The sequence below is a fragment of the Pedobacter sp. 05T44 genome (assembly GCF_056395985.1).
The window spans coordinates 1-51933 of the sequence record NZ_JBFTKO010000027.1; the positions used below are offsets into that span (position 1 = coordinate 1).

General features: G+C 36.7%; 41 protein-coding genes, 1 rRNA gene and 1 pseudogene. 13 read left to right on the forward strand and 30 right to left on the reverse strand.

Going from position 1 to position 51933, the window contains the following annotated elements:
* The first annotated feature begins 36 nt into the window (after positions 1–36).
* A 5S ribosomal RNA gene (gene rrf / locus AC1DDK_RS24645) occupies positions 37–148 on the forward strand.
* A gap of 235 nt (positions 149–383) precedes the next feature.
* Positions 384–1364, forward strand: coding sequence for an acyl-ACP desaturase (locus AC1DDK_RS24650; protein ID WP_048907147.1), 981 nt, complete (start codon positions 384–386; stop codon positions 1362–1364).
* A 73-nt stretch (positions 1365–1437) separates the two neighbouring features.
* Here AC1DDK_RS24650 and AC1DDK_RS24655 read toward each other — a convergent pair whose 3' ends face one another.
* From AC1DDK_RS24655 to AC1DDK_RS24740, 18 genes are all read right to left on the reverse strand, one after another.
* Positions 1438–4800, reverse strand: coding sequence for a methylmalonyl-CoA mutase family protein (locus AC1DDK_RS24655; RefSeq protein WP_172659283.1), 3363 nt, complete (start codon positions 4798–4800; stop codon positions 1438–1440).
* Positions 4801–4885: 85 nt separating this feature from the next.
* Positions 4886–6547 (reverse strand): alkaline phosphatase PafA, encoded by a 1662-nt coding sequence (pafA, locus tag AC1DDK_RS24660; RefSeq protein WP_172659314.1) that lies wholly within the window; start codon positions 6545–6547, stop codon positions 4886–4888.
* A 108-nt stretch (positions 6548–6655) separates the two neighbouring features.
* Positions 6656–7942, reverse strand: coding sequence for a bifunctional folylpolyglutamate synthase/dihydrofolate synthase (locus AC1DDK_RS24665; protein WP_172659284.1), 1287 nt, complete (start codon positions 7940–7942; stop codon positions 6656–6658).
* A gap of 43 nt (positions 7943–7985) precedes the next feature.
* A complete protein-coding gene (locus AC1DDK_RS24670) occupies positions 7986–8801 on the reverse strand; it encodes an energy transducer TonB (RefSeq protein WP_288883755.1) in 816 nt (271 codons plus the stop codon).
* A complete protein-coding gene (locus AC1DDK_RS24675; RefSeq protein WP_048907142.1) occupies positions 8801–9202 on the reverse strand; it encodes an ExbD/TolR family protein in 402 nt (133 codons plus the stop codon). Before AC1DDK_RS24675 ends, AC1DDK_RS24670 begins: the two co-directional genes overlap by 1 nt.
* Positions 9202–9912 (reverse strand): MotA/TolQ/ExbB proton channel family protein, encoded by a 711-nt coding sequence (locus AC1DDK_RS24680; RefSeq protein ID WP_152542437.1) that lies wholly within the window; start codon positions 9910–9912, stop codon positions 9202–9204. Before AC1DDK_RS24680 ends, AC1DDK_RS24675 begins: the two co-directional genes overlap by 1 nt.
* A gap of 2 nt (positions 9913–9914) precedes the next feature.
* Complete coding sequence (locus AC1DDK_RS24685; protein WP_477634140.1) at positions 9915–11297, reverse strand: HU domain-containing protein; 1383 nt, start codon at positions 11295–11297, stop codon at positions 9915–9917.
* Between the two features lie 54 nt (positions 11298–11351).
* Entirely contained in the window at positions 11352–13055 is a 1704-nt protein-coding gene (locus AC1DDK_RS24690) for a TonB-dependent receptor (protein ID WP_172659287.1), read from the reverse strand.
* Positions 13056–13066: 11 nt separating this feature from the next.
* On the reverse strand, positions 13067–16084 hold the full coding sequence (locus AC1DDK_RS24695; protein WP_477634141.1) for a tetratricopeptide repeat protein: 3018 nt from the start codon (positions 16082–16084) through the stop codon (positions 13067–13069).
* Between the two features lie 133 nt (positions 16085–16217).
* The gene (locus AC1DDK_RS24700) at positions 16218–17150 is read right to left on the reverse strand and encodes an aspartate carbamoyltransferase catalytic subunit (RefSeq protein WP_172659289.1); all 933 of its coding nucleotides are present in this window, start codon (positions 17148–17150) and stop codon (positions 16218–16220) included.
* A 1-nt stretch (position 17151) separates the two neighbouring features.
* Positions 17152–17700 (reverse strand): bifunctional pyr operon transcriptional regulator/uracil phosphoribosyltransferase PyrR, encoded by a 549-nt coding sequence (pyrR, locus tag AC1DDK_RS24705; RefSeq protein ID WP_172659290.1) that lies wholly within the window; start codon positions 17698–17700, stop codon positions 17152–17154.
* Positions 17701–17785: 85 nt separating this feature from the next.
* A complete protein-coding gene (locus tag AC1DDK_RS24710) occupies positions 17786–18550 on the reverse strand; it encodes a CPBP family intramembrane glutamic endopeptidase (protein ID WP_288883758.1) in 765 nt (254 codons plus the stop codon).
* Positions 18551–19072: a zinc ribbon domain-containing protein gene (locus tag AC1DDK_RS24715; RefSeq protein WP_172659292.1), complete on the reverse strand. Its 522-nt coding sequence runs from the start codon at positions 19070–19072 to the stop codon at positions 18551–18553. It abuts the gene before it with no gap.
* Positions 19073–19139: 67 nt separating this feature from the next.
* Entirely contained in the window at positions 19140–20750 is a 1611-nt protein-coding gene (locus tag AC1DDK_RS24720; RefSeq protein WP_477634142.1) for a beta-N-acetylhexosaminidase, read from the reverse strand.
* Between the two features lie 113 nt (positions 20751–20863).
* Complete coding sequence (rpsA, locus tag AC1DDK_RS24725) at positions 20864–22798, reverse strand: 30S ribosomal protein S1 (RefSeq protein ID WP_477634143.1); 1935 nt, start codon at positions 22796–22798, stop codon at positions 20864–20866.
* Positions 22799–22971: 173 nt separating this feature from the next.
* Positions 22972–23946 (reverse strand): GlxA family transcriptional regulator, encoded by a 975-nt coding sequence (locus tag AC1DDK_RS24730; protein WP_477634144.1) that lies wholly within the window; start codon positions 23944–23946, stop codon positions 22972–22974.
* 136 nt (positions 23947–24082) lie between these two features.
* A complete protein-coding gene (locus tag AC1DDK_RS24735) occupies positions 24083–25243 on the reverse strand; it encodes a PepSY-associated TM helix domain-containing protein (RefSeq protein WP_288883759.1) in 1161 nt (386 codons plus the stop codon).
* Positions 25243–27660: a TonB-dependent receptor gene (locus AC1DDK_RS24740; protein WP_172659296.1), complete on the reverse strand. Its 2418-nt coding sequence runs from the start codon at positions 27658–27660 to the stop codon at positions 25243–25245. Before AC1DDK_RS24740 ends, AC1DDK_RS24735 begins: the two co-directional genes overlap by 1 nt.
* Before the next feature lie 287 nt (positions 27661–27947).
* Here AC1DDK_RS24740 and AC1DDK_RS24745 point away from each other — a divergent pair, with 287 nt between their 5' ends.
* From AC1DDK_RS24745 to AC1DDK_RS24765, 5 genes and pseudogenes are all read left to right on the forward strand, one after another.
* A complete protein-coding gene (locus AC1DDK_RS24745) occupies positions 27948–28964 on the forward strand; it encodes a LacI family DNA-binding transcriptional regulator (RefSeq protein WP_172659297.1) in 1017 nt (338 codons plus the stop codon).
* A gap of 202 nt (positions 28965–29166) precedes the next feature.
* Positions 29167–29541 (forward strand): annotated as a pseudogene (locus AC1DDK_RS24750) (aminotransferase class V-fold PLP-dependent enzyme); the annotation flags it as partial.
* Positions 29522–29755: a hypothetical protein gene (locus AC1DDK_RS24755; protein WP_337718265.1), complete on the forward strand. Its 234-nt coding sequence runs from the start codon at positions 29522–29524 to the stop codon at positions 29753–29755. The pseudogene AC1DDK_RS24750 and the gene AC1DDK_RS24755, both read left to right, overlap by 20 nt.
* On the forward strand, positions 29721–30068 hold the full coding sequence (locus tag AC1DDK_RS24760) for an aminotransferase class V-fold PLP-dependent enzyme (RefSeq protein WP_337718269.1): 348 nt from the start codon (positions 29721–29723) through the stop codon (positions 30066–30068). The genes AC1DDK_RS24755 and AC1DDK_RS24760 overlap by 35 nt, the downstream gene beginning before the upstream one ends.
* Before the next feature lie 170 nt (positions 30069–30238).
* A complete protein-coding gene (locus tag AC1DDK_RS24765) occupies positions 30239–31093 on the forward strand; it encodes a sigma-70 family RNA polymerase sigma factor (RefSeq protein WP_477634145.1) in 855 nt (284 codons plus the stop codon).
* A gap of 62 nt (positions 31094–31155) precedes the next feature.
* Here AC1DDK_RS24765 and AC1DDK_RS24770 read toward each other — a convergent pair whose 3' ends face one another.
* The 7 genes from AC1DDK_RS24770 to cmk all read right to left on the reverse strand — a co-directional run bounded on the left by AC1DDK_RS24770 (position 31156) and on the right by cmk (position 40184).
* Positions 31156–31359, reverse strand: coding sequence for a hypothetical protein (locus tag AC1DDK_RS24770; RefSeq protein ID WP_172659299.1), 204 nt, complete (start codon positions 31357–31359; stop codon positions 31156–31158).
* Positions 31360–31436: 77 nt separating this feature from the next.
* On the reverse strand, positions 31437–32750 hold the full coding sequence (locus tag AC1DDK_RS24775; RefSeq protein ID WP_477634146.1) for a sensor histidine kinase: 1314 nt from the start codon (positions 32748–32750) through the stop codon (positions 31437–31439).
* A 28-nt stretch (positions 32751–32778) separates the two neighbouring features.
* Positions 32779–33456: a response regulator transcription factor gene (locus tag AC1DDK_RS24780; RefSeq protein ID WP_172659301.1), complete on the reverse strand. Its 678-nt coding sequence runs from the start codon at positions 33454–33456 to the stop codon at positions 32779–32781.
* Between the two features lie 86 nt (positions 33457–33542).
* Entirely contained in the window at positions 33543–34943 is a 1401-nt protein-coding gene (locus tag AC1DDK_RS24785) for an efflux transporter outer membrane subunit (RefSeq protein WP_172659302.1), read from the reverse strand.
* 10 nt (positions 34944–34953) lie between these two features.
* Positions 34954–38130 carry an efflux RND transporter permease subunit gene (locus AC1DDK_RS24790; protein WP_172659303.1) on the reverse strand — a complete coding sequence of 1059 codons (3177 nt, stop codon included), beginning with the start codon at positions 38128–38130 and terminating at the stop codon, positions 34954–34956.
* 45 nt (positions 38131–38175) lie between these two features.
* A complete protein-coding gene (locus tag AC1DDK_RS24795) occupies positions 38176–39342 on the reverse strand; it encodes an efflux RND transporter periplasmic adaptor subunit (protein ID WP_477634147.1) in 1167 nt (388 codons plus the stop codon).
* A 161-nt stretch (positions 39343–39503) separates the two neighbouring features.
* Positions 39504–40184, reverse strand: coding sequence for a (d)CMP kinase (gene cmk / locus AC1DDK_RS24800; protein WP_172659304.1), 681 nt, complete (start codon positions 40182–40184; stop codon positions 39504–39506).
* A 91-nt stretch (positions 40185–40275) separates the two neighbouring features.
* On the opposite strand from cmk, the gene AC1DDK_RS24805 reads away from it, so the two are divergent.
* The gene (locus tag AC1DDK_RS24805; RefSeq protein ID WP_477634148.1) at positions 40276–40686 is read left to right on the forward strand and encodes an aminoacyl-tRNA hydrolase; all 411 of its coding nucleotides are present in this window, start codon (positions 40276–40278) and stop codon (positions 40684–40686) included.
* Here the strand turns inward: AC1DDK_RS24805 and AC1DDK_RS24810 are convergent, their stop codons facing one another.
* Positions 40687–41640 (reverse strand): lipid A deacylase LpxR family protein, encoded by a 954-nt coding sequence (locus AC1DDK_RS24810; RefSeq protein WP_172659306.1) that lies wholly within the window; start codon positions 41638–41640, stop codon positions 40687–40689.
* 105 nt (positions 41641–41745) lie between these two features.
* Positions 41746–44217, reverse strand: a complete 2472-nt coding sequence (gene lon / locus AC1DDK_RS24815; protein WP_172659307.1) for an endopeptidase La — start codon at positions 44215–44217, stop codon at positions 41746–41748.
* A 317-nt stretch (positions 44218–44534) separates the two neighbouring features.
* On the opposite strand from lon, the gene AC1DDK_RS24820 reads away from it, so the two are divergent.
* Positions 44535–45161: a tetratricopeptide repeat protein gene (locus AC1DDK_RS24820; RefSeq protein ID WP_288883761.1), complete on the forward strand. Its 627-nt coding sequence runs from the start codon at positions 44535–44537 to the stop codon at positions 45159–45161.
* 55 nt (positions 45162–45216) lie between these two features.
* Here the strand turns inward: AC1DDK_RS24820 and AC1DDK_RS24825 are convergent, their stop codons facing one another.
* Together AC1DDK_RS24825 and gpmI are read right to left on the reverse strand one after the other, a co-directional pair.
* Entirely contained in the window at positions 45217–45747 is a 531-nt protein-coding gene (locus tag AC1DDK_RS24825; RefSeq protein ID WP_288883762.1) for a hypothetical protein, read from the reverse strand.
* Positions 45748–47268, reverse strand: coding sequence for a 2,3-bisphosphoglycerate-independent phosphoglycerate mutase (gpmI, locus tag AC1DDK_RS24830; RefSeq protein WP_172659310.1), 1521 nt, complete (start codon positions 47266–47268; stop codon positions 45748–45750). It lies immediately after the preceding gene.
* Between the two features lie 212 nt (positions 47269–47480).
* On the opposite strand from gpmI, the gene AC1DDK_RS24835 reads away from it, so the two are divergent.
* From AC1DDK_RS24835 to AC1DDK_RS24850, 4 genes are read left to right on the forward strand one after another with little or no spacing between them, the layout of a single operon-like run.
* Positions 47481–47873, forward strand: a complete 393-nt coding sequence (locus AC1DDK_RS24835; RefSeq protein WP_048907259.1) for a DUF4783 domain-containing protein — start codon at positions 47481–47483, stop codon at positions 47871–47873.
* A gap of 35 nt (positions 47874–47908) precedes the next feature.
* Positions 47909–48751 (forward strand): carboxylating nicotinate-nucleotide diphosphorylase, encoded by an 843-nt coding sequence (nadC, locus tag AC1DDK_RS24840; RefSeq protein ID WP_288883764.1) that lies wholly within the window; start codon positions 47909–47911, stop codon positions 48749–48751.
* 3 nt (positions 48752–48754) lie between these two features.
* Positions 48755–49405: a glycerol-3-phosphate 1-O-acyltransferase PlsY gene (gene plsY, locus AC1DDK_RS24845; RefSeq protein WP_048907117.1), complete on the forward strand. Its 651-nt coding sequence runs from the start codon at positions 48755–48757 to the stop codon at positions 49403–49405.
* 10 nt (positions 49406–49415) lie between these two features.
* Positions 49416–50243: a M48 family metallopeptidase gene (locus AC1DDK_RS24850; protein ID WP_048907116.1), complete on the forward strand. Its 828-nt coding sequence runs from the start codon at positions 49416–49418 to the stop codon at positions 50241–50243.
* A 129-nt stretch (positions 50244–50372) separates the two neighbouring features.
* On the opposite strand, the gene AC1DDK_RS24855 is transcribed toward AC1DDK_RS24850, so the two are convergent.
* A complete protein-coding gene (locus tag AC1DDK_RS24855) occupies positions 50373–51635 on the reverse strand; it encodes an anthranilate synthase component I family protein (protein ID WP_288883765.1) in 1263 nt (420 codons plus the stop codon).
* Positions 51636–51933 lie beyond the last annotated feature (298 nt).

The following is a 51933-nucleotide window of genomic DNA, read 5'->3' on the forward strand; positions in this document are numbered from 1 at the left end:
ACAAGATAACTTTAAAAAAGATAACTTTAAAAATATTTAGGTGCCTATATCGGTGGTGTCCACCTCTTCCCATTCCGAACAGAGAAGTTAAGCCCACCAGAGCCGATGGTACTGCGGTAACACGTGGGAGAGTAGGTCGGTGCCAAATCTTAAGCAAAACCCTGCAGCTAAACGCTGCAGGGTTTTTGTGTTTATATACATTTCTGAAAGAAAAACCTTCTTGATGAATGCTATGTTATTCTTATATTCATAAATACCTTACATAATAATCAACCAGATAAGGGGATAGGGGCCTTAGATTATTTCTTAATAAAGTATTGGTGCAACCATCTTTATGCAATAATTTTGGTATATTTGATACAAATTTAAAATAATATAAACGAATGAATTTATTCGCGGAAAAGAGAAGGGAAGTAATGTTACATATAGAAGGCTATATGCTTGATATGATGGAAACATACCTGAAACCGATTGATACAAATTGGCAGCCATCTGATTTTTTGCCCGATTCTACTAGTGAAACTTTCTACCAGGATATAAAATTATTACGTGAGAATGCTAAGGATCTTTCTTATGATCTTGTAGCTGTTTTAATAGGTGATACAATTACGGAAGAAGCATTACCGACATACGAGTCGTGGCTTTGTATGGTGGACGGGATTACTAGAAATGAACAAGGTGGATGGATGAAATGGGTACGTCACTGGACTGCGGAGGAAAACAGGCATGGTGACCTATTAAATAAATATCTTTACTTGTCAGGTCGCGTTGATATGCGCCAGATGGAAATATCAACTCAATACTTAATTGCAGATGGGTTTGATATAGGAACCGGCCATGATCCATATAGAAATTTTATATATACTAGTTTTCAGGAGTTAGCTACAAATATTTCTCACAGGAGAGTAGCTTCTTTAGCTAAAAAGGATGGTGACACATTACTTTCTAAAATGTGTGGAGTAATTGCATCTGATGAAGCACGTCATGCAAAGGCATATAAAGATTTTATGTCGAAAATATTTGAAGTTGATCCAAATGAGGCTATGGTCGCTTTTGAAGATATGATGAGAAAGAAAATCGTAATGCCTGCTCACTTTTTACGCGAAATGGGTATGAAAATTGGACAAACATTCGGACATTTTACTGATGCTGCTCAACGTTTAGGAGTGTATACTGCGATTGATTATGTGGAAATCATGCAACAGTTAATTGAAGAGTGGAAGTTAGAAAGTATGCGTGATTTAAATGAAGCCGGAGAAAAAGCACGTGATTATATCATGGCTTTACCAAACAGGCTGTTGCGCGTTGCTGAGAGAATGAACAATCCAACAATGGACTATAAATTTAGCTGGATTCATGCTTAACTAAAAGCTGTATCTTTTAATACTAAAAAAGGCCTGAGTTTAAGAATTCAGGCCTTTTTTAGTATTAATTGTTTTACATATTTCGTCTATATTGGCCCCCAACCTCATAAAGTGCATTAGAGATTTGACCTAAAGAACATATCTTACATACTTCCATAAGTTCATTAAATATATTCTCTCCGGCAATAGCAGTTTTTTGAAGTTTTTTTAGTGCTGCTGCCGACAAGTCTGAATTTCTATCTTGAAAGGTCTTAAGTGCTGTAATTTGATATTGTTTTTCTTCTTCTGTTGCTCTAATTACCTCTCCGGGTATTATTGTAGGTGAGCCATTTTTATTTAGAAAGGTATTTACCCCTACAATAGGATATTCACCAGTATGTTTCAACGTCTCGTAGTATAAGCTTTCTTCCTGTATTTTACCACGCTGATACATGGTTTCCATTGCTCCTAATACCCCTCCTCTGTCATTAATACGTTTAAACTCTAACAATACTGCCTCCTCAACCAGATCAGTTAAATCTTCAATGATAAAGGCTCCTTGCAGTGGGTTTTCATTTTTAGCTAAGCCTAGTTCTCTGTTAATGATCAACTGAATAGCCATCGCCCTGCGCACAGATTCTTCGGTTGGAGTCGTTATAGCCTCGTCATAAGCATTTGTGTGAAGAGAATTACAGTTATCATAGATTGCATATAAAGCCTGTAAGGTTGTGCGTATATCATTAAAATCAATTTCCTGAGCATGCAATGAACGGCCTGAGGTCTGGATATGATATTTCAGTTTTTGGGACCTATCATTTCCTTTGTATTTGTTTTTAATTGCTTTAGCCCATATACGCCTTGCTACACGGCCAATCACCGAATATTCAGGATCGATGCCGTTAGAGAAGAAGAAAGATAGATTAGGCGCAAAATCATCAATGTTCATTCCTCTGCTCAGATAATATTCAACAAAAGTAAAACCATTACTCAATGTAAAGGCAAGTTGAGATATTGGATTTGCACCTGCTTCAGCAATATGATATCCGGAGATTGATACTGAATAGAAGTTGCGTACTTTTTCGGTAATAAAATAGTTTTGAATGTCACCCATCATCCTTAGGGCAAATTCAGTAGAGAAAATACAGGTGTTTTGTGCCTGATCTTCCTTAAGAATATCTGCCTGGACAGTGCCGCGCACGGTACTTATGGCATGTGCTTTAATTTTAACGTATACATCTGCTGGTAATACCTTATCGCCGGTTACGCCAAGAAGCATTAATCCCAGACCATCGTTCCCCTCAGGTAAAGAGCCATTATATGTTGGTCTTTGCTGTCCCTTTTCCTTATATATCGAAAGAATTTTGTTCTCTACTTCTTTTTGTAGTCCATTTTCAATTATGTATTTCTCGCATTGCTGATCTATTGCTGCATTCATGAAAAATCCTAATAACATAGGTGCGGGCCCATTTATTGTCATGGACACTGAGGTTGATGAAGCACAAAGATCAAAACCGGAGTATAATTTTTTAGCATCATCGAGAGTTGCTATACTTACACCAGAGTTGCCTATTTTGCCATAAATGTCGGGGCGTACATGTGGATCTTCTCCGTAAAGAGTTACAGAATCAAAGGCCGTGGATAAGCGGTGTGCAGGCTGACCTAAGGATACATAATGAAATCTTTTATTGGTTCTTTCTGGTCCACCTTCTCCTGCAAACATGCGGGTTGGGTCTTCTCCTTCGCGTTTTAAGGGAAAAACACCGGCGGCATACGGGAATTCACCAGGGACATTCTCTGTCAATAACCACTGAAGAATGTCGCCCCAATCCTTATATCGAGGGAGCGATACCTTTGGGATTTGCAATTTAGAGAGTGATTCGTAAAAGAGTGGTTGTTTGATCTCTTTATCTCTTACCTTATATACAAAGAACTTTTGCTGGTATTTGGTTTTAGTCTCGGGCCATTGGCGCAGTAATTTCCTACATTCTCCATCCAGTTGTTCCTCTTGATGTTGATAAATCTCTTTTAAGGTGTTTGTTAGGTTTTCCTCAGTTGAAAGATCAATAACACCTTGTAATTGATACATTTTTCTAGCAATTGCAGCTTGTTTATCTACCCATTCATTGTATGTCTGGCTAGATTCAGCGATCTCTGCGAGATATCGTATTCTGTCTGGGGGAATTATATAAATCTTTTCGGATTCTCCTCCTATAAGCTCCATTTGGGCTTTAAAATCGATTCCTGTCTTTTCCTTTATCTTTTGCATTAAGGCAGTAAAGAGATTGTTCATGCCCGGATCGTTAAATTGAGAAGCCATTGTACCATAAACAGGAAGACTGTCGTCATCTGCAGTGAACAGATTGTGATTGCGTTTAAATTGTTTTCGGACATCACGTAAAGCATCCAGGGCACCACGCTTATCGAACTTATTGATGGCAACAAGGTCAGCAAAATCGAGCATATCAATCTTTTCCAACTGGGTAGCTGCACCGAACTCGGGAGTCATTACATATAAAGAGATGTCGCAATGCTCCGTTATTTCAGTATCTGATTGCCCAATACCGGAAGTCTCAACTATAATTAGATCATAACCTGCAGCTTTGCAGATATCAATGCTCTCCTGAACGTTTTTTGAAAGTGCTAAATTGGCTTGCCTTGTAGCCAATGAGCGCATATATATTCGGGAATTATTTATTGCATTCATCCTGATCCTATCTCCAAGTAAGGCGCCTCCAGTTTTGCGCTTTGATGGATCAACTGAGATAATTGCAAGTGTTTTATCTTTTACCTCTGTTAGGAATCTTCTTACCAACTCGTCAACTAAGGATGACTTACCAGATCCACCAGTTCCTGTAATACCAAGTACCGGAGCATTGTTGTTGATAGTCAGTTTTTTTAACTCGTTTACGAAAGATTGAGCAGCATCTGGATCATTTTCTGCAACTGTGATTGCTGCAGCAATACTTTTGATATCTTTTTTTGGGATGTTTTTTAATTCCCCATTTAAAGATTTTGTAGTGATGAAATCAGTTTGTTCAAGCATATTATTAATCATGCCTTGCAACCCCATTTTACGGCCATCATCAGGGGAATAGATTCTTGTAATACCGTAAGCCTGTAATTCCGCAATTTCCGAAGGCAGGATCACACCACCACCACCACCAAATATTTTGATATGGGGTGCCCCACGTTCCTGAAGCAAATCATACATATATTTAAAATATTCGATATGACCACCTTGATAGGAAGTCATCGCAATCCCTTGAACATCTTCCTGTATAGCGCAGTTTACAACTTCTTCAACCGAGCGATTATGGCCTAAATGTATTACTTCTGCCCCCGAGGATTGAAGAATCCTTCTCATGATATTGATTGTAGCATCATGTCCGTCAAATAATGCCGCGGCAGTTACAAAACGGATTTTATGTTTGGGCTTATAGATTTCAATTTGTTCCATAGCTGGTTTAATAATTGGTAATCAAAGGTAACAAAAAGGCCACTCAAAAATATTCTTGAGTGGCCTTCTTGTACCTATAAAGATTTTATTGATGTGTTAGTTCTGTTATAGGTTCGCCTATACAGCCACTAGGCATCTGAATATGGAGCATTGCAGCCAGGGTAGCTGCAATATCTGTCATGTAATGAGTTTTATTTGTTTTTCCTGGTTTTACATTCCATCCCATAAATACACACGGAATGTGCGAGTCATATGGGAACCATGCACCATGAGTTGTTCCTGTTTTTCCGCCTTCGAAATAGTTTGATTTCAATATATAATAAACATCGCCACTTCTACGTGCATTATATCCATTAGTAATGGCTTTCTTTATTGGTTCAGGTAGGGTAGAACTAGCTAATTTAGTGAGATCTACTGCATCCATAACTCCATCTTGCTCCTTTATTGTTGCAATTGTTAATGCTTTTATTGCATCAAAGTCGGCATTGGCGTCCTTAATTGCCTGATGGTTGAAGTAAAACTGGCTGTTAGTAGAAGTGATGATTGCCTTTTTTACTTTAAATTTTTCTTCAATTGTAGTATTTAAACTCTTTATAACCGGAGAGTCATTGAATAGCCCCCCAGGTAGTTTATTCTCAGTCATAAAACCTGGAACATGCGCTGCCCCATGATCAGCAGATAAAAACACTAGATAATTTCCTTTCCCAATTTTAGTATCCAGATAATTAAAGAACTGTTCCAAATCTTTATCTAACCTTAGGTACGTGTCCTCTGCTTCTATTGAATTTGGCCCATATTGATGTCCAACATAGTCTGTTGCAGAACAGCTGACAGCAAGGAAATCAGTGGAACTTCCCTCACCAAGGTGCTCTGAATTTATAGCAAGTTTGGCCAACTCTAAAGTCATTGTATTTCCATAAGGAGAACTTTTTATCATTTCATAATTCTTTCCTGCATACAATTTGAAAGGATGAGGGAAGGTAGGGGTTTGTTCTCCTCTAGATTTTCCTTCATACTCTTTGTTGTCGCTAGTGCTTTGATCATAAGTTTCAATTGGATATAATGTATTCCAGTTCTTCTCAAAATACTTGTCTGCCATTTTCAACTTGTTATAATCTACTACCCATGATGGTAATTGAGTCATGTAGTGTGTACTGGTAATCCAATCGCCAGTTCCCCCATCAAACCAATAGGCCGCATTTGCAGAATGACCTGCTGGTAAAATTGATCCTCTGTCTTTTAGTGATATGCCAATTACTTTACTTTTAAAGTTTGTAGCTAAACGAAGTTCATCAGTAATGGTTGTGGTAAGTAAGTTTTTAGGAGACATTAAGCCAGCTCTGGTATCACTACCTACCGTTTTAACTGTGGTATCTTCGGCACAATAAACTCCTCGTTTTAATTGTGGATCGTACCAATCGTTTCCAATGATCCCGTTAATAGCTGGAACTGATCCGGTATAGATACTCGAGTGTCCGCATGCTGTATAGGTAGGAGTGTATGGAATAAAAGTATTCTCAGCAGAGAACCCTTCATTTACCATTCGCTTAAATCCACCATTTGAATATCTGCTATAGTAACGATACAGATAGTCCCATCTCATTTGATCAACAACTAAGCCTACAACTAATTTTGGTCTGTTTAATGTATTAGAAGATGTGTTTTTTGCTAGTGCTGTTTTTTTTTGTGCTATTGATCCCGTCGAGAACAGGGCTAAAATGGTAAATAAAAGGATAATTCTTTTCATCATTATTTGTTGAATTTTTAGAGTTTATAAGGCAAKAGAACAGTTTTATTAGGATTTTATAAAGTTAATTACTTGGCCATAGGTATCGTTTAATATAGTGTAAAAGTTTTATGGTATTTCGGCCACTACGAAAGTACTTCCACCTATATAAATAAGGTCATCGGCATTTGCATTTTTCTTAGCTGCATTTATTGCAAGTTCGACAGTTGGAAATACGAATCCTTTTAGCCCATGGTTTTCTGCTTCACTTGCAAGTTCCTGAGCAGGCAGTGCCCTTTCTAGTTGTGGTTGGCAAAAATAATACGTGGCTTTTGCAGGAAGAAGATTTAATACACCACTTATGTCTTTATCCTTCACCATCCCAATTACAACATGAAGTTTATTATGTGGTGTATCGTTGATGTTTTGCATCACTTCTGTTATACCTGCAATATTATGCCCGGTATCACAAACTATTAAAGGGTTTTTACTTAATATTTGCCAGCGCCCCATTAAACCGGTCAAACCTTTTACCTCTTTTAATGCAGCATAAAGTGCATCATTATCAATCTTAAAATCTAATGCCCTTAAAGTCTCGACTGCCTGAATAACAGTTAAAATATTCTTTAATTGGTACGTTCCAGTAAGATCAAGCAAGAGATTTTCAATCAATACATTTCCATTCTGCGAGATGGAAACTTTTAAATACTCATCTTCTTTAACTGACTTGCTAATTTGCAATTGCTTGTCGGCAAAAAGAATCAGGCTTTGTGTCTCCTTTGCTTTTTGAATAAAAACCTGATCTGTTTCTGGATGGCTTTCCCCAATTACGACAGGAATACCTGGTTTTATAATTCCAGCTTTTTCTCCTGCAATTTCCCTTAATGTATTGCCGAGGATGTTGGTGTGATCAAGACTAATATTGGTGATAACAGACAATTCTGGAGTTATAATGTTTGTTGAGTCTAATCGTCCACCCAAACCTACTTCAATTATAGCAATATCCACATTCTGTTCAGAAAAATATGAAAATGCCATGGCTACGGTAACTTCAAAAAAAGAAGGACTAAGTTCCTCAATTATTTCTTGTTGTTGATCAACAAAATCTATGACGAAATCTTTAGAAACCATTTCGCCGTTAATTCTGATGCGTTCCCTGAAATCCTTTAAATGAGGAGAGGTATACAATCCGGTTTTATAACCCGCTTGTTGAAAAATGGCGGCTAACATATGGGAGGTTGAACCTTTCCCATTTGTGCCGCCAATATGTATCGTCTTAAAATTATTTTGCGGATTATCCAGCCTTTCGCACATAGCGATGGTATTGTGCAAATCTTTTTTAAAGGCAACAGCACCCACCCTGGTAAACATTGGTAGTTTGCGGTATAAATAATCTATGGTTTGTTCGTAATTCATTTCTGATGCTTAATAACATCACAAAAGTATCAAAGCTACCTGATTATTTAACTTTAAAGTTGAAAACAACTACACCAATTTGAATATCTGGGGCGGTTTCTGATGGCGCTAAGCGAGCACCCATTAAAGCTTCCTTGCATTTTTGCCATAATTCCCTATCATTTAGGGTAGTTCCTTTAACTCCGGGAGTAGCATCTATAACAAGACCGGCTTTGTTTATTTTTATGCGTACAGCGATTTTACCAGTTTTCTGACCATCGTCCTGTGGAGTAACCAGGTTTGTGAATTTCCTTAATGCAATGGGAGTTTCCCCAAAACCAGATCCCCCTTCGCCATAATTATTAGCTAGCGGATCTCCATTTTTACTCCCTTGATTTCCTGGTGTATCACCTGTTCCATCACCTGCACCAGCTCCCTTACTGGATTTTCCTTTGTAGAGGGCATTTTGATTCACAACTGGTTTTGACGGTTTTGTCTCTGTATTAGTAGCAGTAGGAGTTGCTTCTTTTTTAGTTGCTTTACTCTTTACAACTACGGCATCTTCAGAGTTTTGCGTAACGATCTCTTTTTCGCTTGTTTGTGGAGTAGGAGTCTCTTTAGTTACTTCTTCTGGTGTAACTTTATCTGGTTTACGGTTATTTGCATTCGGATCGGCAGATGGCTCTTCTATACTGGTGTAATCTGATCCCATACCTGTAGGAGAAGTTCCATAGTTAACAACCATACCCCCCATACCTGCTTCTTCAGGCTCAAAGCTTCCTATAACGATAAAGAAGCTTAAAGCAAGCAATGCAGCCATGATACCGGTAGATATTGCCAGTGCCTTGGGATAATTGTTTTCTTCTTTAGGATAAGTCATTATTTCTTAGGTTCTACAGCGAGTACAACTTTGAGTTTCAATTTGTTACCTACATCGTAGATAGACATCACGTTTTCAATGGAAACCTTTCTTTCAGCGTAAACGACTATAGTTAAATCTGGTGATGCCTTTTGCATGGTTTCAACTACAGCCAGAATATTTTCAGGCTTAGTAGGTTGCTTATCTACAAAATAATTTAAATTATCATCTATGGATATAGTAACGGTTTTTTGGGAATTAGATTGTTGTCCTGCTTCTGAACGAGGTAATAATAACTTCACTACCTGTGGATTAACTACAGCTGATGCCAATAGAAAAAACAAAAGCAGGAAGAACATGATGTCGTTCAAAGCAGAGGTATGTACTTCTACAGTTCCTTTATTTCTTTTGCGTAAATTCATTATTTTCCTGGCTCCTCTAATAGATCAATAAATTCGATAGCATCAGTTTCCATTCTTAAAATTATACGCTCAACCATCATATTTAAAATATGATATAGCACATAAGCAATAATACCTATGATCAGTCCTGTTGCTGAGGTAATCATTTTTGTATAAAGACCACCAGAAATTGTACCAATTTCAATAGCACCCTTAATGGAAACGTCATGGAAAATAGTAATTACCCCAATAATTGTTCCTACGAAACCAAGCATGGGAGCAATACCTGCAATAATTCCTAATATGCCTATGTTTTTCTCTAATTTCGATACTTCTAATTTTCCGTTGTTTTCAATGGCAGCTTCAATATCTTTAATAGGGCGACCAATACGTTTTAATCCTTTCTCAAGCATTCTTGCCAATGGAGAGTTATTATTGCGACATAAAGTTATTGCATTTTCTAATCTTCCATCATGAATGTATTGCTTAATCTGAAGCATTAGATTTGATTCAGTTTTAGAAGCYTTTCTTATTGTCAGGTATCTTTCAACAAAGATCACTAATCCCAAAAATGCCAAAAAAGCTAAAGGGAGCATTACCCATCCGCCTTTAAATAAAAGGTCTATGAAATGAAGCTCTGGTGGGGCAGTTGTAATTGCTTGGTTTAAGTTATTAGCGGTATCAATAAGCTTGTTAGCGGTATCAGTTGCACCTTGTAATAAAACGATCATATTTATTGTGGTTTGTGTGTGTGTTTATTTTGATGTATATAAATTCCTGGATCTTTTAATTTTGTAACTAGCAGTTTGCGTCCTTCCCTTGCACTTTCCTCATCTTTAAATGTTGCAATGCTAATTTTCAATCTCCTTTTACCAGGAAGGGTTGGGATAACTTTTGCAGTTATACCTATTGCTTTCATTTGGGCGATAAATTTATCTGCTTCCTTTTGATTAATTACTGAAGCACCAATAACCTCCCATGTAACAGGACCTTCAGGGCCACTAACTGTAGCTCCGGAAACAGCTGGCGTTGGAGCAGGACTAACAGCCAAACTATCCTTTTTTATTGAATCTGCAGTTTGTATTGCTCTCTCGTTAGCTATTCTGATACTATCTGCCTGGGCAATTGAATCAGTTTTGATTTTATCATTATTTTTGATCAGTTCAGAATTATCGTGAAGACCATTGTCGGATTTATTTAAAGCACCATTAAAAAGTTCGGGCTTAATAAAATACGCGGCCAATCCTATTGCTACTATTATTGCAAAGGCAATAATAATTTTTAGGTAGAACGGAAGTCCCTGATTTTCTTCTTCAATCTCTATTGGTTCAGCAATCTGTGGCTCTAGTGGACTTGGTGTGTTAAAGAATGGAGTATTGGTAACTTTTGGAGCAATAGGCTCTTCAACAACATTTGAGTCATCATCTAAACCCTCTGGGGTTTCAATCGAAATTGAAGAGGCAGGTTTTTGGGCTATTTTAACTTCTGATATCTCGTCATAAACAGGTTGGTCATCCCGTGCAGGTTTTTCTTCATGATGATGAACAATAACTTCTATCTCATCTGATCCATCACTCAAATCGGCATTATTATCTTCAAGATTCAATTGCTCTTCTGTAATGATAGGCTCTTGTTCAAAAGAAAGTGGTTGTTCAATAGCTGGTTCATCAGCTATTTCAGGTTCCGCAATGTTTTCATTAATAATGGCAGTTGCGTCTTCTTTTAAAGGAGGTAAACCATAAAAGTCAAAGCCAAAGTTTAGTTGATCTTTGGGGTTGAAAATTAAGTTTCCGGGTGTGCCAGATAGTATACCTATTTCTCCAAAATCAGCGTATTGCTTCTCGGAAAGCAGMTTTATTGTCTCATCAGTAAACTGGTCAATATAATAAGTAGCCGCCTCGGTTGATACGTTCCTTTTTTTACTGATGTAGGCGATAAGAGATTGAGATTCTCTATTCTCTTCTGCAAATGCCAAAGTATAACTTGGCGGCAGAAAAGAGTGTGTTTCAACATCGTACCTTCCTGGCGATTTCTTTTTATAAAAAGTACCCAGTCCAGAAATTCCAACTTCTTTACGAGTTTTTATAAGTTCAGTAAGGTATGATAAGATATCCATTCTGGTAAAAATAAATTTTAATTCCGTATCAACCAATTATTAATTAAAAACCTATTAGAATGAGTAGCTTATACCTCCGAAAACATTGAGCCCAATTACCTCATAATGCAGGTATCTGCTATACGATGAGTTTAACAAATTGTTGGCTCTCGCGAATGCAGAAAACTTATTATTTATTTTATATGATACTCCGGCTCCTAGATCGACAAATCCCTTAACAGTAACTACTGTTTCATTTGCAGGATCAGGTGTATAATAAGGATTAGCAGGAGCTGCAGTATAAATTTTTGCTTTGCTATCATCCTGAAGCGCTACAGAAGCATTAAGGGTTACTTTTTTGTTGATCACATATGATAGATCAGAACTTAAACGCATTTGAGGTTTAAACCAGCTTTGTGTTTCTGCGGCTGGTTTATAATCTTCAAAATTTAATTTACCTGTCCATTTTAAGGCATCACTTACCTGTACAGAGAGTTCCCCTTCTATTCCAATAAGTTTCATAGTTCCGAAATCGTAGATCACATCAAATTTATTGAAATTTGAAAAGTTGTTTACGAACAATGGCATGTCTTCAATGCTCTTGTGGTATACTCTTGCTTTGTATCCAAAACCAGGACCGCCTGTGCCTTTAATACCGCCACTGATACTTAGTTTTTCGATAGAATTTCTGATGGTAATATTGTTGTTCAAGAATGGATTCTCATCACTAAATTGTTTTAAAGAACTACGGTTTACATCACCTTTTACTTCTCCAAATATTTGCAGGTAATCAGGTATTAATGTAAAATCAGCTGTAACAGCCGGGAAAATCCTACTTGATGAGAATGCGCCAAATTCCTGTACAAAATTAATTCCAGCGGTTATTTTTACACCGCTGGCCTGTAATCTGATATAAGGATTTAACTTTAAAAGATTGTTGCCAACACTTACTAGCTCATCTTTAGTGCTTCCGAATTCAGTTGATGCAGCAAGACCTAAGTTAAACTTACTGATTCTCTTATTTACATATCCATTTAAAACAACTGAGTTTTCTTTGGCATTAAATTTATCACTCCAGATATATCCGTTAAGTTTCAATGCATAACTAAGGGCGTCGGGATCTTCTGTGTATTTATTTACAAGTTCCCCTTCTGCTTCAAAGAAATTAAGTGTTTGTTTTTCAGGATCGGGATTTAATGTCGGATTGTTCTTATCAATGCCATAGAAATATAATCCGTTTCTTTGAAAATTAACACGACCACTTAAGGTAACAACATCGCCAATGCTACGGCCAAAAACACTAAGTTTTTGCTGACTAGACTGTTGTTTATTTAGCTTGCCTGACTGACTAAAATGTTGAAAATATCCACCAGCTTGCATAGCCTCATCACGGCCCAGGTTTATATAGGCCTCGCCAAAAATAGTTTTCGCAGATCCGAAACCACCTTTAATATAGTTGTTTATTAGCTCTTCTTGTTTTTCGGCAACTACTTCCTGGGCTTGTAATTTATTAATGTCGGAATTTAGTTCTAATTTTCTATCTGTAAGGCTATAGTTAAATTTAGCCTTATATGTTTTTATATCATTCAGATCAGGGCTTCTTCTCAGTTTTACTGCCTCTGCTAAAATAGGTTTGTAAGGTCTTACAACTTCAATTTCTTCGGTAACAGCCTTCTCATCCGTCTTCTTTTCTGTAGTCTTTGTATCCTGAGCTTTCAACCCTAGGGATGTAGCTGTGATAAAGAAAAGGGTACTATATATTAATTTAGTTAATCTCATGTCGCTTAATCTTATTTAATTTTTTCTAATTTCTCTTTAGCAGTTGGAACGATATCATCCTTGCCTTCATAATTGTCGATAATACTTAAGAGCGTACTTTTAGCTTGTAACTTATCTTTTAGAGCTACATAATTATCTGCCAATAAAAGGAACGATTTGGCAACCCAATAGTCATAAGAGGCCATATTGTTAATCAGATCAAAACATGTTTTAGTTGAGGTTTTATAATCACCTTTGGCATATTGTACTGCAGCAATATTGTATTTAGCTTCGGCTGCTGCCAGGGTTTTAGTTTTACTTACTACATTATTGAAGGCTTTTACTGCACTTGTTGTATCGGCCTTTAATAAATAGGCCTTACCCGCATATAGATCAGCACTGTTCTTCTCTTCCTCAGAACCTTTTTCAGACTCTTTAATCAACTGAACATACTTGATCATATCATCAGGCATCTTTAATGCGTCGTAGGCTTTCAGGAGGTTATTTATAGCGTAACTATGGTGAACTTTGTAATCGGCAGTAGTTTCTAGTCTTTTTAGGTAAACAATTGCTTCGTTATATTTCTTCTGATCTAAAAACAATTGAGAAATACTTACCAGTGAACGTTCAGTATAATCACTTGTCCAGTCATTAAGAATGTACTCATAATCTGCAACAGCTTCCAGAGGGCGACCAAGCTTAACCAATGACTCAGCTCTAACAAACTTAGCTTCTTTGTCATGTATTGCTTTCGGATACTTATCAAAATAAGCATTTACAGCTTCAAAAGCACCTTTGAAGTCGCCTTTTAAATAAAGGTTATTTGCTCCCTGGAAAACTATATTATCTTGTTCTGCTTCGGAGAAATTACCTAGGGGAGTAGAATTAGCATAGGTGATGAAACCTTGTGAATCACCACGGTCAACATAGATATTTTTAATAGATTCTAATGCCTGTTTTGCTTCTTCGCTACTGGCGTAATCTCTGATTACTTTTTTGAATGACTCTAATGCCTGATCGTCTTTATCCTGATTATATTGAACAAGGCCAATGGTAACCAAGGCTCTTGGAACATAACTGCTATTAGGATATAAACTAACTAAACTAATAAGATCTGTACTAGATTTATCGAAATTGCCAATATTGAAATAAGTATAGGCAGTTTCGAAACCAGCATCATCAGCATAATTAGAATTAGGGAACTGTTTAAGAAGATCCTGCATGGTTCCAATTTTAGCCTCATTTTGATTTTCCAATCCCTGGATCATACCACGTTGAAAAAGTGCATAATCTTCGCCCGTAGATCTGGCATTGATGATCTTGTTATAGTTTACAAGTGCATTGCCGTAACTTTTATTTACAAAATAAGAGTCAGCTAACCTTATGATGGCATCGTTAACTGTTTTTTGATCCTTATCGTTACCCGCTAAGAAGCGTTCAAAGTATGTAGCTGCTTTTCCGTAGCTTTCGTTTTCAAATGCAGCGTAGGCAAGGGCATAATTTGCAAAATTATAAACCCCGGTTTTATCAGCATCAGGCATTCCAAGGAATGTTTCGAAATGTTTAACAGCTTCACCAAATTTTCTTAATTCGTAAGAAGCCTCGGCTTTCCAATACGTACTTAATGCGTGAATTTCTTTATCCTCGGGGAACTTCTCAGAACGTAAGAACATTGATAAAGCGTTAGGGAATGCTCGTTCGTTATAAAACTCCAGTCCTCTAAAGTAAGTCACTTTTTGATAAGCTTCTCTGGCCTCTGGCGATTTGCTTTGAATCGGTTCAAGAATATCTATTGCAGCCTGATAGTTTTTACTGGTCAATAGAATTTCTCCAAGTAAGGTTTTTGCTTCGTTAATTTTGCGAGAAGTTGGAAACTGTTTTAAAAAGTTCTGGGTCGCTTCAAGAGCTTGCTGATTAAAGTCTAGTTCATAACTTAACCTTGCATAATTGATCCATGATTCTTCTTGTATAACTTTATCAAAATCAAGTCTTGATGCCCTGAAGAAGGCACTTCTTGCTTTCTCTTTGTCTTTAAGAATAATGAAAGAGCGACCTAAAGTGTACATCCCGCTTTGAAGGTATACATCATCCGTATCAAGCTTTTCCAAAATTGAAACTGATTCAGGATATCTTTTCAATTGAAATAACGAGTATCCGTATTGATAAATGAAAAGGTTATTTTTAACATTTGATTTATCTTTAGCGTAGAACTCTTTGAAATACTTCTCTGCATTTACAAAATCAGATTTTGCAAAATATGAAGCAGCAATAAGACTTAACATCTCTGCCTCATATTGTTGTTTTGAAGATTTAAGAATGGGCAGGGCGTATTCTAATACATCATCATATCTTTCATCAAGATAATACATTGAAGTAATGTAATAAGGGTAACTAGCTTCGTATGTTGGAGATCCTTTAAGTTTCTCAAAGTTGCTTAATGCAGTTTTATATTCTTTGTTCAGGTAATTGATGTACGCAAAATAATAGGTAGCACTTTCCTGGAAAGGAGATTTTTCTTTTTTAACAGTTTCAAATAAAGGCTCGGCCTTTTCAATGTCGTTCTGTAAAAAATAAGCGTATCCTTGCTTAAACTGATATTCTAAACGTTGCTTAGCAGAAAGAGTAGAAGGATCTGTTTTTTCAAAYCACTCTAATGCTTTCTTGTAGTTTTTCTGATCAAAATATGATTTTCCTACATGAAAATAGGCAAGTTTTGTATTGGGATTAAGTGGATAATCTTTTATGAAATTTTGAAATAAACTCTCTGCATCATTATTGCCCAATTCTAATGCGCAAACAGCAGCATAGAATTTAGCATTTTCTTTTAATAAGGAAAGTTCCGAGTTGCTTTCCTGTTGTGTTCCTGGTTTTTGTCTAAGCTGTTCAACCAGTTTAAATTGCTGGGCAGCAGCAACGTATTTTTCATTGTCAAGCAGTTCGAGTCCTGTTTGATAATTTTTATTGAGGTTAACTAGTAGGCTCGACTGGGCATAACTTGCAGTATAGCCGCCTGCTAGTAACAGCGGAATAAAAAAGTATTTTTTTTGCATCTGATTTCAAATATGGTTGGTACTAATATAGATATAGTATTGTGTCTTGATAGCATAAGAAATTAACATGTGTTAATAACACAGGTTTAACGAACAGAAAAAGAAAATGGTATAAAAAAGCTGTTAAAGAAAGTTAATCTCTTTGAGAGGCTAGTAAATAAAGTACTGCCATCCTTACGGCAACCCCATTTTCTACCTGTTCTAAGATGATTGATTGTTTGCTGTCAGCAACATCACTAGTAATCTCTACACCGCGATTAATTGGGCCTGGATGCATTACAATTATTTCTTTATCAAGATTGTCCAAAATCTGTTTATTCAGCCCATACATCATGGCGTATTCTCTTAATGAAGGGAAATATTTAATGTCTTGTCTTTCCAGCTGGATGCGGAGCATATTTGCCACATCACACCAGTTAAGTGCTTTAATCAGATCATGTTCAACCTTTACACCAAGGCTTTGGATGTGCTTGGGAATTAAAGTAGTAGGGCCGCAAACCATCACCTCAGCACCAAGCTTTTGTAAGCAAAGAATATTTGATATGGCAACTCTGGAGTGCAGGATATCGCCAACGATTACTACTTTTTTTCCGGCTACATCGCCCAGTTTTTGGCGAATGGAAAAAGCATCAAGTAGCGCTTGGGTGGGATGCTCATGTGCACCATCTCCTGCGTTTATAATTTGAGCTTTAATATGCTTACTTAAAAATTGTCCGGCTCCGGCATATGGATGTCTCATCACTACCATATCCACTTTCATAGCCAGGATATTGTTTACAGTATCTATTAGCGTTTCTCCTTTACTCACAGAGGAAGAAGACGCTGCAAAATTAACCACATCAGCTGAAAGCCTCTTTTCTGCCAGTTCGAAAGAAAGTTTGGTTCTGGTGGAGTTTTCGAAGAAGATATTTGCAATGGTGATATCTCTCAAAGATGGAACCCTCTTGATAGGTCGGTTAATTACATCCTTAAAGTTATCTGCAGTTTCAAAAATTAATTCAATATCATTCCGGTTAATATCTTTGATACCTAAAAGATGTCGGGTTGATAATTTCTCTACTGCCATACTATTTATTGCTTTCTGATAATAAGATAACTTTGTCTTCTCCTTCGGTTTCTTTCCAGCTTACCTTAACCTTTTGTGAGTTTAGGCTGTCTACCTTCTGGCCTATATAATCTGGCTCGATAGGTAGTTGTCTGGAAAAACGCCTGTCTATTAACACCATTAGTTCAACCTTTTCAGGCCTTCCATATGCAAGTAATGCATCCATTGCAGCCCTAATTGTTCTGCCGGTCCACAATACGTCATCAATAAGGATAACATTCTGGCCTTCAATTATAAAATCTATGGTATTGCTGTTTGCAGAAACTATTCCGTCCTTTCTCCTAAAGTCATCTCTAAAAAAGGTGATGTCCAGATTGCCTTTTTTAATGTTGGTTTTTTTAAGGATTTGTGAAAGCTCTTGTTGCACCCTGTCGGCAAAGTAACTGCCTCTTGGCTGTATACCTATTAAAACAGTATTAGAAAAATCGATGTGATTCTCAATTAATTGATGACAAAGTCGCTTAATTGTGATTTGGAATTTTTGTCCGTCTAGCAGGGTTCTCTTTTGCATTGACTAAATTGTTGTACAAATATAGCCAAAAAGTTGTAACACCAAACCTCTGAGTAAGCTTTTTGAAAATATTCTAGGTTGTAATTTAAATCAAGGTATCAAAAGTTGAAATCTCCATCATACATACCGTGAGGTTAAAAGTGAAATGTATTATAATTCCATACCAAAGTGTATTTTCGCTAATCCTTATTTGGGCCAGGACAATTGAAAAAGGTAACATCCAGAAAAATGATGTCATGCTGAGGTGCATAAAAAAGAATAGAATAGAGGTAATGTATATGGCCTCTTTTTTGTCTACGATTGTTAGTAATTTTTGCATCAGATAGCCCCGGTAAGCCAGCTCTTCAAATAATGCTGGGAATAAGGCAACTGAAATAATCATGATGTATTTGCCATATTTATGCGGCTTGTATATAGTGTAATAAGAATAATCTGTATTGAAGAGCGAGTGGTTTAAATGCTCAACAAGAAATTGAACTATAATAGATGCCGTTATACTTATTATAATACAGATAATAGTTTTTTTAAGGGAAAAATTTGGCCATTTTAACAGATGCGCATTTTCTCTCCAGTTATAAGAGAAGAATAGCACCGCTGTTCCCGCCATTATTATATCAAAGATAATTGCTGTAGATATGTCGAAATTATCTATCGATAGTGCTGCAACACAGCAAGTAAGCTCTATAGCAAAAAATAGCCCGATCTGTTTAAGTCCGGGCCATTTTCTAGAGTCTATAAGAGTTTGGTCTTTTTTCTGTTCTTTACCACAAATGCTGCAATATTTATTGTTGATAGATATTAAACCATTACAGTGGCTGCATTCTATTTGCTGAATTTCCTGAGTTTCCAATTAATTGATGTTCAGTTCTTTTTTTAGTTTGTCGACTTCTAAAACTGATCTAATTCCTTTTATAAGGTAAACAATAATAATCACCTTTAAAATAATGCCTGAAAATATTGTAACGGGGTCTACAATGGCATTTATAACATGGATAATCACATAAAGTGACAATCCGGATATCATAGCTGCTGTTGGTTTGGTTTTGCTCCATACGCCAAAAGCTAAAAAAGCTCCTATAAGTATCACCGAGGTAAATAGAATAGCGAATTTATCCTGTTCATTTTTAGCTGTAAAATATCCAACAAAAAATGATATTACGCTAAGTCCTGCAATCCAGTATAGTGATTTTCGGGCAGATTCGACATTATTATTTAAATCCGAAAGGTCGATTTCTTTAGCATTTCTTTCAGAATAAAAAAAGTCTTGTTCTTGTTGAGTTCCCTTAAGTGGGAAGCCACATCCATTGCAAAATAAATCGTCAGATTCGTGCTTGTTATTACAACAAGGACATGAGTTTGTATGATATTCCATATAAGGCGTTAATTTATTTAAAGATATAACTGTAATAAGTAATCACAAAATTAATTGAAAATTCCCTTTACTTATTTGTGTATGTTTTACTGTAATTTATAAGCATTAAATCGTAACGCTTAAACTGCTTCTTTAGCCTTTTCTTAAAATCGACATAATTGCGTTTATTTTTTTGGCTCCATAAAACTTCGCTAAGTGCATCTAATCTGGGGAAAAGCATATATTCAGCTTTGGCTGGATTTGCAATATATTCCGACCAAAGGTTTCCCTGTCCGCCCCAAATATATTCTGCTTCTTGGGCAGTAAGTTCAGCAGGAACGGGCTCATAATCATAAACAGTTTTTAGTGGTAAAAATTTAGCCGCCGTCAATGAGTCATCTTTCATAAACTGACCGTGATTAAAGTACATAGAATTTTCTGGAGTCATGATTACTTTATGGTGTTGTTTTGCCGCTGCAATGCCACCTTTCTCTCCACGCCAGCTCATCACAATAGCATTAGGCGCCAGGCCACCATCCAGAATCTCATCCCATCCAATTATCGTTTTTCCTTTACTGTTTACAAATTTTTCCATTCTATGAATAAAATAGCTTTGTAAACCATTCTCATCTTTTAATCCTTTTTCTTTAATCAGCTTTTGTGCAAATGGAGATTGTTTCCACCAAATCTTTGAACATTCATCACCTCCAATATGAATGTACGGAGAAGGGAATAATTCCATTACTTCTGTCAGAACATCTTCCAGAAAGCTAAATGTTTTCTCAGTTGGCTGTAACACGTTATTGAATTTGTTGAAGATACCCCATGTTTGCGCCACCTGAGTTGGTATGGAAGGAGTGGTTCMCAATTCCGGATAAGCGGCTAATACTGCCATATTATGTCCGGGCATTTCAATTTCAGGAATAACGGTGATGTACCTTTCTGCTGCATATTTTATTATCTCTTTAACTTCCTCGTGTGTATAGTATCCTCCATATCTAATCCCGTCGTTTCCTGTTCCAGGATAAAGGCCAATAATAGTTCCATTACGCCATGCACTAATTTCCGTAAGCTTGGGGTGTTTTTTAATCTCTATCCGCCAACCATGGTCATCAGTCAGGTGCCAATGGAAATAGTTTAGTTTGTGCAGTGCCAGATAATCAATGTATTTCTTAATAAAATTAACATCAAAAAAATGCCGACTAACATCAAGGTGCATTCCCCTATAGGCAAAGCGGGGATAATCAATAATCTCCACTGTTGGAATAGTCAGTTTTTCCGGATTGTCTGGTTGCGATGGTAAAAGCTGTATAATACTTTGTATCGCATAGAAAATGCCTTGGGGAGATGGCGACCCTACATTTATTGTGGTTGGAAGCACTGAGAGTGTGTACTTGTCAGGATTGGGATATAATGTGCTGTCTACAATTAAATTTATAGATCGCCGAGGGCCAATTTTTGTAATMTCAGTAATTATTTCCAGTTGTAAGTTATAATGGTTAGAGATATAATCTGATAAGAATTGAGCGGAAGACTGCGCCTGTGAAGTATTAATAAAGATCACAGTGTTTTTATCGATACTAAATTTCTCGTTGGGTATGGATCCTGCCCTCATTTCAACGGGTGCAGGTATTATATCTTGCGCACTCAGTTTAAAGGAAAGAATGATGAGTAAAAATAAGCTAAGTGTTATTCTCATAGTAGGAGGTATCATGTGTGTTGCTCAAAAGTAATAATATGAGTCCAAATTTTAGAGCAAAAAAAAGGCCCTCAAATTTTGAGGGCCTTTATATTATATAAAGTTAAATGGAACTAGCTTTTTTTAGCTTTATTCTCTTCACCTTCCATTTGTTGTTTTAATTGTGCAAGCACGCCTAAATCACCTAATGTAGATTTTTCAACTGAATCTTTAACTTTTTTCACTGCATTGCTAGATGCTTTAGCTTCTTTTTTCTTAGTAGCTCTTTCTTCAGCAACAGCTTCAGCTTTAGCCTCTTCCCAGATACGGGCGTGAGAAACAACGATACGTTTAGCATCTTTGTTAAACTCAATGATTTTGAAATCATTAGTTTCTTCAGCTTTGATAGTAGTACCATCTTCTTTAGCCATATGCTTAGTAGGTACGAAACCTTCAACACCATAAGGTAAAGCAATAACAGCACCTTTATCAGTTACTTTAACAACAGTTCCCTGGTGGATTGAATCTACAGTAAAGATAGTTTCGAAAGTATCCCAAGGGTTTTCTTCAAGTTGTTTGTGACCTAAGCTTAATTTACGGCTTTCAACGTCTAATTCAAGAACAACTACGTCTAATGTATCACCAACTTTAGTGAATTCGTTAGGGTGGTTAACTTTTTTAGACCAAGAAAGATCAGATATATGGATTAAACCGTCAATACCTTCTTCGATTTCAACAAATACACCGAAGTTAGTCATGTTTTTGACTACAGCAGTATGTTTGCTTCCAATAGGATATCTTTCAGCAACATTTTGCCAAGGATCTTGAGTTAATTGTTTAATGCCTAAACTCATTTTACGCTCGTCTCTGTCTAAAGTTAAAACTTCAGCTTCGATTTCGTCGCTAACTTTCAGGAATTCCTGAGGGCTACGTAAGTTTTGAKACCAAGACATTTCTGATACGTGAATTAAACCTTCAACACCAGGAATGATTTCAAGGAAAGCACCGTAATCAGCAACAGTAACAATTTTACCTTTAACTTTAGAACCAACAGCTAAGTTAGCATCTAAAGATTCCCAAGGGTGAGGAGTTAATTGTTTTAATCCTAATGCGATACGTTTTTTCTCGTCATCAAAGTCAAGAACTACAACGTTGATTTTTTCGTCTAAGCTCAATACTTCTTTTGGATGCTCTATGCGGCCCCAAGAAATATCAGTGATGTGAAGTAAACCATCAACGCCACCTAAATCGATGAATACACCGAAGTCAGTGATGTTTTTAACAGTTCCTTCAAGTACCTGACCTTTTTCAAGTTTAGATACGATCTCAACTTTTTGGCTTTCTAAGTCGTCTTCAATTAAGATTTTATGAGATACAACTACGTTTTTAAACTCGTGGTTGATCTTAACAACTTTGAATTCCATTGTTTTACCCACGTATACATCGTAATCGCGGATAGGTTTGATGTCAATTTGAGAACCTGGTAAGAAAGCCTCAACACCCATAATGTCAACAATAAGACCACCTTTAGTACGGCTTTTAACAAATCCGTTGATGATTCTGTCATTGTCAAGGGCTTCATTGATAGTTTCCCATGATCTCTGAGTTTTAGCTCTTTTACGAGATAAAATCAATTGGCCGTTAGCATCTTCTGGAGCTTCCACGAAAACGTCAACTTTATCGCCAACTTTCAAATCAGGTGTATCACGGAATTCAGAAGTAGATACTAAACCGTCTGATTTAAATCCAACGTTCAATACCACGTCTTTGTTGTTTATAGAAACAACAGTACCGCTAATGATTTCACCTTGAGTGATTTGATTGAAAGTATCGGTATACATGTCTTCAAACTTTTTACGGTCTTCATCCGAGTATTTTCCGAAAACTTTATCATCAGCATCCCAGTCAAAATCTTGATCAGGTGTTGCTAACGATGATTTGATCTGTTCGATCGACACTGAATCAGCTTCTGATTCAATGGTTTCTTTTTCTGCAAGACGAGCATCTGCGCCTTGTAGTTCAGCTGTTTTAGCCTCTAGTTCTTTTTCTGCTACTTGTTTTTTAGCCATTAAAATTAAATCTCCTTTTCCCGTTAGGGACGGCAAAGATAATAATTAATATTTTTAAAGAAAAGACTTTTTTGATAAATGTTGTTGATTTAGAACAGATTGTGTAGGGATTGCCACAACATTTAAATAAGTATATATATAATAGTTATTCTAAAAAGGTTGGGGGATTTGTGCTATGCAACCCGCACTTTAAATTTATCGCGATAATCTTTAGGCGRCATTCCGGAATTCTTTTTGAACAGCTGCCTAAAGGTTTTAAGATCATTATATCCTGAATTTAGCATAACTTCCAAAATGCTTTGATTTGTTTGTTCGAGGAGTTTTTTAGCGGCTTCTATCCTGGTTTTTTGAAGATATTCAATTAGTGTATTCCCCGTAGCCTGTTTAAACCGTCTGATAATATTGCGCCGGCTAGATGGGATTTGTTTTAATATATCATCAATTGTTATAGGCTCACTATAGGTGTTTTCCATGCAATGCTGGATTTTGGACACCAGTTCATCTCCATGGTCGCGAATAGGGGTAAAGGATCCAAAATGACTTTGTTGCTCACGGTTCATATCAATTGAAAATATTTTGGCTACACGTACTGCTACGTCGCGATTGCAGTAGTTATGAATTAACCTAAGTAGTAAATGAAAGCTACTTGTTGCGCCACCACTTGTATATATTCTTGTATCATGAGTAACTACGGCATCAGGCTTAAAAGTTACATCTGGAAAGTAAGAGGCAAAAGCTGAGCTGGCGTTGATATGAGTGGTTGCTTGTTTACCATTAAGCAAACCGCTTGCGGCTAGTAAGAATGCTCCAGTGCAGAAACTGGCGATCTCTGCACCTTTTTTATATTGTTGTTGTAGCCAGGGTAAAAACTCAACATTTTCATTTAATGATAAGCCTATTTCTCCGGTGTCAAATGCAGGTATTAACACAATGTCTTGTCTATCAGAGGAAGTTAAAAGCTTGGGAATATATTTTTCAAAGATGGCTACCTCATTGGTGTAATCTCCAATGTAAAATAGATTCAAATTAAAAATAGCATCCTTACCATTCGATTTATAATAGCTGTTTACAGTATCAAATACGTCTAAAATCGCAGCAATACTAAGGAGACGATATTTTTTAGTTAATAATAGTGCAACTTGTATCATAGGTTTTGCATTTGGAAATGCAAATTAGGAAAAAAATGCTCAAGCCAATGATTTCTTCACACAATGCTCAGACTTCCTTCACACCAAACTCACTAGTAGGTGCTTTTTTGTGAAGGAAGTTTGCACAATGTGTGAATTAAGTGAGAGATTGCTTGCTTTTCTTTTTCCGTCCGCGCCAAATCAGGAAGCCGGTGATGGGTAGGCTGGCAGCAATCAAACTGGCTGCGAAGGCCATTATTTTTCCCGGAAGCCCCAATACTGCTCCTACATGAATGTCGTAGTTCATACGGGCGATCTTATCAGCTGCTGTCGCATTCTCAAGTTTACCATACATATGGTTTACCTCTATTTCTTGCAGTGTGTAACGGTCGTAAAACAGGTAGTCCGACTTCCAATAAGTGTCGGGATCAGGATTAATCGATATTTCTACTGCTGAGTTTTTAGCATGAGGGGGATGCACATCCATACTGCCTTCAAAWCCGGGTCTTTCGGTTCTTGCCTTTGCCCAAAGAATATCCTCTGCGGGTGCTTTACCCACAGCTGACGCAACTAATTTAGCATCAAGAGCGCTTTTTGAGATACTTTCTTCAAAAGGAATCATCTTCTTACCAGCTGAAGATACCCAGTAGACAGATTTAGCAAACCATTGAAAACCCATTACCAACCCAGAAAATGCTATAAAAATCAGCACCCATGTCATGTAAAAGCCAAATACATTGTGGAGGTCATAGTTTACCCTTCGCCATTTTGCATTCCATTTTACAGTAAAGCGTTTTTTGCTTGCAGCTTTATTTTTAGGCCACCAAAGTATCAATCCTGAAAATAATAAGAAAGTAAATAACAAGGTGGCAGTAGCGAGAATAGGCTGACCGATATTTGGAGGTAGCCAGAGATAATAGTGGCCCATTATCATGATCCTGAAAAAGTCCCAGGCCATATCTTTCACTTTCAAAACTTCACCTGAATATGGGTTTACATATACAGTCCAGTAATAATCTTCACCTTCTTTAAAGTAAGATACTATTGAGGCTCTTCCGTTTTGATATCCTATACTATGGGCTTCTTTACCAGGCAGTGCACGGTCTGCAATTTTCTTTATTTTGGAAGGAGGTAGCAGAGGCTCATTTCTTATCTCGGCATATCTGTAAGATTGTACTGTATCCTCTATTTCCCGCTGAAATGCCAGTATACAGCCTGTGATACCTAGAAAACATACAAATAGCCCGGATGTTAATCCGAGCCATAAGTGTATTCGTCCAATCCAGTATTTAAACCGGTATTTTTTGTTATTAATCATTAAAATTTATAGGCTATACTTAATCTATAATTTCTTGGAGATTCTGCCTGCCATGAATAAACTGCTTGTTCATAAGTTGGTGCGTTCCAATAATTGGTGTAATATGCTCCTGAATATAAATATTTATCCAGGATATTAAATACGTTTCCAGTGATTCTTAGATTTTTGTTTTCCCAGAAAAGTCCGGCGTCCAGCTTAAAATAATCAGGTAGATTCTGTTCTGAATTATCTCCGCTATACGTACCCATAGCTCTGCCTGCCAGATAGGTAAAGCCTGATGAAATACCTGTGCCTTTAAGAGCTCCCCTTTGTAAAGTATAACTTAACCAGGCATTAGAGGTATGTTTTGAAAAGCCGGGAACTACATCGCCAACAGCCATATCAGTTACACCATCTGCTACTTTGGTTACCTTGCCATCTGTATATGCATAATTGGCTATCAATTTCAAGCCAGTAAAGATCTCGCCTTTTAAGTCGAATTCTATACCCTGTGCTCTTTTTTCGCCAACAACTATGCTAAAGTTATCGCCAGCTCCATTGGAGGGGTCTGAAGCAAGTTCGTTCTGTTTAAGAATTCGGTATACAGATAAAGTAGTATTCCATTTTTCATCAAACCAATCCTTTTTAATACCAACTTCGTAATTGGTTCCGGTAATTGGATCAATACTTCCCCCATTACGTAAAAATCCAGTTTGKGGTATAAATGCTTCATCGTATACAGCATATATAGAAGTATTTTTGTCTACCGAGACGCTTAATCCCACACGCGGTGTGAAATGTTTTGCTTTGTCGGGACTTCCTCCCCATGCCGACTGGCTTACATAGGTATACCTTCCGGCAAGTGTTAAACGAATTCTGTTATCCAGAAAACCAAGTTCGTCTTGTAGATAACCGCTTAGGTATTTTTGGTCCATTAACCCACCTGCGGCAATTGCCCGGTCTTTCAAACTAGTTACTCTGTCAAATTCAGGATAGCCATTAGATGGAAAACCATAGTTAGGATTTTTTAAATCAAAAGGTGAAGATGGGAGATCCAAATCATGGGATTGACCCCAATCTGCCATATAGCTTTTTTTTCCTCCATCAAAGCCGGCTAAAATATTATGATTAATACCACCTGTTTTTACCTTTCCGTTGATAAAGAATTGGGCTAATTTCATGGTGCTTTCAGCATCCCAAATACCAACATTTCTAATTAGGGTGCTGTTGGCGTATACTGCAGATGGCCATGAACTATATCCATTTTGCAGGTATTTGGAATAGGCTACCTGTGCCGTTGCTTTCCAGTTGTTACTAAAGTTGTGTTGTAAATTAATAAAAGCACTATGATCGTTAATTCTGGTTGGAGGCACTCCCGGTTGGGTAAGTGTAAAATCACGGGGCAGGGTGGCGTAACCTTCAGGAGAGAAGATGTAAAACGAACCTACTTCCGTCATTTTTGCATTTTGCCATGCATATTCTGCAGTTAATTTAGTTTTATTGGATAACTGGTAGCTTAATGAAGGCGCAAAGGTGTAGCGGTCATTTTTCTCAAACGGTCTGAATGAGTCCTTTGTTTGAGCCGCGGCATTCAATCGGAACAACAACTTTCCATCATCGGTTAATTTCCTGTCAAAATCTATACTGGTTCTATATAGGTCAAAGCTGCCTGCGGTAAAAGAAACTTCTCCACGGTTGTTGCCCGTTGGTTTTTTGGTAACAACGTTATACATTCCACTTGGATCTCCATTACCTATCATAAAACCTGCTGGTCCTTTCACGAATTCAATATGATCTACCATACTCATATCCTCTGTAAGCGGTCCCCAGTATGATGCAACAAAGTTAAATCCATTTCGCATCGCTTGAATTTGTGAACCACGCATTGTGATATTGGTATACATGTCGCCCCAATGCTCTAGCCTTGCAGCTCCACTGACGTTCCTGAGTACTCCATCACTCATGCTAATTACTTGCTGATCAGCCAGGGCTAATGAGCTAACAATCTGAATGTTTTGCGGTATTTCTAACAATGGTTGGTTTAATCTTAAAGATGATGAGGGTTGATCTACTTTGTATCTTTTGGCATTTGTAGATATGTTTACCTCTTCCAGTGTGCTAAGGTCTTCTCTCAATACAAAATCAACTTTAGTACTTGTTGATTCTGTAACGTCTGCGGTTTTTTCTTGAGGACTTAAACCAACCGCTGAAACTCTTATGGTATATCTTCCAGGATTCACTTTGTTGATTTCATAATCACCCTTTTCATTCGTAGTTGCCCCAAACGGTGTCCCAATTAACTTAACAGATACAAATGCAGCATTGTGCCCATCTGATGTGGTGATCTTTCCGGTAATGCTGCCGGTTTGTTGGGCCATAGCATTAACTGAGAGAAACAACAGCGTTATAAGTACATTAAATACTCTAAAATTATTCATTTATTCTTTTGTTTGCTTATTTGGATTAATTCTAATTTGCTGCAAAGTAAGTGTCTAATATTTTATAATCAAAATTTATTTAGAATTAATCTAATCTGATTGGTTTTGTGGTTTTAAAAAATATCTTTAAAACGTTGGTTTAGGAGAAAAAATGAAATGTTTTGGAAGGAGCCTACCTTTGATAATCCCGAAGGGGTTAAAGAACCTATACTGCAAGCTAGTTAGATGGAAGAATAGGAAATAATTCCTGATTTACTATATTGCAATATTAATCGGGAATTAAATTAATGGAAAAAAAAGTTTCAATTAAGGATATCGCCAAATTATTGGGTATCTCAATCAGTACGGTTTCTTTTGTAGTAAATGGTAAAGCTAAAGAAAAAAGAATTAGTGAACCATTGACTAAGAAGGTTTTAGAACTCGTTGAAGAGCTGGGTTATAAGCCAGATGCTTTGGCAAAAAGTTTTCGTACTGGAAAAACCAATATTATCGGGTTTTTGGTTGATGATATTTCAGAGCCTTTTTTTTCCAGTATTGCACGACTTATAGATGAAAAGGCTTCACAAAAGGGCTATAAAATAATTTATAGCAGCACAAAAAATAATAAAACGAAAGCACAGGAATTGCTACAGATTTTTCAGGACCGACATGTTGATGGCTATATCATAGCTCTTCCTCATGGTTTGGAAGATGAAGTAAAGTTGCTGACGAAGAGTAGGAAACCAGTTGTTTTGTTTGACAGGTATTTCCCTGATATAAAAACTGATTATGTAATTATTAATAATCATCAAGGCACATGTAGCGCTGTTAAACACCTAAAAGATGGAGGGTATAAGAACATTGGATTTATTACTATTGATACAATTGAGCAACAGATGCTCGATCGTTTGAGTGGTTATGAAGATGCGGTTAAAGCAGAAGGGCTAAACTCATATGTTAAAAAACTTACTTATGCGCCTTCGAATGAATTAATTCAAGAGGTCGCTGATTATTTGAAAGAAGAAAAAAAGTTAGATGCAGTTATATGTGCTACTAATTATATCACTATGGCAAGCCTAAGAGCAATACAGAAATTGGGTTTAAAAATTCCTAAAGATATAGCTTTGCTTTCTTTTGACGATTTTGAACTACTTGAATTCTCTGCTCCTCCAATTACAGCAGTAGCCCAGCCACTTGAAAAAATCGCCGAAAATATCATGAAAATATTATTGAATAGACTGGATAATCAAAAAGGAGATCATGAATCTTATGAGGTAATATTACCTACAGTCTTAAACATCAGGGACTCAACTACAGTCAAATAATAACAATAGCTTCAGCGTTTATCCAAAAATTATATTTGGTTAAATTTATTAGAATGATTTTGGAACTAAATAAGATTTGGTAAATCTTTCCGATACAGGATAGTTTACTGAACTTTATGGGCTTTATTTTTTAAAAAGATCCTTCCGACTTTTGCGGGTATCAACCTAAACCGCAAAGGCTAATAAAAAATATAATTTTGGAGCAGGCCCATGTATTCTTCCGGATATTGTTTTAAATAGTGCTTCGGGTGCTGTTAAAAATTATAATAGAACAGGGTTAAGTATCCTTGAGATTTCTCACCGCTCATCAGAATTTGAAAATGTAATAAATGAATGCCAAAGTCTTGTAAGGGAGCTTTTAGAAGTGCCTGATGACTATAGTGTTCTGTTTTTACAAGGTGGTGCAAGCACACAGTTTTCTATGGTACCCATGTGCCTGATGCAACCTCACAAAAGGGCTGTTTATCTAGACACAGGATACTTTTCTCTAAAAGCCATTAAGGAGGCCAGTTTGTTCGGGCCTGTTCATATAGCAGCAAGCTCAAAAGGTAGTGACTATGACTTATATACCTTATGATTACCATATTCCTGCTGGCTCAGCGTATTTCTATTGTACATCAAATAATTCAATAGAAGGCACCGAGATTTTTGCTTTCCCTGAAACGGAGGTACCAATGGTATGTGATATGTCTTCCGATATTTTCAGCAGAGAAATTAATGTAGCAGATTTTGACTTGATCTATGCAGGCGCCCAACATGGGACCGGCTGGTTTAACATTGGTAATTGTTAAAAAAGCTTTGCTACAAGCAATTCAAAACCTAATTCCTTCCATGTCAGATTATCGCATATATGATAGTCATAATTCCATGTTTAATACGCCTCCTGTATTTTCTATTTATGTGGCAATGCTGAATTTACGCTGGTTAAAGGAAATGGGAGGTGTTAAACAAGCAGAACAAAAGAATATAGCAAAAGCAAATCTGCTTTATGATGCAATTGACCGTAGCAATTGTTTTTATGGATTGGCAGACAAGGCTGACAGATCAAGAATGAACATAACGTTCAAAATGTACAACAGGGAACGGGAAACTGAATTTTGCTGAAAGCAGGGGAGTAGTTGGAATTGGACGTTTTGGTTCTTTGGGTGGTTTTAGGGCTTCTCTTTACAATGCGATGGATATTTCGGGTGTTGAAGTTTTGGTGCATTGTATGAACGATTTTACAAACAAAGATCTATTTAGAAATTTTAAACTTAAACAAATATAAATGCAGTATGAGAAGATTAAAGATCACTCAATCAATCTTAAACAGGGATTCTAGAGAATTATCATGGTACTTAAATGAGATAAACAAAATCCCCTTATTAACTCCAGATGAAGAGGTAAGTCTTATAAAAAAAGTGAGAGAAAATGTGCCAGGAGCAAGGGATAAGGTGGTCGAGGCCAATCTCCGTTTTGTGGTTTCTATTGCAAAAGCCTTTCAGGGCAAAGGGCTTCCTTTGGTCGATTTGATTAGTGCCGGCAATATTGGACTTATATATGCTACAGAGAAATTTGATGAGACCCGTGGATTTAGGCTCATTTCTTATGCCGTTTGGTGGATTCGTCAGAGTATCTGGACATATTTACAAGAAAGTAATCGTATAGTAAGGTTGCCTGGTAACAAAATTTTAAACTTACTGAAGATTAATAATGCAAATAATTACTTTGAGCAAAAAAATGAAAGGTTGCCTACTTATGAGGAGCTTAGTGAAGAACTTGGTATTTCTGAAGACAAAATAACGGATTGTATATTGGATTCACAAAAGACCCATTCTCTTGATATGGTAATAAATGATGAAACAGGTTATACTTTAATGGATACTATTGCAGATGAGAATTCACCCGCTACAGATGCCTCGCTGATCCACGAATCTTTTCAATATGATATAGAGCGATTACTTAAGATATTACCTTCCAGACAACACATGATACTAAAAATGTTTTTTGGAATAGGCCAAACTGTTCATACTCTTGAAGACATATCAATTTTTTTAAACCGTTGTAAAGAGAGGGTCCGACAGCTAAAAGATGAAGTTTTAATGTTTATACGTATTTATTTAAGAAACAACMCTTCTTATCGCTTTTAAATAAAAAACCGCCTGTTAATAAACAGACGGCTAGACAAAACTATTGAACCTAATTAATTGCCTTATTTTTTATTTTCAGCTGCTTTTGGGGCAACAGCTGTAGAGGTTTTTTTAACAGCGGCTTTTTTATGTGATTTAGTTTTGTGGGCTACAGGTTTTTGAGCAGCAGCAGTTGTTTGAGTAGCTGGTTTTTGAGCAGCAGGAGTTTGTGCAAATGCGCCAAAAGTTGTTGCAACTAATGCTAACGCTAAGATTGTTCTTTTCATATCTAAAATTATTTTGTGTTAATTGTTAGATCAAAGTTGCAAAGCAAACATGAAGATTTAATGAAGATAGATAAAGGCTAAAAATGGAAGATAAGTTCGACCGTAGTGCCTTTATCTTTTTCAGATTTGATATCTATTATAATCTGATGAAATGCCGCTATACTTTTTGCAATAGCCAGACCCAGACCATAGCTGTCCTCCTTTTTTGATTCGAATTTTTCGAAACGAACAAAGGCATCTTTCACTTCATCAAGGTTCATTCCCTGACCAGTGTCGGCAATGTAAAGATGGAAACCATCACTTTCTTTATTGCCATATATGTTTATCACACCCGATGGAACATTGTATTTAATGGCATTGCTAACCAAATTACTTATTAAAGTGTGGAGCAGTGAACGATTTCCGGTAAAAGTATAATCTTCAGGAAGATTGATGTTTAGTGTTAAACTCATCATCAAAAGCCTATGTTCTAATTCCTCATATACTTCGGCTACTGTATCTCTTATAGAAATAAGATCCGGCTTGTTAAACTGATTGTTTTCAACTTTAGAAATTAACAACAAGCTGTTTATAATTGATTTCAGACGACTTAGGGTTTTAAGGCAGGCAAATAATTTGTTTTCACCCTCTGGAGATAGCTTTTCATCGTTCAGTAAATTTTCTAGTCGGGTATTTAAAACTGAAATCGGCGTAAGTAATTCATGAGAAACATTGGCAATAAATTCCTTTTCTGTTAAAAATAAGGTTGCAATTTTATTCATTAATATGCTGATACTATTATCTAGTATTTTGAAATCTTCTGTTGTGGTTTTTATTGGTTCATAATTGAAGTTGATTGGGTCATTTACCCGGTTTAGCTTCTGATCTATAATCCGATAAAAAGGAGCTAGTAAAAATTGGGTGAAAGCCAGGTCAGTTATTAATGTTAAGATAACTGCAGCAAGAAGTATAAAAAATGTAAAAACTGAAATGGTATGTTCTAATTGGTATACCGTTGCCATGGTCTCGCCCAATTCGAGTTCATATCTTGTCCCTTCAAAAACCAGGTCTGTAGTAAGGATCTGATACTCCTCTTCACTATCTTCTATACTGCGTATTTCTTGGCTAAAGTGATTTTTAAGGGGTTTGTTGTCTTGTTTAATTTCTTTTAGAATGATGTATTCTTCCTTAAGTAGGTTGTAATCGGTAAAGGTTTTTTGTTGTGTGAGTAAGTCATTGATCTCTCCAGTTGAGAGGTTTGATACAAATTTAGCTTTCTTCTGAATCAAACGCTGCTGAAGGTGTTTTACCGAGATATGAWTAATAGATACCAGTATTAATATCCCCAGAAAGGTAATAATAGCGATCTTGGTTAGCGTGTTATATAAGGCAAGCTTAAATTGTAGTTTCATAATTGGATTAACTATATGAAATTACGCATTAGAAGTTGATTCTGTATCCGATACTTCTAACTGTTTCAAACCAGTTAATGGATGAATGAGCCGATAGTTTTTTACGTAGATTTTTAACATGTACATCAACAAAGTTTGAATCTGAATTAATTTCCAGAATATCACCCCAAACATGTTCTGTAAGATTTACTCTTGAAATTACTCTGTTTTTATTTAACACCAGGTAATTGAAAATTTCAAATTCCTTATTTGTCAAATTAACCTTTTCTCCATTAAAACAAACTTCATGGTTTTTAATGTCCAGGGTAAATTTGTGAACATTTATCTCATTCATTTCGAGTTTGTGCTTACGCCTTATAATGGCATGCATTCTAGCCAATAGTTCTGTTAAAGAGAAAGGTTTTGCCAGATAGTCATCGGCTCCAGCCTCTAAGCCCTTAATCCGATCATCAACATCGCCACGTGCGGTAAGTATAATCACGGCATCATCACGACCACCGATTTGTTTTAACTGATGTAGCAACTCGAAGCCATCGCCACCTGGCAACCCCAGGTCAAGTAAAATGAAGTCGTAAGAATTTACAAAGATCTTTTCTTCAGCTGATGACTTTTTCCAGGCATGTTCAATGGTGTATCCTTCTTTGCCAAGGAATTCGGCCATTTCCAGTGCTAATGTTTTTTCATCTTCAACAATAAGTATTTTCATTTCTAATATGCTAAAAACCTTCATGAGTTTATTATTCTAAAATAATAAACTCATGAAGGTTTCTGTAATATTAATCAATTAGATTTCTATTTCCAACCGCCTCCAAGGGCTCTGTATAAATTAACAATTGATTGAAGTTTCTGAAGACGATCATTTATACCATTCAATTGCGCAGCTAACAAGCTCTGCTCAGAGGTTAAAACGTCTGTGTAGTTGGTTGCCGAGCTATAACGAAGCAACTCTTTTGTGTAATCTACAGCTTTGGTAAGAGATGCAATTTGCTTTGCCCTGGTTGTTTCTTTTTCAGATGCCGTTTGGTAAGCAAATAACGCATTTGAAACCTCCTGTCCGCTAGTTAAAAGCGTTTGTTGAAAGCCATAAAATGCTTGCTGTTGCTGTGCCTGAGCAGTTTTCAATCTTGCTTTATTTTGTCCTTTATTGAAGATAGGTTGTGTAATGCCCCCAATTAGGTTATAAAATATAGACTGGTCAAAGAAATTTTTCAGGTCAAGGCTTGATAATCCACCATTAGCAGTTAATGTTAAAGCAGGGTAGAAGTATGTTTTTGCTGTATTCGTATTTTCAAATGCTGCTCTAAAAGCAAATTCAGCCGCCTGGACATCTGGTCTATTTTGTAATAACTGTGAAGATACACCTGTCTCCAAAGCATTATATGGCTGTTGCTCATCTAAAGTAGTACGGTCAATAGTTCCAGGTCCTTTTCCTAAAAGTATGCTAAGTGCATTTTCTGTCTCTTTGATACTCTTTTTAAGATCTGGAATGGTAACCTGCGCCGCATATAAATTTGCTTCACTTTGTACAACTGCTGCTCCATTAACTATTGCACCTTCTTTTAAAGATTTCATAGTTTCTACATCAGTTTCTCTAATTTTTACAGTTTGCTCTGTAATAGCTAATTGTTTATCCAGTGCAAGTAAGTTGTAATAAGTGTTTGCAATATTAGCAATTAGCTGTGTTTGCACTGCCCTTTTTGCCGCATCTGTTTGGAGTAAAGAAGCATATGCTGATCTTTTAGCACTACTCAGTTTACCCCAGATATCAGCTTCCCAGCTTGTACTCAATTGTGCTTTATAGGTTTGCGTTTCTGTATTGATATTTATTCCTGGAGGGAAGTTTAATGCCGCTCTGGATTGTTTAGCATCGGTAACAGATAAATCGCCACTTAGACTCGGTAAAAAAGCAGCTTTACTTTGTCTTAATGTAGCTTCAGCAATTTTAATACGTTCAACAGCCTGCTTTAAATCAAGGTTTTCATTTAATCCCTGTTGAATTAAAGTTTGTAAAGTGCCATCAGCGAATAAAGTTTTCCAGGGCAAATTGGCAATGGTCGCAGTATCGGTTCCGGTTTTGTCGCGGTATAGATCATTGCTGTTTACGGCCGGGCGTTCGTATTTTTTAGTTACACAGGCGGTTAAACAGAGTGTGGCAAAACCGATGATTATATAAGATTTATATCTAAAGTTCATGTGATTAAATTTAATGTTCACGGGTATCTACTGCCGGGAATTCAATTTCCGCTTGTTCTTTAACAATACCCTCTTCAAAAGGAGATTTGTTACTTACTTTTTCTTGCAAGGTTTGAAAAATGATAAATAGTGCAGGAATAACAAATATTCCAAATATTGTCCCTATAAGCATTCCTCCAACGGCACCGGTACCAATAGATTTATTACCTGCAGCTCCAACTCCTGTTGAAAGCATTAAAGGTAATAGCCCAAGAATAAAGGCAAATGATGTCATTAAAATAGGACGTAAACGTGCAGTTGCACCATTAATAGCCGAATTTACTATGCTCATGCCTTTTCTTCTTCTGTCTACAGCAAATTCGACAATCAAAATTGCATTTTTAGCCAAGAGGCCCACAAGCATGATCAAGGTGATTTGCGTGTAAATGTTATTATCGATTCCGAAAATCTTATCAAAGATAAATACACCAGCTAAACCTATAGGAAGCGAAATTAGAACAGCAAGAGGTAGGATGTAACTCTCGTATTGCGCACAAAGTAAAAAGTAAACGAACACAACACATAGAAGGAATATAAAAATGGTTTGACTACCACTTGACATCTCTTCACGAGATAATCCTGAAAATTCGTAGCCATAACCCACCGGTAGGTGTATTGCCGCTTCTTCTTGTACGGCTTTTAATGCATCACCAGAACTATATCCATTGTTTGGGTTTCCGGTTACAGCAATAGATGTAAATAAGTTAAAGCGGGAAATTGCCTGAGGACCATAAACCTTAGTTAAGGTTATGAATTCACTAACGGGTGCCATTTTGCCGCTTGCATTTCTTACATATATGTTATTTAAGCTAGCCTGATTTGCCCTGTATTGCGCATCAGCCTGGAACATAACACGGTATTGTTTTCCGTATTTGTTGAAGTTGGATGCATAAACACCACCATAGTATCCCTGTAGAACACTTAAAACATCGGTAACAGTTAGTCCAGCCTGTTTTACCGTGGCTACATTAACATCAATTTGATATTGAGGGAAATTAGGGTTAAAGGAAGTAGATGCATATTGAATTTCAGGTCGTTTGCTAAGGGCAGCAAGGAAATCGTTTCCTATGGTATTGAACTTATTAATATCACCACCAGTTTTATCTTGTAACTGAAACTCAAAACCTCCACTGGTACCAAAACCTTGAATTGTTGGCGGTGCAAAGAAAATGATTTTTGCGCCTTTGATACTTGCTGTTTTAGCAAATAATTCACCAATAATCTGCTTTACGTCACGAGTTCTTTCATTCCAGGGTTTAAGTCTTGAAATTACCATGCCATAAGAACTTCCGGATCCACTAATCATACTTCTACCCACTACTCTAATGGAGTTTTTAACCTCTGGAACTGCGTGAACTATACTGTCAATTTGTGCAATAACCTCGTTTGTGCGTTCCTGTGAAGTAGAAGCTGGTAATGAAATATCAGACATAATGGTACCTAAATCCTCATTCGGAACAAATCCTTTAGGGGTAGTGTTCATTGTCCAAATTAAAACTACTGTGAATATAGCGATGCCTAAACCAGCAATCCATTTCCTTCTGGCAAGAAATTTAACAGATCTTTTGTATCTGTTAGTCATCATGTCGAATGATGTATTAAAACCTACATAGAATTTTTGAAGGAAACTTTTCTTCTTCTCATGATCTTCTTCGTGCGGTTTTAAAAACAGCGCACACAAAGCAGGGCTCAATGTTAATGCATTAATTGCTGATAATATAATTGCAATGGCAAGGGTTAAACCAAATTGTTTGTAGAATACCCCCGAAGACCCCTGGATAAAACTTACCGGAATAAAAACAGCAGCCATAACCAATGTGATGGATATGATTGCTCCCGTGATATCCTCCATGGCATCAATAGTAGCCTTTTTGGCCGATTTATAACCATGATCGAGTTTAGCATGGACCGCTTCAACTACTACAATGGCATCATCCACAACAATACCAATGGCAAGAACCAGAGCAAAGAGTGTTAATAGATTTATTGTAAAGCCAAAAAGATTTAAGAAAAAGAATGTACCAATAATAGCCACCGGAACACTAATTGCGGGAATTAGAGTCGATCGGAAATCCTGAAGAAATATAAATACAACTAAAAACACGAGTATAAATGCTTCAACAAGTGTATGTATTACTTTTTCAATTGATGCATCTAGAAAATCATTAACATTTACAAGTGGTGCATAATGAACGCCTTTTGGAAAGTTAACCGATGCATCGTCCAAAACCTTTATTGCACCTTCAATAACATCTTTTGCATTCGATCCTGCGGTTTGGTTTATAGCAATACCAAGTGCAGGCTTCCCATCAAACCTTACTGAACTGGCATAACTTTGAGCTCCTAATTCAATTCTTGCAATATCCTTAAGACGTAATACTTGTCCATTTGCCGCAGTCCTGATAATGATATTACTAAACTCGCTCTCACTTTTTAAGCGCCCTGAATATTTTAATGTATATTGAAATGCCTGATTGCCTTGTTCTCCAAATTGGCCCGGTGCTGCTTCAACATTTTGTTCAGCAAGCACTACATTAATATCATTCGGCACTAAGCCATAGGTTGCCATAACTTCTGGCTTAAGCCAGATTCGCATGGTATAATCCATTAAACCAAAAGCATTCGCATCACCAACACCATTGATACGCTTAATTTGGGGTATTAAGTTAATGTTGGCGTAGTTTTGAAGAAATGTCTGGTCATAGGATGGATTATCACTATAAATACCGAAAATCAAAACGTTACTTGCTTGTTTTTTTGCAGTTATTACGCCTGAACGTGTAACCTCAGCAGGTAATAAACTGGTAGCTCTTGATACACGGTTCTGAACATTTACAGCTGCCAGATCCGGATTTGTACCCAGTTTAAAGTTTACTGTAATTGTTGCTGTACCATCATTACTGGCTGTTGAGGTCATATAGGTCATATCCTCAACACCGTTAATCTGTTCCTCAAGCGGAACAACAACACTGTTCATCACAACATCAGCATTCGCACCCTGATAGGATGCAGATACCTGAACTGTTGGTGGGGCAATTTCTGGATATTGAGATACAGGTAAAGTAATTAAACCTAATACCCCCAATATTACAATTATAATGGATATAACTGTTGATAAAACAGGTCTCTCTATAAATTTCTTAAACATATATTCTATTTCAACCGGTTATTGCCGGATTGGATAAACTGTTATTTATTTTTTAAGATCAGCGAATACTGAATCTGCACTTTTCTCTTCCGGTTTAATCTCTGCACCGTCCTTTAAAAATTGAAAACCTTCAAGTACAATCTTATCTCCGGCTTTAAGGCCTTTGGTAACTACATAGAAATTGCCTTTTGCATTTTCCATAATTTCGATCTCCGTATTTTTAATGATCCCCTTGTCATCAACAACAAATACAAACTTTTTTCCTTGTAAATCAGTAGTTGATTTTTGAGGAATAAGAATGGCATTTTCCAGATGCTGAGGTATACGTACCGATGCGCTGGCACCGCTTCTTAAGAGTTTAGAAGGGTTTGAGAATGTGGCTCTCAAGCTTGCTGAACCAGTGTTGGTATTTATTAAGCCATTTATAGACTCAATTTTTCCATTCTCAGCATAGGCACTTCCATCAGCTAATATCAACGATACTGCAGGAATGTTTTTCATTTGTGCCTCAAGTGTTGCGCCTTTATAATTCCTCGAAAAGTCAAGAAGTTGTTTCTCATTTAAAGAGAAATAAGCATAAACTTTTGAAATATTTGATACAGTGGTTAGCGGTTCTGCACTGCTGCCACTTACAAGGCTACCGGTTTTAAAAGGTATACTACCAATTACACCGTCAACGGGACTGGTAATTGTAGTGTAACCAAGGTTTACCTTTGCATTTACTAGTTCAGCTCTCGTTTGAGCTAATGCAGCTTTTCTACTTTGAAGTGTAAGTTGAGCAGCATCTAGATCATACTTACTAATAATATCTTTCTCAACTAAGGGCTTTGTTTTGTTTACTTGTAGCTGTGCTGCATTTACATCAGCTTCGGCACTACTGATTGCTGCGGTTGCAGTTCTAACCAGTTGTTCATATTGTGGCGCATTAATGCTAAAAAGTCGCTGACCTTTCTTTACTACAGCACCTTCATCTACGTAAATTTTCTCAATAAAGCCATCGACCTTTGGTCTGATGTCTACATTTTGAATACCTTCAATTGTTGCAGGGTAGTCTGTTTCCAAGGATGTAGATTGAGCGGTTAATGCAACAACAGGGTAGGCCTGTACCTGATTTGCCGCTCCGGCATCCTTTTTCTTATCATTACTTCCACAAGAACTAATGATTAATAAAACTGGTAATAAAAAATAAATAGATTGGAACTTTGTTTTCATTCTTGTAGCAGGTTTTAAAGATATTTACTATCGGGTTGCGAAATTATTCATAGTTTAAAATAGATAAAACATCAAAATGTAATGTTTAAGCTATTTCAACTTTTGTAACTAAAGCTTTGCAGAAAACTAATGAAATGATAATTGGGTTGGTGACCCGAAAATCAGACGGGTAAATGCTGATGAACCTGCTCTAGGGCAAAATCGAGCTGTTCTTCTTGTGTTAATTCTGTATTGTCGAGAATTATAGCATCCTCGGCCCGGGTTAGCGGGCTTTCTGCACGTGTAGTATCTGCGTAATCTCTATGAGCCAGATTTTCAAAAACGTCTTCCAGAGAAGTAATTGTATCGCCCTTACTTTGTAATTCTTTAAAGCGACGTTCGGCCCTGATTTTGGGGTCCGCAGTCATAAAAAACTTTACCTGAGCATCGGCAAATACTGTTGTGCCTATATCGCGGCCATCCATTACAATATTTTTTGACTTACCCATGCGTTGTTGCTGTTTTACCATTTCTTTACGCACAATTTTGTTCGCAGAGACTTCGCTAACGTTTTCAGAAACTGGCATTTGTCTGATCTCTTCAGAAACTTCCTCACCGTTCAGCGTAATGTGAGATTCGTAATCCCTTGAGTGGAAGTTTAATTCGATATGCTGAAGTGCATCTTTTACTGCCTCAGGATCGCTAATGTCGACTTTATTGCGAATAAAGAATAGGGTAACAGCACGGTACATGGACCCACTGTCTATATAAATGAAACCTAGTTTTTTGGCTAAAGCCTTTGCAAGAGTACTTTTTCCGCAAGAAGAATAGCCGTCAATAGCTATAACCAGGTTTTTTCTCATATAAGGCAAAGTTAATAATTTGAGGAATGATTTTCAATCAAAATTTCTAATAAAGTAAATTGATGGCAATGGAAATAATTACTTTTKCGGCATGATACCCACTAAGGAAGATATTGTTAAAGTTGTGCTATTTAAAACTTCACGTAGCGGAGGTAAGKGCGGACAAAATGTAAATAAGGTTTCAAGTAAGGTTGAACTAATTTTAAATATACACTCAGCACCCTTTTTAAATGAGGATGAAAAGGAACTTTTAAATGAAAGGTTAGCGCATAGGCTAGATCAGGAAGGAAACCTGCATATTGTTTCACAAGAAGACCGCAGTCAACTGATGAACAAAGAAAGAACCATTATTAAATTAATTGCATTGCTGAAATCTGCGCTTCACATTCAAAAAAATAGGAAGCCAACAAAAATCCCTAAATCAGTTATCAGAAAAAGATTGGCAGATAAGCAAATAACAGCAGCTAAAAAAGAAAACAGAAGGCGCCCGCAGTTCGACTAATTAATTAAATCTGTAAAACATACTAATTGATCCATACTGGTGTGCTTTAGCTGTGCTTTTTATCTCTTTTGTTTTAAATAGCATTCCGAAATCAAATGTGAAGCGTTGTGAGCTGTAATTAAATCCAATCTGCTGAGCAAAAACAATAGGTTTTATACCAAATGTAACCGGACTATTGTTGTTGAACATGCTTCCTTGTACTGTTGCGTCATAAGCAACAAAATTCAATTGTGGCTTGGCGTAAAAGAAAATCTCTCTTTTTACCAATGCTTTTGTTTTTGCATTATTTCCAATTACTGCATTTGTATAAGCGGAATTGAACAGTTGATTAATGCCGCCTGCTCTAAATAAAATACCTGCCCCCGCCCCACTAAATGTGGTACCCACATTTGCATAACCATCAAATGAAAAATCAATAGCATTGTTGGATGCACGGTGTAATAGCTTTGTGTATTGGGCTGAAAGATTTACCGCCATCTCATTTCTGATCTGATATTGCCAGCCATCAAGCTCATAAAAGCCCACAGTATTATGTAATAGCTCTTGTCCGTCTTCAGCTAATGAATTTGGCCCGGTTGTTCCTATTTCTATACTGGTTTTTAGTACACTTTCATTACTATGGAACCAGCTTAAAGCACCTCCAACATATAAATACCCTGCAAATGGCCTGTCTTGTTTTTCAGGATCTGGTGCATAGCCCGAAATAGGGTTATACATTTTTTGCCCGGCAGATATTTCATAGGTTTTTTTTTCTAGTCCATTCTTTAGCTTGCTCTGATCCATCGCTCTGCGATAATTAATAAATAAACCATTGGTGTAGTAACGGTCAGAACCTTGTGCAAGATAAGAGTCATTGTCGCTTTTAAAACCGAACTCATTCTTGAAAGTTTGAGCGGAAGCACTAAATGTTAATATAGATAGAATCGAAAATAAGAGAATGGATTTGCTGTTCATTTGTTGGTTGTAAAAAAAAACTCCGGTATAAATTACCGGAGTCTAATATAGTACTTAATGACTAAATATAAGCCAATAGCCATTATTCGAAATAAATATTATGCCTTAGTTAGCAATTGGATTTGGTTTAACATTAAGATTCTGAGGATTTTTGACTTTTTCCTTAGTTAACGCAATCTCAATTACCTCTTTCATTTCGGTTACATAATGGAAGTTAAGATCCTTAATGTAACTTTCTTTGATTTCTAAAATATCTTTTTTGTTTGATTTACAAAGAATTACATCTTTAATGTTTGCTCTTTTTGCCGCGAGTATTTTTTCTTTTATACCTCCAACCGGCAAAACTTTACCACGTAATGTAATCTCTCCGGTCATAGCCAGATTAGGTTTTACCTTACGTTGAGTAAATGCAGAAGTTAGGGCAGTTAGCATAGTTATGCCTGCTGATGGGCCATCTTTAGGAGTAGCTCCTGCCGGAACGTGAACATGAATATCCCATTGATCAAACAGTAAATGATCAATATCAAACAAATCAGCATGAGCCCTTAAATAAGCCAATGCTATAATGGCAGATTCTTTCATTACTTCACCCAGATTACCCGTTAAGGTTAACTTTCCTTTTCCCGGGCTTAAGCTTGCTTCAATAAATAAGATATCGCCACCCACCTGGGTCCATGCTAATCCGGTTACAACACCGGCAACTTCGTTACCTTCGTAAAGGTCTTTATCGTAAATTGGAGCTCCAAGTATGCGTTCAACATCTTCAGAAGTTAAATTAGGCTCATAAGTTTCATCCATGGCAATTTTTGTAGCCACGCCTCGTACAAGTGAACCAATTTTTTTCTCAAGGCCACGAACTCCTGATTCACGGGTATAATCTTCAATCACTTTTTCAATTAAAGCTCCTTTTAAGGTAATATCTTTAGATTTTATGCCGTGTTGTTCCTTTTGTTTAGGAAGTAAATACTTTTTAGCAATTTCTATCTTTTCTTCAATGGTATAGCCATTTACCTCAATTATTTCCATACGATCCAGCAAAGCCGGCTGAATAGAGCTTAAAGAGTTAGCCGTTGCAATGAAAAGGACATTGGATAGATCGTAATCCGCCTCAACATAATGATCGTTAAAAGCATTGTTTTGTTCTGGGTCTAATACTTCTAAAAGGGCAGATGAAGGGTCCCCTCTAAAATCAGAGCCTACTTTATCAATCTCATCTAAAACAAATACTGGATTAGCAGCACCCGCTTTTTTGATAGACTGTATGATCCGGCCTGGCATTGCACCAATATAGGTTTTTCTGTGACCGCGAATTTCTGCCTCGTCTCGTATTCCTCCAAGAGCCATACGGACATATTTCCTGTTTAAAGCTTTAGCAATTGACTTTCCTAATGATGTTTTACCAACTCCCGGAGGGCCAACCAAGCAAATGATAGGAGCTTTCATATCACGTTTAAGCTTAAGTACAGCCAAATACTCTATAATCCTTTGTTTTACCTTTTCAAGGCCAAAATGATCTTTGTCTAAAATACGCTGTGCACGTTTTAGGTCAAAATTATCCTTAGTGAAATCATTCCAAGGTAGGTCTAGCAACAATTCCAGATAGTTTATCTGAACAGAATAATCTGGAGCGGCAGGATTCATTCTGCCTAATTTTTCCAGTTCTTTATTGAAATGACTTTCTATATGTAATGCCCATTTTTTCTTCTTTGCACGGGCTTGTAAAGCCTCGTACTCCAAATCAGATGAATTACCTCCCAGTTCTTCCTGTATTGTTTTTAATTGTTGGTTCAGAAAGTAATCTCTTTGTTGCTTATCAAGGTCAGTTCGTACTTTAGACTGTATCTGGTTTTTAAGTTCAAGCATTTGAAGCTCCAGTGTTAACAGTTCCATTACCATCATGGCACGTTCACGCAGGTTAGTCATTTCAAGCATTTTTTGCTTGTCAGACACATCGGCATTCATATTCGATGATATGAAGTTAATCAGGAAGGAAGTGCTTTCAATATTTTTTAATGCAATTCCAGCCTCGCTAGGGATGTTTGGAGACAGTTGAATAATCTGGCTCGACATTTCTTTGATAGAAGCCACCAAAGCTTTAAACTCTTTGTCGCTTTTATGTTTAGCTTCAGTAAACTTACTAATCGTTACTTTAATATAAGGCTCTGACTGAACTTCTTCGATTAATCTGAAGCGCTGCTTTCCCTGAATAATTACCGTAGTATTTCCATCAGGCATTTGAAGCATTTTGATAATGTGGGCAACTGTACCTACACTGTTTAATTGCTCAAAGGTGGGATCCTCTATAGAAACATCACGTTGTGAAACAACTCCAATAATCCGATTTCCTTTATAAGCTTCTTTTATAAGTTTTATTGATTTATCTCTTCCTACAGTAATAGGAATAACCACACCTGGAAATAAGACTGTATTTCTAAGTGGGAGTATGGGCAGGACCTCTGGTGTTTCTTCATTGTTCATTTCATCTTCGTCTTGTTGAGACATCAACGGAAAAAACTCAGTATCTTCATTTATGATAGGTAGTGCATTGCTAAAATCAAATTGATCTTGTTTACTCATTAATATAGTCCTTCTTAAAATTAAAAAACGACAATCTGACAGCATGTCGCTTGCGAAATTATTAATTATATTGAATACCTATAATTTCAACTCCTGTGCCAAAAGCACTATAAGTTGTTTTCTATGTTAAAAAGTCAGGTAAAAAATAATAATCCTTATACCCATCATATTTTTAATTATTTAACGTTTAGTATATCATATTTGTAAATGGTATGATAGTTGCCTAATGTAAACTCCGAGATACCTGGGAAAAAAAAGTTTAAAATTTGTTAGGGTATTGAATAAAACTAAATATATTTATTTTTTAATAAAAATTAATGAACTATTTCAAGCAAACAATTCTGGTATTACTTGTGATTTCGGCCAACAGTAGTATTGCTCAAAACAATAACTACGATAAGTTGGGAATGCAGGCCTGGTTAAAGGGTGATTATAAAGGTGCAGTGGCTCAATTAGAAAAAGCGGATACCAAAGACCCTAATAATTCTAACGTTTTAAAAATGTTAGGTTATTCTTATTACCAGTGTGGCGATTATGAAAATGCGATAAATACATATAGCCGTTTCCTGACTTTAAAACCATCAGATTACTCCGCATATTATTATAGGGGAAAAGCCAGATTAAATGTGGCAAATGATCCAAAAGAATCACTAAATCAGATGAGAGAAAGCTTTTATCTAGCTGCTATTAAAGATTTTTCGAAAGCAATAGAGATAAACGGGGAAGAAGATCCTCAGTTGTTACAAAACAGAGGATTGGCCTATAAGGACTATGGAATTTATAAATCCTATAAGATAAAAAAGGCAGTAGAGAAAAAAGCCTGCATTACCTTATTCAACAATTCGGTTTCGGATTTTCAAAAGATACTACTTGTTCAGCCACAACGTAAAGACATCATATCTTTAATTGATTACGTAAAAGCCCAGGTAACCAGTTTAAAATAATAAGAAGCTTAGCTTAATAAAAAAAGACCAATGCATAATTTGCATTGGTCTTTTTTTATTGGAAAGATCCAGTAATTGTATATGATTTTTTGGATAGTAATTTAATGTTTTGCGTTTTCTTAACCTGGTATAGACTGTCTGCATAGTAGGTCAAGGTATCAATAGACGTGTACAGAGAATTTGTATTTTTTATTAGTACTTTAAGACCAAACACCTCATCGTTTTTATAAACTACTGAGATCTCCTTAACCGGAACTTTCTCATTATCGGAAGAATAAAGCTCCTGATCCTTTGATTTTTTAAGTTCAAACAAACCTTTCCATGAAGCCCTATTCATGTCAGCGTCCGAAAAAAGAGCTAATTCCTTTTTCCAATCAGGGATTTTAATGCGCTTACTTTCTGTAGCACCATTCACACTTACTGTTTTGTTTATTAAGGGATTCTCTTTGTTTAGCCTTGTAGCTTCTTTTTCAAAATACCCTTTTACATCAAAATAGGTTAAGTCAGTTTTCTGTTTTTTATCAGTTGAATTGCTACAACTGATAAAAAACAAAGGAATGAAAAATGATAAAATTGTGTTTTTCATTTATACTAAACTGTTACCAGTCATAATTTCCGGCTTTTGAATACCCATTATTTGTAAAATAGTAGGGGCAATATCTCCTAGTTTGCCGTCAGCAACAGATTTGAAATCTTTATCAATTAAAATACAGGGAACAAGATTAGTTGTATGGGCAGTGTTAACAGAGCCGTCGCCATTTATCATATATTCTGAATTGCCGTGATCTGCAAGTATAATAAACGAATATCCATTTTCAATTCCTTTATTTACTACAATCTCAGCACAGCTGTCAGCTGTTTCAACAGCTTTAACAACAGCATCAAATACTCCAGTATGGCCCACCATGTCAGGGTTTGCAAAATTTAGACAAACAAAATCCGGCCAGCCTGTCTCCAGTTCTTTGCAAATAGCTTCGGTAATTCCTGCAGCACTCATTTCTGGCTGCAAATCATAGGTTGCTACTTTTGGAGAAGGGATAAGGATCCTTTTTTCATTTTCGAACTCTTGTTCTCTACCACCCGAGAAGAAGAAAGTTACGTGAGGATATTTTTCTGTTTCTGCAATTCGGATCTGGTTCTTATGATTTTTTTCAAGTACCTCTCCAAGAGTCTGAGAAAGATCGTCCTTGGTAAATATAACTTTTACGTTATTAAAACTTTCATCATAAGTTGTCATAGTAACATAATACAGTGGCAATTTATGCATTCCAAAATCAGGATAATCAGCCTGACTTAATACAGAAGTTATCTCTCTTCCTCTATCTGTTCTGTAATTGAAACAGATAACCACATCATCAGGTTGTATAGTTGCGACAGGTGAACCATCTGATTTTGTAATTACAACAGGTTTAATAAACTCATCAGTGATGCCATCCTTATAKGATTGCTCTATCGCAGAAATAGGATTACTGGTAGCCTCGCCAACACCTTTTGTAAGGAGGTCATAAGCTAACTTAACTCTTTCCCATCTGGAATCTCTATCCATAGCATAATAGCGGCCAATTAAGCTGGCTATTTGAGCATTAGAAGTTTCTAAGTGGCGATTAAGGTCTTCAATAAACTTAAGGCCTGAGTTTGGGTCGGTATCTCTTCCATCTAAAAAAGCATGTACAAATACATCTTTAAGTCCTTGTTCATCAGCTGCATCACATAATGCCTTTAGATGGTTGATATGAGCATGAACGCCCCCATCTGAAACAAGGCCTATAAAGTGAACTTGTTTATTATTATTTTTAGCATAATTAAAAGCATCTAGTAAAACCTCATTCTGATGCAAAGTTCTATCGCTTATTGCTTTATTGATTCGTCCGAGTTCCTGATATACTACTCGTCCGGCACCTAAGTTCATATGGCCAACTTCCGAGTTTCCCATTTGTCCTGCTGGTAAACCAACAGCTTCTCCGGAAGCCTCAAGCTTTGAGTTAGGGTATTTTTTTAATAAGGAATCAAAGAATGGAGTGTTGGCAGCATAAGCGGCATCAGATTTGTCTTTTTTTCCATAACCCCAACCATCAAGGATAAGTAATACTAGTTTTTTATTATTCATTATTGTCTACTTTTCGTTTATTAACAAAGATAAGTCTATTGTGCCTTTTTTTTGAACCTAATTAAAATTCATATCAATATTTGTATGTTTTTACAAGAACATGTCAATATATTTTATAGTACCACATACTGAGTGGTTTGTGTTATAAGTGGTTTTTATGCCATTAATGGCATAGTTTATGTGCAAGAATGATCATTAGCTATTTAGAGATTATGAAGCCCTTACTTTCATTATTTGTTTTTTTTATTCACTTTTCCTCTTTTGCTGCTATTCAGGGCGATATTATTGATGGCTTATCAACAAATTTTAAAGCTGGAAATTCAAAAGAAATAGCCGCTCATTTTTCTCCTTCTGTTGACTTAATTATAATAGATGAGGAAGATGTATATTCAAAAGCACAAGCTGAACAAATATTAAGAAGTTTTTTTACTAAATATATTCCTGTAAAATCATCCGTAATTCATAGGTTAAATACCAATCCCAATTACAGATACGGGGCCCTTTCTCTTGTTACAAAGAATGGAACTTTTAGGGTTTCCATTACAATGAAAAAGGCCGGCAATGCTTTTTTTATTACTGAATTAAGAATTGAGACTGAGAAATAGTTGTAAAATGCTATTTTTGGGTTTAAATTTAAGTTTTGGATAAGCTAACTATAGATCAATTTATAAAAAATGCTGTTGCGGAAGATTTGGGCGATGGAGATCATACCTCCTTATCAACCATTCCGGCAAATGCTCAGGGGAAAGCGAAGTTGCTAATTAAAGAAGACGGTATTGTTGCCGGAGTAGAATTGGCATTGCAGATCTTCAATCATATTGACCCTAGATTAATCGTAGAAGTATTTATTAAAGATGGGGCTCCCGTAAAATATGGAGATATTGTTCTAACAGTATCGGGTAGTACGCATTCAATTTTGTTGGCCGAGCGCCTGGTTTTGAATTGCATGCAGCGTATGAGTGGCATTGCAACAAAAACCAATCATGTGGTTGCGCTTTTAGGTAACTATAAAACTAAACTTTTAGATACAAGGAAAACCACTCCCGGATTAAGGTATCTCGAGAAATGGGCTGTGAGGATTGGTGGAGGTGTAAATCATCGCATAGGGCTATATGATATGATTTTAATTAAAGACAATCATGTTGATTATGCCGGGGGTATTGCAAATGCTATTAATTCTGCAAATCAATATTTAAAAGATAAAAAAAAGACACTCGATATTGAGATCGAGGTTAGAAATTTATCCGAATTACAAGAGGTTTTAAAGAATGGCAATGTAAACAGGATCATGTTAGATAATTTTACATTTGCCGATCTCAAAGAGGCTGTTAAAACAATTAATGGTAAATATATTACAGAAGCCTCGGGAGGTATTACTGAAGAAAATGTTGCAGAATATGCTGCTTGTGGAGTAGATTTTATATCCATGGGGGCATTAACACATTCTGTTAAGAGTTTAGACATGAGTTTAAAAGCCTTTTAGGTTATGATTTCCATCTATTCTATTTCAGCAGTTATTTTAGCATATCTGTTTGGTTCTATACCAACAGCGGTGTGGCTTGGCCAGGCGTTTTATGGTGTAGACGTTCGGGAATATGGAAGCGGCAATGCAGGTGCAACCAATACATTTAGGGTACTTGGCAAAAAGGCCGGTATTGCTGTAATGACAATAGATATTGCAAAAGGTTACACAGCAACAAAGCTTGCATACTTTATAGGTCTCTCTGTTACGGGTCCTCAAAATTCTTCGCAATTTATTAATTATGAGCTAGCCCTTGGTGTTACAGCTGTTATGGGCCATTTGTTCCCTATCTTTGCCGGATTTAGAGGCGGAAAGGGAGTAGCAACTCTTTTTGGAATGATTTTGGCAGTTAACTTCACAGCAGCGATGTTTTGTGTTCTGGTATTTGTAGTAGTATTATTGGCAACTAAATATGTTTCACTAAGTTCTATTTGTGCAGGGTTCACCTTCCCATTAAGCATAGTGTTCATAATTCATTCTTCAGTAAAGTCAGAGGTTTTATATGGTATGTGTGTTTGCATACTTATTTTGGTAACACATCAAAAGAACTTGGAGCGACTACTCAAAGGCAAAGAATCTAAAGTATATCTGTTTAAAAAAAGACAAATTAACTAACCTTAATCTAATGAAAAAGATATTAATAATCGGGGTAACAGCAATTGGCCTGGCGTTTTCCTCGTGCTCTACAGTTCCCTTAACAGGCAGAAGCAGGCTAAATCTGGTAAGTGATGATCAGGTGTTGCCAATGGCCTTTCAGGCGTATTCACAGTTTCTTACTGAGAATAAAACAGCAGTATTATCTTCAACAAATGCCCAGGCCCAACGCGTTAAACGGGTAGGAAACAGTCTTATATTATCTGTAAAAAGTTATATGAATAATAATGGCTATGCGGATTTAATTAAGGATTATAAATGGGAAGTAAATGTTGTAGAAAATAAGGAGATGAACGCCTGGTGTATGCCTGGTGGTAAAATTGTAGTCTATACAGGATTATTACCCGTAACTCAGGATGATGCTGGTTTAGCTACTGTTATGGGACACGAGATTGCTCATGCTATTGCAGGACACTCAGCTGAGCGTATGTCGCAACAAATGGTTTCACAAGGTTTAGGTGTTGCGGGCAATGTAGCGTTATCAAAAAATGCAAAATCTCAATCTGTATTTAATACGCTATATGGAGTAGGGACGCCTTTAGTGATGCTTAATTATTCGCGTAATCAGGAGCTGGAAGCGGATAGATTAGGGCTTATTTTTATGGCAATGGCAGGATATAATCCTCAAAGCGCAACTTCGTTCTGGCAAAGGATGGCTGCCGCCTCTCAGGGCAGTCAGAAACCACCTGAATTTTTAAGTACTCACCCTAGTGACGCTACAAGGATTGCACAAATCCAAAGAAGTATACCCGAAGCACAGAAATACTATAAATCTACAACCGGGAAACCAATAAAATAAGGAGGCATAAAGCGGTCGTCTTAAAACGGTCGTCATCTCGAAAGAAGAGAGATATCTCTTGGATAACACAGGCAAGAGATCTCCCTCTTCTTTCGAGATGACGAAATGGAGATAGCATGATTTCATTGATTATGATACATGCTCTTCAAGAGTTTGCATAATCGCTGATGCTTTAAGCATACACTCTTCATATTCAGCGGTAGCATTAGATGCGTATGTAATTGCCCCTCCGACCTGAAAGGACAGATATTTTGATGAAGATTGGTACAAGATGCTTCTGATGATCACATTAAAATCAAAGTTCCCCTCAGGCGTTATATATCCAAATGTACCAGAGTAAGCGCCACGGCGGCTAAATTCATACGCTTCTATCAGTTCCATGGCTTTTATTTTCGGCGCGCCCGTCATCGAGCCCATAGGGAAAGCATTTTTTATGGCGTCAATAAAATGTATCCTGGGATCTAACTGACAGGTAACTGTTGATATCATTTGATAAACCTGGGCGAAGCCATAAATTCCAAAAAGCTCTTCAACCACTACGGTTCCCTTCACCGCACTTTTGGTCAGATCATTTCTAACCAGATCCACAATCATTACATTTTCCGCCTGTTCTTTAGCATCATTTTGCAGGTTGAGCTTTATAAGTTCATCTTCCTTTATGTTGCTGCTTCGTCTGGCAGTTCCTTTAATCGGCTGTGAGATCAGTTTATTTCCTCTTTTACAGAGAAATCTTTCCGGACTGGCCGATAATATGTACTGATCTTTTATTTTAAAGAAACCTGAAAATGGAGTAGGGGATACCTTTTTTAATTTTGTGTAGATATTTAAAGGGTCTATATGGGCGTGTTCAGCAAAAAATTCCTGACAAAAATTAACCTCATATATGTCACCTCTTATAATATGTTCTTGTAGCTCTTCAACTGTTTTGATATAGAGCTCTTTTGATAGCCTACTTTGAATTTCAATTCCAGAGTGGGTTTCCTGGTCATCACTGGTATATTCCTCAATTTGATTTAACAGGGTTTGGTCTCCAAGGATAACCTTTATTTCTCCTTTAACCACTGCAATAAGGTATTTGGGGACAAAGAAAAACAAATCGGGAAAATTAAGACTGTCAGAATTCCCTGAGTCTAATTGTTCAACCTCGTTTTTGAGGTCGTAACTAAGTAGTCCGAACATCCAGTTTTTCTGGACTCCATAAAATTCTTTCAAGGAATCAAAAGCCGCGCCGTATTTAAGATTAATCGATTCTTTAATGCCAACGGCTAATAGGAAATCAAATTCTCCATAGGAATCAGGATAGCTGTTCGAATCATAGCAACAACAAACATCAAATGCGTTGGCCCATTGCAATGCTTTTTCTTTAAACGAATCTAAATCCTGTACTTTCATTTTGTTTGCGCAAATGTATAGAATATCGGAATAGCATAAACGAAAAAAGGCGACAAATAGCCACGAATGGTCGGAAGATTAACTCTTCCGACTTTTTTTTATTTTTAGGCAAGCTTAATTTTGTTTCAACTATCTGATTATCAATTATTTATTTGCAATTCTCATTGGTTTTAAGTATATTAAATGCTGTAAATCAATAAGATATGGCTATTTTTAAAGATCATAATATCACTGTAAAACAACTCTTGGGCTTCATTCCCGAGGCGCTGATCGCAAATTTGTCGCTTACTACCAAGAT

Coding starts and splice junctions, on each gene's coding strand:
- AC1DDK_RS24795 (WP_477634147.1), bottom strand. CDS start 39,342: ATGAAAACAAAGTTCCAATCTATTTATTTTTTATTACCAGTTTTATTA.
- AC1DDK_RS24835 (WP_048907259.1), top strand. CDS start 47,481: ATGAAGCCCTTACTTTCATTATTTGTTTTTTTTATTCACTTTTCCTCT.
- AC1DDK_RS24850 (WP_048907116.1), top strand. CDS start 49,416: ATGAAAAAGATATTAATAATCGGGGTAACAGCAATTGGCCTGGCGTTT.
- AC1DDK_RS24855 (WP_288883765.1), bottom strand. CDS start 51,635: ATGAAAGTACAGGATTTAGATTCGTTTAAAGAAAAAGCATTGCAATGG.
- AC1DDK_RS24780 (WP_172659301.1), bottom strand. CDS start 33,456: ATGAAAATACTTATTGTTGAAGATGAAAAAACATTAGCACTGGAAATG.
- AC1DDK_RS24790 (WP_172659303.1), bottom strand. CDS start 38,130: ATGTTTAAGAAATTTATAGAGAGACCTGTTTTATCAACAGTTATATCC.
- AC1DDK_RS24650 (WP_048907147.1), top strand. CDS start 384: ATGAATTTATTCGCGGAAAAGAGAAGGGAAGTAATGTTACATATAGAA.
- AC1DDK_RS24810 (WP_172659306.1), bottom strand. CDS start 41,640: ATGAACAGCAAATCCATTCTCTTATTTTCGATTCTATCTATATTAACA.
- AC1DDK_RS24715 (WP_172659292.1), bottom strand. CDS start 19,072: ATGGAATATCATACAAACTCATGTCCTTGTTGTAATAACAAGCACGAA.
- AC1DDK_RS24770 (WP_172659299.1), bottom strand. CDS start 31,359: ATGAAAAGAACAATCTTAGCGTTAGCATTAGTTGCAACAACTTTTGGC.
- AC1DDK_RS24675 (WP_048907142.1), bottom strand. CDS start 9,202: ATGAATTTACGCAAAAGAAATAAAGGAACTGTAGAAGTACATACCTCT.
- AC1DDK_RS24700 (WP_172659289.1), bottom strand. CDS start 17,150: ATGGCAGTAGAGAAATTATCAACCCGACATCTTTTAGGTATCAAAGAT.
- AC1DDK_RS24670 (WP_288883755.1), bottom strand. CDS start 8,801: ATGACTTATCCTAAAGAAGAAAACAATTATCCCAAGGCACTGGCAATA.
- AC1DDK_RS24755 (WP_337718265.1), top strand. CDS start 29,522: ATGACTTATATACCTTATGATTACCATATTCCTGCTGGCTCAGCGTAT.
- AC1DDK_RS24745 (WP_172659297.1), top strand. CDS start 27,948: ATGGAAAAAAAAGTTTCAATTAAGGATATCGCCAAATTATTGGGTATC.
- AC1DDK_RS24820 (WP_288883761.1), top strand. CDS start 44,535: ATGAACTATTTCAAGCAAACAATTCTGGTATTACTTGTGATTTCGGCC.
- AC1DDK_RS24785 (WP_172659302.1), bottom strand. CDS start 34,943: ATGAACTTTAGATATAAATCTTATATAATCATCGGTTTTGCCACACTC.
- AC1DDK_RS24655 (WP_172659283.1), bottom strand. CDS start 4,800: ATGGAACAAATTGAAATCTATAAGCCCAAACATAAAATCCGTTTTGTA.
- cmk (WP_172659304.1), bottom strand. CDS start 40,184: ATGAGAAAAAACCTGGTTATAGCTATTGACGGCTATTCTTCTTGCGGA.
- pafA (WP_172659314.1), bottom strand. CDS start 6,547: ATGAAAAGAATTATCCTTTTATTTACCATTTTAGCCCTGTTCTCGACG.
- lon (WP_172659307.1), bottom strand. CDS start 44,217: ATGAGTAAACAAGATCAATTTGATTTTAGCAATGCACTACCTATCATA.
- AC1DDK_RS24760 (WP_337718269.1), top strand. CDS start 29,721: ATGGGACCGGCTGGTTTAACATTGGTAATTGTTAAAAAAGCTTTGCTA.
- AC1DDK_RS24690 (WP_172659287.1), bottom strand. CDS start 13,055: ATGAGATTAACTAAATTAATATATAGTACCCTTTTCTTTATCACAGCT.
- plsY (WP_048907117.1), top strand. CDS start 48,755: ATGATTTCCATCTATTCTATTTCAGCAGTTATTTTAGCATATCTGTTT.
- AC1DDK_RS24825 (WP_288883762.1), bottom strand. CDS start 45,747: ATGAAAAACACAATTTTATCATTTTTCATTCCTTTGTTTTTTATCAGT.
- AC1DDK_RS24665 (WP_172659284.1), bottom strand. CDS start 7,942: ATGAATTACGAACAAACCATAGATTATTTATACCGCAAACTACCAATG.
- pyrR (WP_172659290.1), bottom strand. CDS start 17,700: ATGCAAAAGAGAACCCTGCTAGACGGACAAAAATTCCAAATCACAATT.